Source organism: Luteibacter sp. (genome assembly GCF_036499525.1).
Taxonomy (GTDB): Bacteria; Pseudomonadota; Gammaproteobacteria; order Xanthomonadales; family Rhodanobacteraceae; genus Luteibacter.
Genome location: NZ_DASYDO010000059.1, coordinates 1 through 57,363 on the forward strand (window position 1 = coordinate 1; position 57,363 = coordinate 57,363).

General features: G+C 66.6%; 48 protein-coding genes (1 of these 48 only partly in view). 26 read left to right on the forward strand and 22 right to left on the reverse strand.

Translation table 11 applies throughout. The annotated features are described in order from the left end of the window. Window positions 1-61 precede the first annotated feature (61 nt). Window positions 62-2,101: an elongation factor G gene (fusA, locus tag VGM71_RS10895; protein WP_331544963.1), complete on the reverse strand. Its 2,040-nt coding sequence runs from the start codon at window positions 2,099-2,101 to the stop codon at window positions 62-64. 302 nt (window positions 2,102-2,403) lie between these two features. On the opposite strand from fusA, the gene VGM71_RS10900 reads away from it, so the two are divergent. Both VGM71_RS10900 and VGM71_RS10905 read left to right on the forward strand, forming a co-directional pair. Continuing rightward, complete coding sequence (locus VGM71_RS10900; RefSeq protein WP_331544965.1) at window positions 2,404-3,408, forward strand: hypothetical protein; 1,005 nt, start codon at window positions 2,404-2,406, stop codon at window positions 3,406-3,408. Between the two features lie 59 nt (window positions 3,409-3,467). Next, entirely contained in the window at window positions 3,468-5,441 is a 1,974-nt protein-coding gene (locus VGM71_RS10905; RefSeq protein ID WP_331544967.1) for a hypothetical protein, read from the forward strand. Here the strand turns inward: VGM71_RS10905 and VGM71_RS10910 are convergent. Then, a complete protein-coding gene (locus VGM71_RS10910; RefSeq protein ID WP_331544969.1) occupies window positions 5,434-5,922 on the reverse strand; it encodes an RDD family protein in 489 nt (162 codons plus the stop codon). The two genes, VGM71_RS10905 and VGM71_RS10910, sit on opposite strands and share 8 nt — an antisense overlap. 11 nt (window positions 5,923-5,933) lie before the next feature. Between VGM71_RS10910 and xerD the strand changes: the two genes are divergently transcribed. The 5 genes from xerD (at window position 5,934) to VGM71_RS10935 (ending at window position 13,613) form a co-directional block, all read left to right on the forward strand. Continuing rightward, the gene (gene xerD / locus VGM71_RS10915; RefSeq protein WP_414675117.1) at window positions 5,934-6,935 is read left to right on the forward strand and encodes a site-specific tyrosine recombinase XerD; all 1,002 of its coding nucleotides are present in this window, start codon (window positions 5,934-5,936) and stop codon (window positions 6,933-6,935) included. A gap of 87 nt (window positions 6,936-7,022) precedes the next feature. Then, window positions 7,023-7,775: a DsbC family protein gene (locus VGM71_RS10920; RefSeq protein WP_331544973.1), complete on the forward strand. Its 753-nt coding sequence runs from the start codon at window positions 7,023-7,025 to the stop codon at window positions 7,773-7,775. A gap of 207 nt (window positions 7,776-7,982) precedes the next feature. Beyond that, a complete protein-coding gene (purL, locus tag VGM71_RS10925; protein ID WP_331544975.1) occupies window positions 7,983-11,846 on the forward strand; it encodes a phosphoribosylformylglycinamidine synthase in 3,864 nt (1,287 codons plus the stop codon). A 16-nt stretch (window positions 11,847-11,862) separates the two neighbouring features. Next, window positions 11,863-12,717: a glycosyltransferase family 2 protein gene (locus tag VGM71_RS10930; protein ID WP_331544977.1), complete on the forward strand. Its 855-nt coding sequence runs from the start codon at window positions 11,863-11,865 to the stop codon at window positions 12,715-12,717. Then, window positions 12,714-13,613, forward strand: coding sequence for a DMT family transporter (locus VGM71_RS10935; RefSeq protein WP_331544979.1), 900 nt, complete (start codon window positions 12,714-12,716; stop codon window positions 13,611-13,613). The genes VGM71_RS10930 and VGM71_RS10935 overlap by 4 nt, the downstream gene beginning before the upstream one ends. Window positions 13,614-13,718: 105 nt before the next feature. Here VGM71_RS10935 and VGM71_RS10940 read toward each other — a convergent pair whose 3' ends face one another. Continuing rightward, window positions 13,719-14,852 (reverse strand): aldose epimerase family protein, encoded by a 1,134-nt coding sequence (locus VGM71_RS10940; RefSeq protein ID WP_331544981.1) that lies wholly within the window; start codon window positions 14,850-14,852, stop codon window positions 13,719-13,721. Window positions 14,853-14,982: 130 nt separating this feature from the next. On the opposite strand from VGM71_RS10940, the gene VGM71_RS10945 reads away from it, so the two are divergent. Further along, a complete protein-coding gene (locus VGM71_RS10945) occupies window positions 14,983-15,690 on the forward strand; it encodes a FadR/GntR family transcriptional regulator (protein WP_331544983.1) in 708 nt (235 codons plus the stop codon). Window positions 15,691-16,314: 624 nt separating this feature from the next. On the opposite strand, the gene ptsP is transcribed toward VGM71_RS10945, so the two are convergent. From ptsP to VGM71_RS11005, 12 genes are all read right to left on the reverse strand, one after another. Continuing rightward, a complete protein-coding gene (gene ptsP / locus VGM71_RS10950; protein ID WP_331544985.1) occupies window positions 16,315-18,063 on the reverse strand; it encodes a phosphoenolpyruvate--protein phosphotransferase in 1,749 nt (582 codons plus the stop codon). Between the two features lie 31 nt (window positions 18,064-18,094). After that, window positions 18,095-18,364 (reverse strand): HPr family phosphocarrier protein, encoded by a 270-nt coding sequence (locus VGM71_RS10955; RefSeq protein ID WP_331544987.1) that lies wholly within the window; start codon window positions 18,362-18,364, stop codon window positions 18,095-18,097. Continuing rightward, on the reverse strand, window positions 18,357-18,749 hold the full coding sequence (locus tag VGM71_RS10960) for a PTS sugar transporter subunit IIA (protein WP_166700841.1): 393 nt from the start codon (window positions 18,747-18,749) through the stop codon (window positions 18,357-18,359). Before VGM71_RS10960 ends, VGM71_RS10955 begins: the two co-directional genes overlap by 8 nt. Window positions 18,750-18,786: 37 nt before the next feature. After that, window positions 18,787-19,668: an RNase adapter RapZ gene (gene rapZ, locus VGM71_RS10965; RefSeq protein ID WP_331545089.1), complete on the reverse strand. Its 882-nt coding sequence runs from the start codon at window positions 19,666-19,668 to the stop codon at window positions 18,787-18,789. Window positions 19,669-19,690: 22 nt separating this feature from the next. Next, the gene (gene hprK / locus VGM71_RS10970; RefSeq protein ID WP_331544991.1) at window positions 19,691-20,641 is read right to left on the reverse strand and encodes an HPr(Ser) kinase/phosphatase; all 951 of its coding nucleotides are present in this window, start codon (window positions 20,639-20,641) and stop codon (window positions 19,691-19,693) included. 97 nt (window positions 20,642-20,738) lie between these two features. After that, on the reverse strand, window positions 20,739-21,086 hold the full coding sequence (gene hpf / locus VGM71_RS10975; RefSeq protein ID WP_331544993.1) for a ribosome hibernation-promoting factor, HPF/YfiA family: 348 nt from the start codon (window positions 21,084-21,086) through the stop codon (window positions 20,739-20,741). 119 nt (window positions 21,087-21,205) lie between these two features. Further along, entirely contained in the window at window positions 21,206-22,693 is a 1,488-nt protein-coding gene (locus tag VGM71_RS10980) for an RNA polymerase factor sigma-54 (protein ID WP_331544995.1), read from the reverse strand. An 89-nt stretch (window positions 22,694-22,782) separates the two neighbouring features. Continuing rightward, window positions 22,783-23,502, reverse strand: coding sequence for an LPS export ABC transporter ATP-binding protein (lptB, locus tag VGM71_RS10985; RefSeq protein WP_331544997.1), 720 nt, complete (start codon window positions 23,500-23,502; stop codon window positions 22,783-22,785). 4 nt (window positions 23,503-23,506) lie between these two features. Then, complete coding sequence (gene lptA / locus VGM71_RS10990) at window positions 23,507-24,022, reverse strand: lipopolysaccharide transport periplasmic protein LptA (RefSeq protein WP_331544999.1); 516 nt, start codon at window positions 24,020-24,022, stop codon at window positions 23,507-23,509. A gap of 40 nt (window positions 24,023-24,062) precedes the next feature. Further along, window positions 24,063-24,662 carry an LPS export ABC transporter periplasmic protein LptC gene (gene lptC, locus VGM71_RS10995; protein ID WP_331545001.1) on the reverse strand — a complete coding sequence of 200 codons (600 nt, stop codon included), beginning with the start codon at window positions 24,660-24,662 and terminating at the stop codon, window positions 24,063-24,065. Continuing rightward, window positions 24,659-25,207, reverse strand: a complete 549-nt coding sequence (locus VGM71_RS11000; protein WP_331545003.1) for an HAD-IIIA family hydrolase — start codon at window positions 25,205-25,207, stop codon at window positions 24,659-24,661. The genes lptC and VGM71_RS11000 overlap by 4 nt, the downstream gene beginning before the upstream one ends. A 56-nt stretch (window positions 25,208-25,263) precedes the next feature. Next, on the reverse strand, window positions 25,264-26,277 hold the full coding sequence (locus VGM71_RS11005) for a KpsF/GutQ family sugar-phosphate isomerase (RefSeq protein WP_331545005.1): 1,014 nt from the start codon (window positions 26,275-26,277) through the stop codon (window positions 25,264-25,266). A gap of 176 nt (window positions 26,278-26,453) precedes the next feature. On the opposite strand from VGM71_RS11005, the gene VGM71_RS11010 reads away from it, so the two are divergent. Together VGM71_RS11010 and murA are read left to right on the forward strand one after the other, a co-directional pair. Continuing rightward, entirely contained in the window at window positions 26,454-26,693 is a 240-nt protein-coding gene (locus VGM71_RS11010; RefSeq protein WP_166700831.1) for a BolA family protein, read from the forward strand. Window positions 26,694-26,745: 52 nt separating this feature from the next. Beyond that, on the forward strand, window positions 26,746-28,005 hold the full coding sequence (murA, locus tag VGM71_RS11015; protein ID WP_331545008.1) for a UDP-N-acetylglucosamine 1-carboxyvinyltransferase: 1,260 nt from the start codon (window positions 26,746-26,748) through the stop codon (window positions 28,003-28,005). 118 nt (window positions 28,006-28,123) lie between these two features. On the opposite strand, the gene VGM71_RS11020 is transcribed toward murA, so the two are convergent. The 3 genes from VGM71_RS11020 to purM all read right to left on the reverse strand — a co-directional run bounded on the left by VGM71_RS11020 (window position 28,124) and on the right by purM (window position 30,671). After that, window positions 28,124-28,825: a DUF3108 domain-containing protein gene (locus VGM71_RS11020; protein WP_331545010.1), complete on the reverse strand. Its 702-nt coding sequence runs from the start codon at window positions 28,823-28,825 to the stop codon at window positions 28,124-28,126. Between the two features lie 155 nt (window positions 28,826-28,980). Beyond that, window positions 28,981-29,628 (reverse strand): phosphoribosylglycinamide formyltransferase, encoded by a 648-nt coding sequence (gene purN, locus VGM71_RS11025; protein ID WP_331545012.1) that lies wholly within the window; start codon window positions 29,626-29,628, stop codon window positions 28,981-28,983. 5 nt (window positions 29,629-29,633) lie between these two features. Then, window positions 29,634-30,671: a phosphoribosylformylglycinamidine cyclo-ligase gene (gene purM / locus VGM71_RS11030; RefSeq protein WP_331545014.1), complete on the reverse strand. Its 1,038-nt coding sequence runs from the start codon at window positions 30,669-30,671 to the stop codon at window positions 29,634-29,636. Between the two features lie 139 nt (window positions 30,672-30,810). Between purM and VGM71_RS11035 the strand changes: the two genes are divergently transcribed. Genes VGM71_RS11035 through hda form a run of 3 tightly spaced genes read left to right on the forward strand, consistent with a single transcriptional unit; the run spans window position 30,811 to window position 33,656 of the window. Next, window positions 30,811-31,797, forward strand: coding sequence for a DUF2066 domain-containing protein (locus tag VGM71_RS11035; RefSeq protein ID WP_331545016.1), 987 nt, complete (start codon window positions 30,811-30,813; stop codon window positions 31,795-31,797). Between the two features lie 9 nt (window positions 31,798-31,806). After that, window positions 31,807-32,964: an AI-2E family transporter gene (locus VGM71_RS11040; protein WP_331545018.1), complete on the forward strand. Its 1,158-nt coding sequence runs from the start codon at window positions 31,807-31,809 to the stop codon at window positions 32,962-32,964. After that, a complete protein-coding gene (gene hda / locus VGM71_RS11045) occupies window positions 32,961-33,656 on the forward strand; it encodes a DnaA regulatory inactivator Hda (RefSeq protein ID WP_331545020.1) in 696 nt (231 codons plus the stop codon). Before VGM71_RS11040 ends, hda begins: the two co-directional genes overlap by 4 nt. A gap of 132 nt (window positions 33,657-33,788) precedes the next feature. Here hda and VGM71_RS11050 read toward each other — a convergent pair whose 3' ends face one another. Further along, window positions 33,789-34,592, reverse strand: a complete 804-nt coding sequence (locus VGM71_RS11050) for an inositol monophosphatase family protein (protein ID WP_331545022.1) — start codon at window positions 34,590-34,592, stop codon at window positions 33,789-33,791. A 134-nt stretch (window positions 34,593-34,726) separates the two neighbouring features. On the opposite strand from VGM71_RS11050, the gene VGM71_RS11055 reads away from it, so the two are divergent. Further along, window positions 34,727-35,494 carry an RNA methyltransferase gene (locus VGM71_RS11055; RefSeq protein WP_331545024.1) on the forward strand — a complete coding sequence of 256 codons (768 nt, stop codon included), beginning with the start codon at window positions 34,727-34,729 and terminating at the stop codon, window positions 35,492-35,494. 113 nt (window positions 35,495-35,607) lie between these two features. Here the strand turns inward: VGM71_RS11055 and VGM71_RS11060 are convergent, their stop codons facing one another. Further along, window positions 35,608-36,927: a hemolysin family protein gene (locus VGM71_RS11060; protein ID WP_331545026.1), complete on the reverse strand. Its 1,320-nt coding sequence runs from the start codon at window positions 36,925-36,927 to the stop codon at window positions 35,608-35,610. A 125-nt stretch (window positions 36,928-37,052) separates the two neighbouring features. Between VGM71_RS11060 and VGM71_RS11065 the strand changes: the two genes are divergently transcribed. Then, window positions 37,053-37,682 (forward strand): pit accessory protein, encoded by a 630-nt coding sequence (locus VGM71_RS11065; protein WP_331545028.1) that lies wholly within the window; start codon window positions 37,053-37,055, stop codon window positions 37,680-37,682. Window positions 37,683-37,695: 13 nt separating this feature from the next. Then, window positions 37,696-38,820: an inorganic phosphate transporter gene (locus VGM71_RS11070; protein ID WP_331545030.1), complete on the forward strand. Its 1,125-nt coding sequence runs from the start codon at window positions 37,696-37,698 to the stop codon at window positions 38,818-38,820. Here VGM71_RS11070 and VGM71_RS11075 read toward each other — a convergent pair whose 3' ends face one another. Next, window positions 38,821-39,225, reverse strand: a complete 405-nt coding sequence (locus tag VGM71_RS11075) for a hypothetical protein (RefSeq protein WP_331545091.1) — start codon at window positions 39,223-39,225, stop codon at window positions 38,821-38,823. It abuts the gene before it with no gap. A 77-nt stretch (window positions 39,226-39,302) separates the two neighbouring features. Here VGM71_RS11075 and VGM71_RS11080 point away from each other — a divergent pair, with 77 nt between their 5' ends. Beyond that, window positions 39,303-39,671: an MGMT family protein gene (locus tag VGM71_RS11080; RefSeq protein ID WP_331545032.1), complete on the forward strand. Its 369-nt coding sequence runs from the start codon at window positions 39,303-39,305 to the stop codon at window positions 39,669-39,671. A gap of 3 nt (window positions 39,672-39,674) precedes the next feature. Here the strand turns inward: VGM71_RS11080 and VGM71_RS11085 are convergent, their stop codons facing one another. Beyond that, window positions 39,675-39,965: a hypothetical protein gene (locus tag VGM71_RS11085; RefSeq protein ID WP_331545034.1), complete on the reverse strand. Its 291-nt coding sequence runs from the start codon at window positions 39,963-39,965 to the stop codon at window positions 39,675-39,677. 173 nt (window positions 39,966-40,138) lie between these two features. Here VGM71_RS11085 and recQ point away from each other — a divergent pair, with 173 nt between their 5' ends. The 9 genes from recQ to VGM71_RS11130 form a co-directional block, all read left to right on the forward strand. Next, a complete protein-coding gene (recQ, locus tag VGM71_RS11090) occupies window positions 40,139-41,953 on the forward strand; it encodes a DNA helicase RecQ (protein WP_331545036.1) in 1,815 nt (604 codons plus the stop codon). Between the two features lie 56 nt (window positions 41,954-42,009). After that, on the forward strand, window positions 42,010-43,659 hold the full coding sequence (ybaL, locus tag VGM71_RS11095; protein ID WP_331545038.1) for a YbaL family putative K(+) efflux transporter: 1,650 nt from the start codon (window positions 42,010-42,012) through the stop codon (window positions 43,657-43,659). A 174-nt stretch (window positions 43,660-43,833) separates the two neighbouring features. Further along, window positions 43,834-45,660, forward strand: a complete 1,827-nt coding sequence (locus tag VGM71_RS11100; protein WP_331545040.1) for a glycoside hydrolase family 15 protein — start codon at window positions 43,834-43,836, stop codon at window positions 45,658-45,660. Continuing rightward, window positions 45,657-47,420 carry a glucose-6-phosphate dehydrogenase gene (gene zwf / locus VGM71_RS11105; RefSeq protein WP_331545042.1) on the forward strand — a complete coding sequence of 588 codons (1,764 nt, stop codon included), beginning with the start codon at window positions 45,657-45,659 and terminating at the stop codon, window positions 47,418-47,420. Before VGM71_RS11100 ends, zwf begins: the two co-directional genes overlap by 4 nt. A gap of 562 nt (window positions 47,421-47,982) precedes the next feature. Continuing rightward, window positions 47,983-50,595 carry a TonB-dependent receptor gene (locus VGM71_RS11110; RefSeq protein ID WP_414675118.1) on the forward strand — a complete coding sequence of 871 codons (2,613 nt, stop codon included), beginning with the start codon at window positions 47,983-47,985 and terminating at the stop codon, window positions 50,593-50,595. Continuing rightward, entirely contained in the window at window positions 50,595-53,219 is a 2,625-nt protein-coding gene (locus tag VGM71_RS11115; RefSeq protein WP_331545046.1) for a beta-mannosidase, read from the forward strand. The genes VGM71_RS11110 and VGM71_RS11115 overlap by 1 nt, the downstream gene beginning before the upstream one ends. A gap of 53 nt (window positions 53,220-53,272) precedes the next feature. Then, window positions 53,273-54,649, forward strand: a complete 1,377-nt coding sequence (locus VGM71_RS11120) for a glycoside hydrolase family 125 protein (protein ID WP_331545093.1) — start codon at window positions 53,273-53,275, stop codon at window positions 54,647-54,649. A gap of 25 nt (window positions 54,650-54,674) precedes the next feature. Continuing rightward, the gene (locus VGM71_RS11125; RefSeq protein ID WP_331545048.1) at window positions 54,675-57,113 is read left to right on the forward strand and encodes a GH92 family glycosyl hydrolase; all 2,439 of its coding nucleotides are present in this window, start codon (window positions 54,675-54,677) and stop codon (window positions 57,111-57,113) included. Between the two features lie 94 nt (window positions 57,114-57,207). Continuing rightward, window positions 57,208-57,363, forward strand: partial view of a hypothetical protein gene (locus VGM71_RS11130; RefSeq protein WP_331545050.1) — the start only. The gene runs 273 nt beyond the window's last position; only the first 156 of its 429 coding nucleotides appear in the window; it begins with the start codon at window positions 57,208-57,210; the stop codon falls past the right edge of the window.

Consider the following 57,363-nt stretch of genomic DNA (forward strand, 5'->3'; position numbering starts at 1 on the left):
GAACAACAGGGCCTGTGGCCTGGTCGCGAAAAGCTGTCGCGCGCAGGGCGCGCTCCTACAATCAGTCTTCTTCCACTTTCGGCTTCCACGCCTCCGAAAGCTTCTTCTGCACCCCGGGCGGCACCGTGTCGTAGTGGCTGAACTCCATCGCGTAGCGGCCCAGCCCGCCCGTCATCGCCTTCAGTTGCGTCGGATAGTCGATCAGCTCCGCCAGCGGCACGCGCGCCTTGATGAGCGTCTCGCCACCGCGTAGCGAATCGGTGCCCATGATCTGGGCGCGCTTCGACGCGAGGCCGCCGGTAACGTCGCCTACATAGTGGTTCGGGATCGATACCTCGAGATCCACCACCGGCTCCAGCACCTGCGGCCGCGCACGCGATACCGCATCCAGGAAGGCCTTGCGTCCCGCGCTGATGAAGGCGACTTCCTTCGAGTCCACCGGATGGTGCTTGCCGTCATAGACGATCACGCGCACGTCCTGGATGGGATACCCCGCGATCGCCCCACCGTCGAGCGCCTGGCGCACGCCCTTCTCGATCGCCGGCAAGAACTGTCCCGGGATCACGCCACCCCTGGTTTCGTCGTCGAAGACGAAGCCCGCGCCACGTTCCAGCGGTTCCACGCGCAGGAACACCTCGCCGAACTGGCCCGCACCGCCGGTCTGTTTTTTATGCCGGTGATGGCCTTCCGCGCCTGCGCCGATGGTTTCCCGATAGGCGATGCGCGGCGGGTGCGTGATCACGTCGACGTCGTAGCGTGATTTCATCCGCTCCAGCATGAGTTTCAGGTGCAGGTCCGACAGCCCGCGCACGACGGTTTCGTTGAGTTCCTTGTGGTGCTCCACGCGGAAGCACGGATCTTCCTCGGCCAGCTTGCACAGGGCCTGCGAGAGCTTCTGCTCCTGGCCCTTGTGAGCGGGCTCCACGGCAAGCCCGTACATGGGCGCGGGGAAGGCCGCCGGCTCCAGATGGATCCGTCCCTCGTCCGCGGCATCGTGGAGCACGGCATCGAAGTGGATATCGTCGATCTTCGCCACGGCGGCGATGTCTCCCGGCAGCGCTTCGTCCACCTCCACATGCTCGCGTCCTTTCAGGCGGAACAGGTGCGCCACCTTGAATGGTTTGCGCCCGTCGTCGACCAGCAGCTGCGAGTCCTTGCGCACCGTGCCCTGCCATACGCGGAACACGCCCAGCTTGCCGACGAAGGGGTCGTTGACGATCTTGAACACGTCCGCGACCACGTGCTTGTCCGCATCGGCGGCGACGGCGAACGGCGTGCCTTCGGCATCGCGGAAGGGCGGCGGATTGGTTTCGTGCGGACAGGGCAGGATGCGCTCCACCAGTTCCAGCAGCTCGTTCACGCCGACGCCTTCGCGTGCGCCGGTGAAGACGATCGGCACGAGGTGGCCGTCGCGCAGGCAGTGCTCCAGCGCGTTGCGGATCTCGGTGGGAGTGAGTGACGATTCGCCGGCTTCGAGGTAGTGCTCCATCACCTCGTCGTCGATCTCCACCACCTGGTCGATGATCCGCTGGTGCGCTTCTCCCGGCGAGGAGAAGTCGGTGTCGCCCCCCGTCTGGAAGAAAGCGTCGCGTACCGAATGCCCCTTCGAGGCAGGAAGGTTGAGCGGCAGGCATTCGTTGCCGAATTCCTCGCGCAACTCGTCCACCAGCGCGGGCAGGTCCAAGCCGTCGGCGTCGATGCGGTTGACGATGAGGATGCGGGCGAGACCGCGTTCCTTCGCGTGGGCCATCATGCTGCGCGTGCCGTGCTCGATACCGTTGGCGGCATTGACCACGATCGCCACCGTATCGGCAGCGGCAAGGGCGGCCAGCGCGGGGCCGCGGAAGTCGGCATAGCCGGGGGTGTCGAGCAGGTGGATGCGATAACCATTGCGCTCGATGGAAGCGATGGACGCGTCGATCGAATGGCCTCGCGTCTTCTCCATGGGATCGGTATCTGAAACGGTACTGCCGCGTTCGACGCTGCCGATGCTGGTCAGTGCGCCGCCGGCGTGGAGCATGGCTTCGAACAGGGTGGTCTTGCCGGCCCCGGCGTGGCCGGCGAGGGCAAGGCTGCGGATGCGTTCCGTGGATGGCGACACGATGCGACCCTCCTTTGTGGAAGGGGACGGCATGGGGAACGCGGCGTCATGATCGGCGTCGCCTTCTCGCACACCTCCCAGGCGTGACGATGGCGGGCCGTCACGGTCGTCCGGAGTCCGGACGGTCATGGCGGTATTCGGGCTGGGCCCGTCCCCAAGCCTTCTCCTTCCCGCCGTGGGAATCAAGGGGCAAGGGAATCTTCCGGTGCCAACACGGTCACAGGGCGGGGGCTTACGCTGGGTTTAGCGGTTCGCCGCTAATCTGTTCGACTTCTTCCACGCGGCCCATAGGATTTCGCAGCGTGCAATACCCCGGCAAGGCGCCACCGCCATTCGTCGAGTCCCACCGGCTGGAGCCGGAGGCCTCGCCGCGCCCGCGCGGGCTGCTGCCGATCGATGCCGCCACGCTGGTCGCCCTTCACGCCATCGGCCGTCGTCCGCCGCCGCGGGAGCGCCTGCTCCGCGTGCTGGCGATGGTCGCGGCCATCATTCTTCACATCCTGCTGGTGATGGTGGTCCGTTACGAAATGCAGCCGCGGCTGCTCGTCGGCTTTGTGCCGCCGGTGGATCGCAACGACCTGCTGGAGGTCCGCTTCATCGATCCGCCGCGCCCCGCGCCGCCGGTTGTCGAGGTACCGCCGCCGCCCGCTGTCGAACCACCGCCCAAGGTCCGCTCGCCCGAAGCCACGCGACCGGAGCCGCAACGCTCCAGGGAGCCGCCGCGGCCGCCCGCCGAGGTCGACACGCCGGCACCGGAAGCCCAGGCGCCGCGTCCGGCGCTGTTCGCGCCGGACGGGAGCATCGTCATGCCGAAGCAGGGTCCGGGCGCGACCACGCAGGCCGACTTCGTCGCGCGCAAGCCCACTGACAATAGCGGGATCATGTCGCACAAGACCACGGTGACATACACGCAGACCCGCTTCGAGAAGGACTGGGCCCCGCGCGACGAAAACGTGCTCGACAAGGGCCTGCGTCGCGCGATTGAAACCACCACGGTGAAGAAGACCATCGACCTGGGTCACGGCGTTCGGATCAAATGCGCCACGGTGTTCTTCGTATTGCCCGTGGGGTGCGGCGGCGAAGATCCGTCGAAGGCGGCGAAGAAGGACGGCGACGTACGCCTCAACATGGCCCCTGCGAGCCCGCTCGCGAAGGACCTTCCCGGCCAGCCCACGCCCCCGTCCGAGGCCGAGTGCATCGCGGCCTTCCGCGCCGAAAAACCCCTGCCACAGGGCTGCTCGTCGGATATTCCGCTGAAGGCGATGGACCAGGAAAACGCCGAGCGCGAGCGGCGTACAGGCAAGTAGATCCTGTTCGGACTCGTGCCGATTGTGTGTCGTCGTCGCAGCATGGACACTAGCAGCCCATGCCGAAGACGTTCCAGCCGGACAGCGATCGCCCGATCGCCGCGAACTCGCTGCCCGTGTCGCCACGGGAGGCGGCGATGCGCGCGCTGGTCTACAGGCGCCGCCTGCGCGAGAAACCGCGCGACCGCCTGCTTCGCGTTTTCGGCTGGGTGGGCACTCTCTTCGTCCATGTGGCGTTCCTGTTCGGGATGATCCTCGGGCCGGCTTACGACGTACTGCCGCCGCCGCCCGATCAGCCGGACGAGAATGCGCTGCGGGTGCGGCTCATCGACAAGCCGCCGCCGCCCGTGCCGCCGGTGCGCGGGACGCCGTCGAAGGCCCCCGCCGCGAAGACGCGCTGGAATACCGCGCGGTCGAAAGCCAGCCACGCGTCCGGCGGTTCTCGCGCAGCGGCGGTCGCCTCGGCCGCCAGGCCGCTTCCGGCGATCGCCGTGCCGGCCGCTCAGCCTCCCCGTGTGAAGCCCGACGTGAAGCTCAGCGCACCGCCGCCGAGCGTCGTCGCCGTGGCCGAGCGTCCGATCGCCCAGCCGAAGGCGCCGCCGCCGCAACCGGAACGGGAGAAGGTGCCGGTGCCGACGCCGGCGCCGCCGGATCTCGCCGTCGACACGCCGAAGCCCGAGGTCATTCCGCCGCGCTTCCAGCCCGAACCTGTGCGCAAGGCGCAGGTCGAAGGCACCGCGCCGATGCCGCCGCCCGCATCGCTGGCGCTCCCGGAAACGCCCGCTGCGCAGATGGCCGTCACGCCGACACCGCCCACGGTCACGGCGGAACGCACCACGCCCGTGCCCACGACGGCGATCACGCTGGCCACGGTGCCACGGCCGGAGGTGGAGGAATCGTCCGCCCCGCCCGCCCCGCAGGACACGCCGTTGCCCGACGTCGTGCGCGAGCCCACGGCACCGAAGCCCGACCTTGCCATCGACACCCGCCCGGTCCCTCAGAAGATATCGATCGAATCCGTACAGGCCCCGGCTGTCGAAGCCAGCGCCGAACTCCAGGCGGTGCCTTTGCCCGATGCAACGGCGAAGCCTGACGTCGCCGCGCCCGAGGTGGCCGATGTGCGTCCCGCGGTCCAGGCGCCAACGGTCACAGCCACCGACATGCAGCGGCCCGTGGCTGGCGTGGACACGACACCGGCACCGCCCGGCCAGGCGCCCGGCGACATCGCAGCGGGCCAGCCCACGGCGCGGAATCCGGCGGAACAGGGCGAGGCGCAAGGCCCTCCGGCCGAGCCCATCGTTCCCGGCCAGACCACGGCGGAAGCCTCTGGCTCTAACACACCGGGCGCTGCCGCTGAAACCGGCAAGCCGGGCGCCGCGAAGGGCGTCGACGAGGGCGAGCGCCTGACTGGCGCCAACGGCATTTCGCAGCGCGACGATGGCGTCGCTGGCGGGCAGGGCGACAAGACGGGTCAGGTGAGCGGGGCCTACGTGGAGCTGAAGCCGCGCGGCAACCTCCTGCCGCAGTCGGGCTCACGGGTACACATCGATTACAAGGCCACGCGTTTCGACGGCGCATGGACACCGAAAGGCGAGTCGTCCGTGGACACGGCGATCCGCCACGGTGTGGAGGCGACCACGGTGCGGACGACGATCTCGCTGCCGCGCGGCATCCGTCTCGACTGCGTCGCCGGGCCCGGCAATGCCGGCGACAAGGGCGGCGCCATGAAGGCCGTCTCGCTGTTCACCTTCGGCTGTAGCGGTGCCGGCCAGTCCAAGCCGGCGAGCCAGGAGGAACTGGCGAAGGTTCAGACCATGGCGCCGACGAAACCCCTCGCGGAAAATCTGCCGCCGGCGAACAGCACGACGGTGGCCGCGGCGCCCGTCGCGCTGGACAACACCGCCCTCTGCGCCACGGCTCGCGTCGCCGGCGGCCCCTTGCCGGCCGGCTGCGAAGCATCGATCAAGATCAACGTGCCGGTGCCGTCCGCTAATTCCGGTTCGTGGGTGCCGGCCAGCGATCAGTTCAAGTAACGAGGGGACGGATCTCGGTTCGGGCCACCATGTCGTGGATGGCCCGGCGGCGGCGATCGAAGAGGCTCGGTAACAGCAGCACCGCCCAGCCGGCGACCGGTGCCCACAGCGCGATTTTCAGCGATGTCAGTGGATAGACCGTGAGCAACAGGAGCGGCAGCGCGGCCACGACGAGACGCGCCAGACTTCGGCGCCACGTGACAGGCATGCCTTCCGCGTCGGTGACGCGAATACGCCAGGGCCGCATGCCCAGGGTCTGCCCGCCGCGCACCCAGGAAACGAGGAAGTAAGCGCCCACGACGAGCCCTTGCAGCGGCTGATACCACCACGCCGCGAGGTGACCCTTCGCGTCGAACAGCGCGCCCTCCATGGCGAACTGCGCCAGCAGGCCAACCACCATCACGATGGCGATCACTGCCAATGCGTCATAGACGATGGCGGCGAAACGGCGCCAGGCAGGCGCGGGTGCAGTCGTTGTCATCGGTTCCCCTGATGTCGTCATCCTTCCATTGTGCACAAGGCCGCGGACAAAGCGTGCGACCATGTCGACGTCACCTCCTACTTTCCGTGCCCGACGTGAACGAAGTCGTCCCCGCCGAACCCTCCGCCGACGATGCCCGCCTGATCGAGCGCTTCATCGAGCGCATATGGGCCGAGGACGGCCTTGCCGACCGTACGCTGGAAGCCTACCGGCGCGACCTGCAGCAACTCGCGCGCTGGCTCGCGGGGCGCGGACGCGCGCTGGCCACGGCCCGGCGCGATGACCTCTCGGGCTACCACGGTAGCCAGCCGGTGTCGGTGCGAAGCATGGCGCGGCGTCAGTCGGCCTTCCGGCGCTTCTACGCCCAGCTGGCCCGTGACGAAGGGAAGCGCGAGGATCCCACGCTCCTGATGCAGCGGCCACGGATGCCGCGCAGCCTGCCCAAGGCGCTGGCCGAACGCGAGATCGAGGCGCTGATCGTCGCACCCGACGCATCGACGCCACTGGGCATGCGCGATCGCGCGATGCTCGAGTTGATGTACTCGTCCGGCCTTCGGGTGTCGGAACTCGTGGATCTTCCCTTGGCCGGCCTGAACCCCCGGCAGGGCGTCCTGCGTATCACCGGCAAGGGCGGCAAGGACCGTCTGGTGCCGGTGGGCGAGGAAGCGCTGGTCCATGTGGAAACGTACCTGCGCGGGGCCCGACCGCTGCTTGCCGAGGGCCATGGGCAGCCCCAGGCGTTGTTCCTGTCGCGGCGGGGCGCCGCGATGACCCGGCAGATGTTCTGGACCCTGGTGAAACGCTACGCGCTTCAGGTGGGCATCCCGGCCACCCGAGTGTCGCCCCATGTGCTGCGCCATTCCTTCGCCACCCATCTGCTCAACCACGGTGCCGACCTGCGTGCCCTCCAGATGCTCCTGGGGCATAGCGCCCTGAGCACCACGCAGATCTACACCCTGGTGGCGAAGGAAGGCCTGAAGCGGCTCCACGCCCAGCACCACCCGCGCGGCTGAGGCGTGCCACAATCGAGGGAACCGAACGCGGCGCTCGTGTTCCAATCGTGGCCCGCGTTTCCCCCGGTGACAGATGGAGTGGTACCGATGTTGAAGAAAATCCTGCCCGCGCTCCTGGCTGGCGCGTTCGCCATGACGGCCTGCGCGGCCGACAACGAGAAGGCCGTGCGCGACGCCGTCGAGTCCCTCGGCGCCGGCATCAAGGTGGACAGCATCGCTCCGGCGCCCATGGCAGGCTTTTACCAGGTGGTCGCCTCAGGCCGCATGGTCTACGTGAGTGCGGACGGCCGCTACATGCTCAACGGCAACCTGATAGATCTCCAGGCGAAGACCGACCTCAGCGCGGCCAGCTGGGCGGCCACCCGCAAGGCGGCGCTGGCCAAGGTGCCGGCCTCGCAGCGCCTGATCTATTCACCGGACAAACCGAAGCACACCGTCACTGTGTTCACGGACGTCGACTGCGGCTTCTGCCGCCAGTTGCACGCGCACATCGACGAGTTCATCAAGCAGGGCATCGCCGTCGAATACGTGTTCTGGCCGCGCGAAGGCATCAAGACCACGGCGGGCAACGACACTCCCTCCTACACCAAGGCCGTGTCGGTCTGGTGCAGCGCCGACCGCAAGAACGCCTTCAACGAGGCGATGAAGGGCGCCACGCCCAAGGCGGCCACGTGCACCAACCCCGTGAAGGACGATTTTGAACTGGGCGAGCGCCTGGGCGTGAACGGCACCCCCACCATCGTGACCGAGAACGGCGATGTGGTCGGCGGCTACGTCACCCCGGCCCAGCTGCTCCAGGCCCTGCAAGCCCCGGCGGGCACCGTGGGCCACGGCGGCTAAGGAGCGGTCCGGTAGGAGCGCGCCCTGCGCGCGACGGCGTTTCGCGCCAGTCCTGGAGTTGGCGCGCCAGCCCCGGGACACGGCCTCAAAACATGTCGCGCGCAGGGCGCGCTCCTACTGGCGGAGCGGACCAGGGGGTGGCTCCCAATGCTGCCTCGCAACATCATGTAGAATGGGCGTTTTCCTTCTGCGCCTTTCCCCCCCCGCATGATCGCACTCGACGGGCAGAGCGCCCTCTCGCCTTTTCGCCTCGAACGACTGAACGCCCACCTGGATGCCCTGCATCACGGGACGCGGGTGCAGGCCGCATGGTTTACCTATTTCGTCGACGCCGATGCCGCGCCGGAGGGCGACGCGCGTGCGCGCCTGCTGGCGGTGCTGGAGGCGAAGAGCGGCGCGCCGGAGGAGGCCACCTTCTGGGTCGTGCCCCGCCTGGGCACCATCTCGCCCTGGTCGAGCAAGGCCACCGACATCCTCCATGGCGCGGGCTTCGACGTGCGTCGCGTGGAGCGCGGCACCGCATGGCGCGTCACCGGTATGCCAGCGACGGATCATCCGGCGCATGCCGCCGTGATGGCCGCCTTCCGCGATCCGATGGTGCAGTCCCCTCTGGACGCGCTGGAGCAGGCGAGCGGCCTGTTCCTCGCCGGCGAGCCCGGCCCCTTGGGCCGTATCGACATGGGCAGCGACGCGCACGCCGCACTGGCGGCAGCGAACAGCGAACTCGGCCTTGCATTGGCCGACGACGAGATCGACTACCTCGCCGCGCGCTATGCGGAAATGGGCCGCGCGCCCACCGATGCCGAACTGATGATGTTCGCGCAGGCGAACTCCGAGCACTGCCGGCACAAGGTGTTCAACGCCACCTGGACGCTCGACGGTGCGACGCAGGAATCGTCGCTGTTCGGCATGATCAAGAACACGCACCAGAAGTCGCCGGCGCATACGCTGTCCGCGTACCACGACAACGCCGCGGTGATCGAAGGCTACGAAGGCAAGCGCCTGTTCGTCAGCCCTCAGGACGGCGTGTTTCGTACCGTGGCCGAAGCCGCGCCGTATGCGATCAAGGTCGAGACGCATAACCATCCCACCGCCATCGCGCCGTGGCCGGGTGCCGCCACCGGTGCCGGCGGCGAAATCCGCGACGAGGGCGCGACGGGCCGCGGCGGCAAGCCGAAGGCCGGCCTCACCGGCTTCTCCGTGTCGCACCTGCGCATTCCCGGCCTGCCGCGTCCGTGGGAGAAGGATCGCCCGCTGCCTCCGCGCATGGCGTCCGCCTTCGAAATCATGCGTGACGGCCCGCTGGGCGCCGCCGCGTTCAACAACGAATTCGGCCGCCCGGCCCTCGGCGGCTATTTCCGCACGTTCGAGCAGGAAACCGGCGACAAGGGCGTTCGCCGCGGTTACGACAAGCCGATCATGATCGCCGGCGGCCTCGCCGCGATCCGTCCCGGCCACGTGCTGAAGCGCAAGGTTCGTGCAGGCGACAAGGTGATCGTGCTCGGCGGCCCGGCCATGCTCATCGGCCTCGGCGGCGGGGCCGCGTCTTCCGTGGCGTCCGGCACCTCGAGCGCGGAACTGGATTTCGCCTCCGTGCAGCGCGACAACCCCGAGATGGAGCGGCGCTGCCAGCAGGTGATCGACGCCTGCTGGGCGCGCGGCGACGAGAATCCCATCGTCAGCATCCACGACGTAGGCGCGGGCGGCGTGTCCAACGCCATTCCCGAGATCCTCAACGACGCGGGTGTCGGCGGCATCATCGATCTGTCCAAGCTTCCTACCGACGATCCGAACCTCTCGCCGATGCAGGTGTGGAGCAACGAGTCTCAGGAGCGTTATGTGCTTGCCATCGGCAACGAGGACCTCGCGCTGTTCGAGGCCTTCTGCGCCCGCGAGCGTTGCCCGTTCGCCATCGTCGGCGAAGCCACGGAAGAGCCGCGCCTGATCGTGCGCGATCCGCGCAGCGACATCACCGTGATCGACCTGCGCATGGACGTGCTGTTCGGCAAGCCGCCGCGCATGCATCGCGATGCTAAGCGCGTGAAGCCGCGCGTCGACCTCGTCGCCGACCTCACCGGCATCGGCATGGACGAGGCGTTGATGCGCGTGCTGCGCCTGCCCGCGGTGGGCAGCAAGAACTTCCTCATCACCATCGGCGACCGCACGGTCGGTGGCCTGAACGCACGCGATCCCATGGTCGGTCCGTGGCAGGTGCCGGTGGCCGACGTGGCGGTCACGATGACCGATTTCGAAGGCTACACGGGCGAAGCCATGGCGATGGCCGAGCGTGCGCCCGTGGCGCTGCTTTCCAGCGCCGACGCCGCGCGCATGGCCGTGGGCGAGGCGATCACCAACCTCGCCGCGGCATCGATGAAACTCGACGAGGTTCGCCTGTCCGCGAACTGGATGGCCGCCGTGAATCATCCGGGCGAGGACGGCGCGCTGTTCGATGCCGTCAAGGCCGTGGGCATCGAGCTGTGCCCGTCGCTGGACATCTCGGTTCCGGTCGGCAAGGACTCGCTGTCCATGCAGACCGTATGGACGGACGACAACGGCAAGGCGCAGAAGACCGTGTCGCCCGTGTCGTTGGTGATCACCGGCTTCGCGCGGGTCGACGACGTGCGCCGCACGCTCACCCCACAGTTGAGGCTGGACCGTGGCGATACCGATCTCTGGCTGATCGACCTGGGTGCGGGCCGCGACCGTCTTGGCGGTTCGGCGCTCACCCAGGTGTTCAATCGCGGCGGCGGCGTACCGCCGGACCTCGACGATCCGAAGCGCCTGCGCGCGATGTTCGAGCTGGTCCAGGAGGCGAATCGCGCCGGCCTGCTCCTCGCGTATCACGATCGATCCGACGGCGGCGCCATCGTCACGCTTCTGGAAATGGCCTTTGCGGGCCGTTGCGGCCTCGAGCTTCGCCTCGATGGCTGGGCCGAGGCGACGCTGCGCGCGTTGTTCAACGAAGAGCTCGGCGCCGTCGTGCAGGTGGCATCCGCCAATCGTGAAGCGTTCGAGCAGTTGCTGGTGAAGTACAACCTCGCCGGCATGACGCACAACGTCGGCCGTCCGAAGGAAAAACTTGGCATCAAGCTCCAGCTGGGCGGCGAAACGACGTTCAAGTGGAACTGGACCGAACTGTTCCGCGTGTGGAACGAAACCAGCTATGCGATGCAGCGCCTGCGCGACAACCCGCAAAGTGCGGACCAGGAAAACGAGTGGCGCCTTGACGATGCCGATCCCGGTATCTCGCCGAAACTCGTCTTCGACCCGTCCGACGACATCGCCTCGCCGTATATCGGTACCGGTGCCCGTCCACGCGTGGCTATCCTGCGCGAGCAGGGCGTCAACGGCCAGGTTGAAATGGCGGCGGCGTTCAGCCGCGCCGGCTTCGACGCGGTCGACGTGCACATGACCGACCTCGCCACCGGCCGCCACCACCTGAAGGACTTCATCGGCCTGGCGGCCTGCGGTGGTTTCTCCTATGGCGACGTGCTCGGCGCGGGTCGCGGCTGGGCCACGTCGATCCTCTACAACGACGCGCTGCGCGAACAGTTCGCGCGCTTCTTCGAGGACGGCACCCGCTTCGCCCTCGGCGTCTGCAACGGCTGCCAGATGATGTCTGGACTGAAGGACATCATTCCGGATGCGAAGCACTGGCCGCAGTTCCTGCGCAACCAGTCCGAGCAATACGAAGCGCGTCTCGCCACGCTGGAGATCCTCGACTCGGGCAGCATCTTCTTCCGCGGCATGGCCGGTTCGCGCATTCCCGTCGCCGTGGCACACGGTGAGGGCAGGGTGCACTTCCCGATGGTCTGCAGCCCGTCGAAGAGTCACGCGGCCGCGCGCTTCGTGGACAACCGCGGCAAGCCCACCGAGAGTTATCCGCTGAACCCGAACGGTTCGCCCGGCGGACTGGCGGCCTTCACCGCGGCCGACGGCCGCGTCACGATCATGATGCCGCACCCCGAGCGCGTGTTCCGCAGCGCGCAAATGAGCTGGCATCCGGAACAGTGGGGCGAGGATTCGCCCTGGATGCGCATGTTCCGCAACGCGCGTGCCTGGGTGGGCTGAGGCCGGTCGTCCGCCGATGGATACCGTACCTCTCACCAGCATCGTCATCGTCCTCGCGGACAGCGGTCCCTTCACGCGCGAATGCGTGGAACACGCGCTCGCGAGCGACGTGCCGGTGGAGCTGATCGTCGTCGACAACGGTTCCACCGATGGCGTGCCGGAATCGATCGATCGTGCGCATGCGGACGACGATCGCGTTCGCGTGGTCTACAACCGCGCAAACCTGGGCTTCGGTCCCGCCGTGAACCGCGGCGCCGCGCAAGCGCGCGGCGAGCGGCTGCTCGTCCTCAACCCCGACTGCCTCGTGGACCCGGATACGATCCGCCGCATGGCGGCGCACCTCGATGCGCATACCGGCATGGTCGGCGCGGTGGTCTGCGACGCGGAGGGCCATCCCGATCCAGCATCGCGGCGGCGCGATCCGCTGCTGCGCCGTTCCCTCGCCACCAAGCTGGGGCGGGGCGGCGACGCCGGGGTCGACATCCGCGGTCCGATGCCCGATGGCGCGGAAGAGGTCGAAATCGTGTCGGGCGCCATCGTCCTCATGCCGCGCGACGTGTTCGGGCGCCTGCGTGGTTTCGACGAGACGTTCTTCCTGCACTGCGAGGACATGGACCTGTGCCGCCGCGCGCGCGATGCCGGCTACAAGGTGTTGCTAGCCGGCGACGTGCGCGTGCTTCATGGCAAGGGCGGTTCCAGCCGGCACCGACCGGTGTTCGTCAGCCGACACAAGCATCGCAGCATGTACCTGTGGTTCCGCCGGCACGATCCCGCGGCGCGCCATCCGCTCGCTCGTGCCGCCGTCTGGCTCGGTATCTGGTCGCATTTCCTGCTGAAGGTTCCCGGCCAACTCCTGCGGAAGCGCCGGTGAACGGTTCGACGCGCGGGGCGGGTCTCGCCACGCTGGGCCTGCTGGCGGTCACGGCCATCTGGGGTTCCACCTTCGTCCTCATCAAGGACGTGGTCGGACGAATGCCTGTCGCGGATTTCCTCGCGGTGCGCTTCGTCATCGCCGCGGTCGCGATGCTCGTCCTGTTCGCCCTTCCGCTGCTGCGACTGGGCCGCGCGCAGCTGCTGCGCGGCCTCGCCCTGGGCGTGCTTTACGGCGTAGCGCAGTGGTTGCAGACGGAGGGCCTGGCGCGTACGTCGCCGAGCGTCAGCGGCTTCGTCACCGGGATGTACGTGGTGATTACGCCGATCCTTTCCCTCCTCCTGTTCCGCCAGCGCATGGCATGGACGACGTGGCTGGCCGTGCTGCTCGCCATGCTGGGCTTGGGCGTGCTGGCGCTCAACGGCTTCGAAGTGGATGCCGGCGTACTGCTGACGCTGGCCTCCGCGGCCTTGTATGCCCTGCACATCGTAGGCCTCGGGCATTGGTCCAGGCCCGGCGATGCCTTCGGCATGTCCGCGATCCAGATGCTCGGCATCGCCGCGGTCTGCCTCGCCATCACATTGCCGCACGGCGGCCCGTCGCTGCCCCCGGACGGAAAGGCGTGGATCGCCGTGCTCTACATGGCCCTGATCGCCGGTGCGCTGGCGATGTTGATCCAGACCTGGGCGCAGGCGCACATGCCCGCCACCCGCGCGGCCATCGTGATGACCACGGAGCCGGTATTCGCCGCAGGCTTCGCGGTGCTCCTCGGCGTGGACGTGCTGACTACCCGGATGCTCGGCGGCGGCGCGCTCGTGCTGGCCGCGATGTACATGGTGGAATTGGCACCACGCTTCCGCCGGAAACCGGCAGAAGCCCTCCACCACGAGGTCTGAAGGCAGGAGCGCACGCGGTGCGCGACAGCCCTTCGCCTCGGTCTGCACCATTGCGCGCCGGCTCGCAGGCACGGCCTTAAAAGCTGTCGCGCACAAGGTGCGCTCTTACGGTTTCGAAACCGAGAACTTGTAGATCATCAGGTTCCGGTAGGTCTTCCCCGGCGCCAGGCGGGCCGAGCCGAAGGCCGGCTGGTTGGGTGTATCCGGAAATAGCTGGGGTTCCAGCGCGAAGGCATCGCCCTGACGGTAGACCCCACCCGACTTCCCTGATGTCGTGCCATCGAGGAAGTTGCCGGAATAGAACTGCAAGCCCGGCTGCGCCGACCAGAGCGACAGGACGCGGCCGCTCTTCGGATCGCTCACCCGCGCCACTTCACGCGGCTGCACGGCTTCCTTCCGTGAGATGACCCAGTTGTGATCGTAGCCGCGGCCGAACACGAGCTGCTGCTCCTTCGCGTCGCGAATATCGCGCCCGATCGCCTTTGGCTTGCGGAAGTCGAAATCGGTGCCGGCCACGCTGCGAACCTCGCCGGTGGGAATGGCGGTGGCATCGGTCGGCAGGTACGCATCGCCGGCGATCATCATCCGCTGGTCCATGACACTCCCCGAGCCCTCGCCGGCGAGGTTCCAGTACGTATGGTTGGTGACGTTGACGATCGTCGGTGCATCGGTCGTGGCGGTGTATTCGATCGTCAGTTCGTCCTGGTCGTCGATCGTATAGGTGGCCGTGGTGGTGAGCTTGCCAGGGTAGCCCTGGTCGCCGTCGGGACTGACATAGGTGAGCATGACGCTGGGGCGCGCCCCGGACTCCACCTTGTCGATCGTCCACACGACCTTGTCGAAACCGGTCATGCCGCCGTGCAGCGAGTTGGGGCCGTCGTTCACGGGCACCGTATAGGCCTTGCCGTCGAGGGTGAACCGGCCCTTCGCGATGCGGTTGGCGTAGCGGCCCACGGTGTCGCCGAAGTATTGGGGCTTCGCGAAGGTACCCTTCAGGTCGGGGTAGCCGAGTACGATATCCCCGGGCTTGCCATGCCGGTCCGGCACTTCCAGGGCGTAGAGCGCCGCACCCAGTGACAGGATCTTCGCAGTCATGCCGTGGCCATTGGTGAGGGTCACCAGGGTGACTTCCTTGCCATCGGGCGTCCGGCCGAACGAGGCCTTCGATGCTTCGCCGGCGGTGGCGCCCGCGCTGGTGACCAGCAGGATCGCGGCCGCCAGGCTCGTCCCGATCTTCATTGCGATATCTCCTGTCGAATGGACCCGGCGACCACATCACATTTGTTGGACAATTGACAAGCTGCGCCGCATCAACGCCCATCGACGCACTGGGCTAGGATGGGCAAGGGAATCCCGGGGGAGCGGTGCCATGGCGTTGAAGACAGGAAGTGCCAGGAACCTGCACACGCAGGTCGTCGAGGATATCGGCCAATCGATCGTGGGAGGGTTGTTCCAGCCCGGCGATCCGCTTCCAGGCGAGGCCCAGCTGGCGGGGCAGATGGCGGTCAGCCGCACGGTGCTGCGCGAAGCGCTGAAGGTGCTGGCGGCGAAAGGCCTGATCGAGACGCGACAGAAGACCGGTATGCGGGTTCGTGACCCGCGTTACTGGAACCATCTGGACGCGGACATTCTGGGCTGGCGCTGCGCGTCCATGCCGACAGACGACTTCGTCGACAAGCTGGTGGAGATGCGCGAGATTGTCGAGCCCGCCGCGGTGATGGCCGCCGCGCGCCGGCGCGATCCGGCGCAGCTGGAAGCCATCGGCGAGGCGCTCGAGGCGATGGAAGACGCGCAAAACCTCGACGACTGGGCGGCAGCCGACCTGCGTTTCCATGAAGCGGTGTTGATGGCGACGAACAACGAACTCCTGAGCTCGCTGTTCTCGGTCATCGAAACGGCGCTGGCGACGTTCTTCGTGATGTCCGCGCGCACGGCGAAGAACTTCAAGTATTCCTTGCCGCATCATCGCGAGGTCTATGAAGCCATCCGTCGTCGCCGCCCTAACGAAGCCGCGGCGGCGATGCATACGATGATCGCGGACTCTCGCGCCAACGTGCGCAAAGCCCGCCGTCGCTAACCTCATCCCTGCGAAAGCGGGGACCTGGCGCCTCGGTTGTCCTGCGCTTTGCTCCGTCGCCTACGTGAGGCAAGGGGAGCCACCGCGCGTCGCCCTGGTCGCTAAGCCTACGCCTCCCTGCGCAATCGCTCCCAGGGCGACGCCCGCCGACTCCCCACCCACCGTGGCCATGCATTTGTAGGAGCGCGCCCTGCGCGCGACAGTTTCTCGCGACGACGCCCCCGCACGGCCGTCGCCCTTTAGAACTTTCTATTGAGATGCTGATGCGCCGGGCGTTGGGCTGTGCCACTTATGCGCATACGCGAGTGGTGTGGGAGCAGTTGCGGTCGGAGCCGGACATGCCCGTGAGCAGCTAGGCGTCACTTAGCAAGAGCCGTAGCTGTGCGGGGGTGCCGCGATGAGATATCGCGCGCGGGGCGCGCTCCTACAAATGCATGGCCACGGTGGCTCCCCTTGCCTCACCGCCAAAGCGCGACAGATGGCGAAGCCGAGCCGGCAAATGCGGCGAAGCCGCTTAAGGCACGAGCCCGCGTTAGCGGGCTAACCGATCACGTAGGCAACGATACGGAGCGCAGCGCAACCGAGTCGCTGGGTTCCTGCCTCCGCAGGAACGACGGGTCGGAGTTAGTGGCAACCGTCCTGTTTCGCGACGACTTCCAGCAAGCGCTCCTCGACCTCATCGCGCGTATGGGCACGAAACAGGCGTGGCGCCGCACGGCGGAGCGCGCCGCTGTCGAGCAACGTAAGGCGATCGCGGACTTCTAGCAACTGGCCCGGGTGCATGCTGAATTCCTCCAGGCCCATCGCCAGCAGCAACGCGGTGAACCGCGTGTCGCCGGCGATTTCACCGCACAGGCTCACCGGCTTCTTCGCGCGGCGCGCGCTCGCGATCACGTGTGCGATCAGGCGCAGGAACGGCGGTTGCAGCGGGTCGTAGATGCCTTCCAGTGCGTCGTTGTTGCGATCCGCCGCGAGCACGTACTGGGCGAGGTCGTTGGTGCCTATCGCTAGGAAGTCCGCCTTCGCGAGGATCGACGTGACGCCGATCGCCGCGGCGGGAACCTCGATCATCGCACCGATGTCCAGGCGTTCCGGAAGCTCCTGCCCCTGCCGGGACAGGTCTTCGCGTGCCTTCTTGATGAGCGTCCGGACCGCGAAAAGCTCGCCGATGTGGGTCACCATCGGGACCAGGATGCGCACCGGCCCATAGCAGGCCGCACGCAGGATCGCGCGCAGTTGCACGCTGAAGATGTCCGGGTAGCGTAGCGAAAGACGAATGCCGCGTACGCCCAGCGCCGGATTGTCCTCGCCGCGGATCGCGAGGCCGGCCGCATCGGCCTTGTCCGCGCCCAGATCCAGCGTGCGGATCGTGACAGGGAGGCCGCCCATGCCAAGCACGACATCGCGGTAGGCCGCAAACTGCTCGTCTTCCGACGGCAACCCGCGCTGGCGCAGGAACAGGAATTCGGAACGGTACAGACCGATACCGTCGGAGCCGCGCGCGCGCGCCAGGGTGACGTCGCCCGCCAGTTCGGCGTTCGCGTAAAGGCGCACGTGCGCACCATCGCGGGTGAGTGTCGGCGCCGTGGCCAGCGCCGCCAGCCGGCGTCCTTCCGCTGCGACCTGTCGCTGCCATTGCCGGTAGCGCGCGAGGTCCTGCGCCGTGGGATGCACGATGACTTCCCCGTGCTCCGCGTCGATCAGCACGAGGTCGTCGTCGTTGACGGTGGCGAGCGCGTCCCGGGTGCCCACCAGCATCGGGATATTGAAGCTGCGCGCGAGGATCGCGCTATGCGAATAGATGCTGCCCGCGCTTGCGATGACGCCGAGCATGCCCTGGCCGGCCATGCCCGCCATGTCGGCCGGTGCGACCGTGTCGCTTACGAGGATCTCGCCCACCCGCGACGCGAGTTTGCGCTCCTCGCGGCTGGACTGCTGGTGCAGTGCCGACATGACCCGGCCGATGACCTGGTCGATGTCCTCGCCGCGGCTCTTCAGGTAGGGATCGTTCATCGCGTCGAACACCGCGGCGAGGCGGTCGCTCTGCATCTTCAATGCCGCACTCGCCGTGTAATGGCCGACGGCCACGAGGTCGTCCAGGCCCCGCAGAAGTTCCTCGTCGTCGAGCAGGAGACTGTGTGCGTCGATGAAGTCGCCCACTTCCCGGGCCAGCGCGCCGTGCAGCTTGCCGCGGAGTTCGCGCAGTTCGGTGCGGGCGGTGTCGATGGCCTTGTGCAGGCGTTCGATCTCGGGGCCGACTTCGGCATCATCAAGCATCCTCATGTCGACCGCGAGGATGCTTGGCTGGACCAGGCGCGCCCGGCCGAGGGCCATGCCCCGGGCGGCGGGTGTACCGGTCAGCACGACTCTCATAGGGGCTCCATCCGCGGGCGGGGTGTCATGGTCAGGCGCCTTCGTCGAACTTGCGCTCGAACAGGTCGATGACGGCCGAGACAGCCTGTTCCGCATCCTCGCCCTCGGCGCGTACGGTCAGTGCGGCGCCCATGCCGGCGGCCAGCATCATCACGCCCATGATGCTCTGCGCGTTGACCTCGCGTCCCTTGCTGATGAGCCAGACCGTCGATTTGAATCCTGCGACCAGTTGGACGAGCTTGGCCGATGCGCGCGCGTGCAGGCCAAGCCGGTTCGATACCACGATGTCACGTTCAAGCATGGTCGATGAAGATCCCTCCGCGACCGCCGCTGGCCGCGATTTCGGCCAATTCGGGTAGCGATTTTTCAGAATAGTTGAGGACGCGCAGAAGCATGGGCAGGTTGAGGCCCGACACGCAGCGCAGGTGCACGCCGAGCTCGCCAAGGGAGAGACCGATGTTGCAGGGCGTGGCGCCGTAGAGGTCGGCCAGCACCAGCACGCCGTCGCCGTGGTCCAGTTCGCGGGCGTGCCGGGCCGTGAGCGTGCGCATGACATCGGGATCCGCGCTGGGCGGCACTTCGACGGCATCGACCTCCAGCGGCAGCTTCGGCATCACGTGGCGCGCGGCCGAAATCAGCGCCTTGCCGACGGCCTCGTGAGTCATGAGGAGGACGCCGACGGTCATCGCCCGGTATCTCGTTGCGGCTGGGGACGGGTCATGGTCACTCGAGTTCGCGATGGAAAGTCAGTACGTTGCCGCGTTCCGAGCGGAAATGCTGGGCTAGTTTCTCGACGAGGTAGACCGAGCGGTGGCGCCCGCCCGTGCAACCGATCGAGACGGTGACGTAGCTGCGGTCCTCGCCGTCGAAGCGCGGCAGCCAGGTGTCGAGCCAGCGGGCGACGTCGTCATAGTACTCGCCCACGAGCGGGTTCGCGTCGAGGAACTCCCGCACGGGGAGGTCCTTGCCGGAGAACGGCCGCAGCCGCGGGTCCCAGTGCGGATTGGGCAGGCAGCGCGCATCGAAGACGAAATCGGCGTCGGACGGGAGGCCGCGACGGTACGCGAACGATTCGAACAGCAGGGTGGTGCCGTCCGAGGCCGCCGCGTAGCCGGTGGCGAACAGGCGGCGCAGCTGGTGCACGTTGAGGTCGCTGGAATCGATGACCTTCTCGGCGATGGACACCAGCGGGCGCAGCAGCTTGCGTTCCTCGGCGATGGAATCGGCGAGGGACAGCCTTTCCGCCGCGAGCGGATGTCGCCGGCGGGTTTCCGAATAGCGCTTGATGAGGACGTCGTCGCGGCTGTCGAGGAAGATCAGGTGGACGTGGACGCCGGCCGTGGAAAGCTCGGACAGCACATGCGGCATGCGCGAGAGGTCGATGCGGCGGTTGCGCACATCCACGCCCACGGCGATGCGCCGGCGCGGGCCGTGTTCGCCCTGGCTCACGGCGGCCACCAGCTGCGGGATCAACTCTGCCGGCATGTTGTCCACGCAGTAGAACTCGAGGTCCTCCAGCGCGCGCAGGGCCACGGTCTTGCCGCCGCCGGACATGCCGGTGAGCACGACGAGGTGGATCGCGTCGGGTTCGACGATGGGGCTCATGACTTCGTCGATCACGGGGGGCTCACCATGGGGAGAAGCGGCGCATCTGGTGCGCCTGTCGGTCGATGAAGGTCTGGGCAGGATCGATGCCCTTGCTCTTCAACACGTGGTTACGCACGGCGGCCTCGACCAGCACCGCGAGGTTGCGGCCAGGCGCGACGGGAATGGTGATCTTGGGTACGTCCACATCGAGCACGTTGCGCCGGCTGACATCGCCGGTGAGGCGGGTCATGGCGTCAGGTTCCTCGCCATCGCGCAGCGGTTTCAGGTGGACCACGAGACGCAGGTACTTCGAAGGCTTCACCGCGGTATGGCCAAACATTTCCCGGATGTTGAGCACGCCCAGGCCGCGCACTTCCAGCAGGTCCTGCAGCAGTTCGGGGCAGGCGCCGTCGACCACGTCGGGGGCGATCAGGGTGAATTCGGTGGCGTCGTCGGCCACCAGGCGATGGCCGCGGCTGATCAGTTCCAGGGCCAGCTCGCTCTTGCCCGAGCCGGGCTCGCCGGTGATCAGCACGCCGATGGAGAACACCTCGAGGAATACGCCGTGCAGGGTGACCCGCGGTGCGAGTGTGCGCGCCAGGTGGTATTGCAGATAGGTGAGCAGTTCGTGGCCGCGCTTCGTGCTCTGCCACAGCGGCGTGTCGGTTTCCTCAGCCACCTCGCGCAGGTCGGATGGGATCGACTGGTCTTTCGTGACGATGAGCGCGGCCGGCTGGTAGGCGGCGATCTTGTGGATGGCCTCCCAGCGCTGGCGCGAATCCAGGCCGTCGAGAAAGTTCAGCTCCTCCGTGCCGATGATCTGCACCTTGTTGGGGTAGATCACGTTGAGGTAGCCCACCAGCGAGGGACGCCGGCTCTGCTTGGCGTTGGGCTCGAGCACGCGGCCTTCACCACGCATGCCGGCGGCCCAGCGCAGGGCCATGCGCTCATGTACCCCGTCGAACAGTTGTCTGGCGGTCAGCCGGTCCACGCTTGGGTCCCTTGGGACTTGGGAAGGAAAGGCCGGCACGCGGGGCGTGTCGGCCTGGGTCCTATTGTGCCATCAAGGGCGGGAGGGCTGCCGGGAGTCAGCTGGCGACACGCGCCTCGCGAACCTCGCTGTTGTGGTGATCCTTGAGCTTTTCCTTATGCTTCCGGAGCTGGTCGGCCAGCTTGGCGACCATGGCGTCGATCGCGGTATAGAGGGTGTCGTTCTTGTTGTCATCGTCAAGCCGGGCGATGCCGTCGGCATGGAGGCGGGTGCCCGAGCAGTGCAGGGTGCCTCCCGCCTTGTGCTCGTTCTTGTCGACGGAAAGGACGACGTCGAGGGCCGTGATGTTGTCGAAAAGGCGTTCGAAGCGACCGATCTGTTGTTCCACGCGCTCGCGCAGGGCGGGGGTGACCTGGATGTGCTGGCCGCTGATCTGGATTTGCATTGACGCCTCCTTCTTGCTGAGGGTGCCGCCTCGCGGCGACGAGACCGGAGCGACGGAGCGTCGCTCCTCTAGCTTGAGTAGGTTGGACCTTGGACCTCGGGTTGGGTTCCTTCGCGTCGTCAGTTGGCGCGGACACGTTCGCTGGAACTGGGGATGCGCATTGCTTCCCGGTACTTTGCAACAGTACGTCGGGCGACCTGAATTCCGCGTCGATGCAGCTCCTCCGCCAGGGCCTGGTCGGAGAGGGGCCGCCGTGCGTCTTCGGCCGTGATGAGCTTGCGAAGCATGGCCTGGATGGCGGTGGCGGAGGCGCTGCCGCCGTCCTCCGTGGCCACGCCGCTGGAGAAGAAGTGCTTGAGTTCGAAGGTGCCGCGCGGGGTATGCATGTACTTGCGCGTGGTCACGCGTGAAATGGTGGATTCGTGCATGCCCACTTCCTCCGCCACTTCACGCAAAACCAACGGATGCATGGCCTCGGGGCCGTAATCGAGGAAGGCGCTCTGCCGGCGAACGATCACGTCGGCCACCTTCTGCAGGGTTTCCGCGCGGGATTGCAGGCTTTTCAACAGCCAGCGGGCTTCCTGCAGCTGGCCCTTCATCCAGGTGGCGTCGTTGCCGCGCGCACGGGCGATCAGGTTGCAGTAATGCTGGTTGAGGCCCAGTCGCGGTTGTGCGTCCGCATTCAGGCTGACCTGCCAGCGGCCGTTCTCACGACGTGCGTAGACGTCGGGGGCCACGTATTCAACCGGCGTGGCGTCGAGAGCCGCGCCAGGCCGCGGGTCCAGGCTCCGGATCAGCGCGGCCGCCGCGGCAACGTGTTCTTCCAGGGCCTTCAGCCGGCGGGCTATCTTCGCGGTGTCGTTGCGCGCCAGCAGTTCCAGGTCCTCGTTCACGATGCGGATCGCGAGTTCGCGATGGGGCGTATCGAGCGAAAACTGGGAGAGCTGGCAGAACAGGCAGTCGCGCAGGTCCAGGCTGGCGATGCCGGTGGGGTCGAAGCGCTGGACGCGCTGGCGCACCGCCTCGACCTCGTCGGCGTGGGCCTGCACTTCGGAGGGCAGGGCGGCAAGCACCGAGGCTACGCCATCACGCAGGTAGCCGTCCTCGTCCAGCGCATGGATGATCGCGGTGGCAATCGCATGCTCGCGCGGGGAGAACTGGGAAAGGTTGAGCTGCCATTCCAGATGCTGCTGGAGGCTTTCCGGCGCCGCGTTCTGCGGCTCGAACCCATCCTCGTCCACGCCGTTGGCGCGCGAGGAGTTGCCGGTGTATTCGCTGGTGTCGCCCTGGAAGCGGTCGTCGTCCCATTCCGGGGCGAGTTCCTCGGAGGGCGCGGCCGTGGACTCCTCGTCGTCCTTCGAAGGCTTCGCCGGCGGATCTTCGCGCGAGGCGAAGTCGGGTGCCTCGTAGCCGTTCTCGTCGGGCGCGTCCGGTTCAGCCTCGGATTCGGCATCTTCGGCGAACTCGAGCAACGGATTGCTTTCCGCGATCTGGCGGAGTTCGGCCTCGAGCTCCAGCTGCGACAATTGCAGCAGGCGGATGGCCTGTTGCAACTGCGGCGTCAGCGTGAGCTGCTGATGGAGGCGAAACTGGAGTCCGGGTTTCATGCCTTCGACGCTTGGAGTTCCCGAGCCATCCTAACCCCTACGGGTGGCCCAAACCAGCGGCCGGTCGGGCAAGCCCGGCCGGCCGTCTGTCATATCCTGAATTCACGGCCCAGGTACACCTCGCGCACCTTTTCATCCGCAAGAATGTGCTGGGGCGTGCCCCGAGAGAGTACCTCGCCATCGTTCAGGATGTACGCACGGTCGCAGATGCCGAGAGTTTCCCGAACGTTATGATCGGTGATCAGCACGCCGATGCCGCGTTCCTTCAGATGACGGACGATGCGCTGGATCTCGCCCACGGAAATCGGGTCGACACCGGCGAACGGTTCATCGAGCAGCATGTAGCGCGGGCGCGCCGCGAGCGCGCGGGCGATCTCGACGCGGCGACGCTCGCCGCCGGAAAGGCTGATGCCCTTCTGCTCGGCGATGTGCGCGATCTTGAGTTCGTCCAGCAGGCTTTCCAGTTCGTCCTCGCGCTGCTTCTGGCTCATGCCTTCGCGCAGCTCGAGCACGGCCAGGATGTTGTCGGCCACGCTGAGCCGGCGGAACACCGAGGCTTCCTGCGGCAGGTAGCCGATGCCCAGCTTGGCGCGGGAGTGCATCGGCAGTCCGGTGATGTCCTGCTGGTCGAGCTTGATCGAGCCGGCGTCGGCCTGGATCAGGCCCACCACCATATAGAAGCAGGTGGTCTTGCCGGCACCGTTGGGACCGAGCAAGCCGACCACTTCACCCTCGCGGATGGAGAAGGCGAAATCGCGGACTACCTGGCGCGCGCGGAAGCGCTTCTGCAGGCCTTGGGCTGAAAGCATCGTGTCAGGGCTTCTTCGTGTCGTCGGACGCCGGCTTCGCGGGAGCCTCCGCAGGCGCGGGCGTCTTGTTCTTCGGCTGGAAGGTCATGTGCACGGGGGCGCCGCCGGTGCTCTCGCCCGTCATCGTGCTGTCCTTGGTGTTGTAGGTGAGCTTGTCGCCCTCGGCGCTGCCCTTTGCCGGCTGGTTGACCTTGGCGTTGCCGGTAAGTACCGCGTGGTCCTGATCGATCTTGTAGTCGATGTTGTTGGCGTTGCCGTCCATGGGCTGGTCCTGGTCGTCCAGCTGGTGGATGGTGGCCGGACTGCCGTCGACGATGATGCGGGTGAGCTGGTTGTCGGCGTCGAGGAACCCGGTGGCCTTGCTGCCCGTGATCTTGAGCGTGCCCTGGGTGAGGACGACGTTGGTGGTCCAGATGACCTTGCCCGGCTGGCCATTCTGCGGAGCCTGCGTGCCATCGAACGATTTCGACGTGACATCCGCCGGCTGGTTGCGATCGGACTGCTTGGCCGAAACGGACATGCTCGCAAGAAGCGCCACGCCGAGCGCCGCGACGACGGCCTTAGCGCTTGCGCGGCTGGTAGACGGTGTGGACTGCATCGAGGAGCTCCAGGTGCTTGGTGTCGAGATTGGCGCGCATGCCAACGCCGTCCATTGTAGAGGTTCCCTGGACGATCCGGGCCGCCTCAGCGGTTTCCAGGCGGTTTTCCTTCGGCCAGGCGGTGACCTCGGAGGTGTCGATGCTGGCCGGCGGATTCGCCAGGAAGGCCACCCGCTCCATGTGCACCTTGCCCTGCAGCTTGAGCAGGCTGCCGTCCTTGTTCACCCAGCCGTACTGGGAGTGACCCGTCCACGGCGGAACGTTGGTCTCCTTGACGGAAGGCAGCACGAAATCCGGCGCGTTGATGTACAGGGATTCGTCGCCCTCTCGCCGTTCCAGGTGCGGCGCGACGAGCTTGAAGGCGGGCTTGCCTTCCTCGTTATAGGAATCCAGGTCGAAGTTGGTCAGTACATAACCGGAGCGCGGCGGCCCGATGAAGTCCTGTACCTTTTTCTCGGGGGCGGTCCAGTAATACAGGAGCACGCTGGCGCCGAGCACCGCGGCGAGCATGCCGGCGACGCTGGCCGCACTGCGGTCCTTGAACAGGTTGAACACGCTCACAACCAGCGATCCCGTTCGGCTTCAGCCTTACCTTGCGCGGCGAGGATCATGTCGGCCACTTCGCGCGCGGCACCGTAGCCACCGATGCGGTGCGTACGCCAGTGTGCGCGCTCGGCCACCCAGGGATGGGCATTGGCGGTCGCCACGGCGAGCCCCGCGACGCCCATGGCGGGAAGGTCAGGCAGGTCGTCGCCGACGAAGGCGGCCTGTTCCGGCGCCAGCCCGAGTGCCTCGAGCAGGCCGGTGAGGCAGGCGCGTTTGTCTTTCTGGCCCTGGTAGACGTGCGCGATGCCGAGTTCCTCGGCACGCAGCGACACGGGGTGGCTGATCCGGGCGGTAATGATCGCGACCGTCACGCCGTTACGCTGCAACGACTTGAGACCGAGCCCGTCGTGCACGTGGAAGACCTTGGTTTCGCGACCGTCTTCGGCGTACCAGAGCCGGCCGTCCGTCAGCGTGCCGTCCACGTCGAAGACGACCAGGCGCACGCGGGCCGCGCGCTCGGCGACGTCGGCGGGAATCTCGGTGTAGTGGGTGTAGGCCATGATTCGCTATGTGGGGTGGGGGGCTTCGCGCGGGGAGCACGATGGGGCGCGGTCGTTCAGACGACACGGGCCCTGAGCAGGTCGTGGATGTTCAGCGCGCCGACCACACAGGCGTTCGCGTCCACCACGAGGAGGGCATTGATCTGGTGCTTCTCCATCAGCTGGGCGGCTTCGACCGCGAGCTTGTCAGAGCCGATGGTTTTGGGGCCACGGGTCATGAGCTGTGCCACCGAGGCGCTGCGCAGGTCAACGCCGTCGTCGTCCAGCGTGCGGCGAAGATCGCCGTCCGTGAACACGCCGAGCAGGCGATTGTCCCCGTCGACCACGGCGGTCATGCCCAGGCGCTTGCGCGACATCTCCACCAGGGCCTCGCTGAGCGTGGCCTCGAGGCGCACCCGCGGAACGTCGTCGCCCGAGTGCATCACGTCTGAAATGTGCAGGAGCAGGCGGCGGCCCAGACTGCCGGCGGGATGCGAGCGGGCAAAGTCGTCGGGGGTGAAGCCGCGGGCCTCCAGCAGCGCCACCGCGAGGGCGTCGCCCATGACCAGGGCGGCCGTGGTGCTGGCGGTGGGGGCCAGCCCGTGCGGGCAGGCCTCGGAGGCGACGTTGGCATCCAGGTTCAGGTCGGCCTGGGTAGCCAGCGAGGAATTCGGGTTGCCGGTGATCGAGATGAGGCCGATGCCCTGGCGTTTGATCGCCGGGAGGATATAGAGCAATTCATCCGTCTCCCCGGAGTAGGAAATGCCCAGTACCAGGTCGTCGGGCTGGATCATCCCGAGGTCGCCATGGCTGGCCTCGCCCGGATGCACGAAGAACGAAGGCGTGCCGGTGGATGCCAGCGTGGCCGCGATCTTGCGGCCGATATGGCCGGATTTGCCCATGCCGGACACCACCACGCGACCCTTGCAGGCCAGGATCAGCTGGCAGGCCTGGACGAAGGTCGCGTCGATTTTCGCCTCCAGGGCCCGGATGCCGGCAGCCTCGGTCTTGATGACGTTCCGGGCGCTGCGAATGACGGCGTCGGCGTTCACGAGGCGGTGATGGGCGGGCGGTGCGGTGCGGGCGTTCATGCGACCTCGAGTCCGGGTGGGGCTTCCCTGGTTACCCGGGATGTCCATTTCTGCGACACCGGATTTCCATTACCATTACATATTCTCATTTTATGGTTGCTGCCATCGACAGGTGGTTCAGGGTCCGTTTCGGAACCCTGGCCCGCGCGGCGACCCCCCCCTCTATCGGAGAATCCATGGACGCCGCGCGCATCCAGGCACTGATCGAAGCCGGCCTGCCCGGCGCGCGGGTAGACGTCCAGGGCGACGACGGCGTTCATTTCGAAGCCGAGGTCGTCTCGGAACAGTTCGCCGGCAAGCTGCCGCTGGCCCGCCACCGTCTCGTCTACGCCACCCTCGGCGACCTCATGGGCGGCGCCATCCACGCCCTTGGCCTCAAGACCCTCACTCCCGACGAAGCCGCCAGCCGCCGTTGATAAGCGCGCCGCGCCTTACTTCGCCAGACCCTCTTTTCAAGGCATCCCCTCCATGGCCAAGATCCTGATCAGCGGCGGCCAGCCGCTCCATGGCGAGGTCGGCATTTCCGGCGCGAAGAACGCCGTGCTGCCCATCCTCGCGTCCTGCCTGCTCGCCGACGAGCCGGTCAGCATCGGCAATGTGCCGCACCTGCACGACGTCACGACGTTCATCGAACTGCTCGGCCGCATGGGCGTACGTGTCGTCCTCGACGACCGCATGAAGATGCACATCGACCCGCGTCCCGAAAATTCCTGCGTGGCACCGTACGACCTGGTGCGCACCATGCGTGCATCGATCCTCGTGCTGGGCCCGCTCGTCGCACGCCATGGCAAGGCAGAGGTTTCGTTGCCGGGCGGTTGCGCGATCGGCTCCCGTCCCGTCGACCAGCATATCCGCGGACTGCAGGCGCTTGGCGCCGAGGTGACCGTGGAGAACGGCTACATCAAGGCGCGGTCCGGCCGCCTGAAGGGCGCGCGCATCGTCATGGACATGGTCACCGTCACCGGTACCGAAAACATCCTCATGGCTGCCACGCTCGCCCAGGGCACCACGATCATCGAGAACGCGGCGCAGGAACCCGAGGTGGTCGATCTCGCGCACTGCCTGATCGCGATGGGCGCGAAGATCGATGGCATCGGCACGTCCACGCTCATCGTGGAAGGCGTCGAACGCCTGCACGGCGCACATTACGACGTGCTGCCGGACCGCATCGAGACCGGCACTTTCCTTGTGGGCGCGGCGATGACCGGCGGCAAGGTCCGCGCGCGCGGCGCGCGCGCGGACACGATGGACGCCGTGCTGCAGAAACTCGAGGAAGCCGGCGCGCACGTCAGCAGCGGCAAGGACTGGGTCGAGCTCGACATGCGGGGCCGCCGGCCGAAGGCGGTGAACCTCACCACCGCGCCGTATCCCGCGTTTCCCACCGACATGCAGGCGCAGTTCACCGCGCTCAACTGCGTCGCCGAAGGCGTGGGCGTCATCACGGAGACGGTGTTCGAGAATCGCTTCATGCATGCGCTGGAACTGCAGCGACTGGGCGCCGACATCCGCCTCGAAGGCAATACAGCCATCATCACCGGCGTGCCGAAGATGAGCGGTGCGCCGATCATGGCCACCGACCTGCGCGCTTCCGCATGCCTCGTGCTGGCGGGCCTCGTCGCCGAGGGCGACACCACGGTGGACCGCGTGTATCACATCGATCGCGGTTACGAGAACATCGAAGAGAAGCTCGGCGTGCTCGGCGCACGCATCCGGCGCCTGCCGGGCTGATAAAGCCTGGCATGTAGGAGCGCGCCCTGCGCGCGACAGCTTTTCGCGAGAAGCAACAGGGCCTGCTGCTTCTCGCGAAAAGCTGTCGCGCGCAGGGCGCGCTCCTACGTTCGAAGGGCTAGCGTCCTTCGAACTTCACCAACTCCATCGTCAGGTCGCCGCCGTCCTTCTGCGCCAGCTTCACCGGCACCGGATACTTCGACGGCACGTACCACGCATTGAAGCCGCGATCGGCGTCGGTGCGGTCCACACGAATGGCGTCGAACGATCCCGCGGGGACGCTGACCTTTTCGGTGGCCGACACCTTGAACGTCTGGCTCTCGACTTCCTGCTTCACGGCGACGGGCAGCACCACATCCTTCTTGCCCGAACGCAGTGCGAGGCCCAGGGCCAGCGGCAGCGTGTTGCGCTCGACCATGCCCGGCACGGCGGCATAGCTGAAGCTCTTCTTGTTGTCCTGCACCTGCACCGTGCCGCCCTGCACGGTGAGGTTGCGGACCTTGGACTTGATCGCCGCCTGCATCTCGTAGTGGTAGCTCACCGCCTGCGGTACATCACCGGCCCAGGTGAAGCGCGACGTTTCGGCCACGTTGGCGCCGAGCATCGCGGCCAGCCCCGAGGTGCCTTTCGTGGCGTTCGAATAATCGAACTGGCCAGCCCCGGCGGGCTTCAGCGTGATCGTGGCCTCGCCGAGGGGGCCGCCGTCCTTGAGGACCTGGTAGGTGGCGGTGAAGGACTGCGGCAGGTCCGCGGCGAACGCGGCGGCGGGCAGGGCGAGGGCCAGCGTGAGGCCGGCGCGGAGGAGGGTGCGAGTCGTCATGAACCGGATTGTAAAGCGCATGGCTGAATGCGGGGCCACGGGACGGCTCGGTGTAGGAGCGCGCCTTGCGCGCGACATGTTTTGAGGCCGTGCCCTGGAGCTGGCGCGTGAATTTGCGAACCGGGGCGAAAATCTGTCGCGCGCGGGGCGCGCTCCTACAGTTCGGCGAGGTCCAGGGGGCGGGTCAGCGGCGTGCCGTCGAATACCGGGCCGTCCTGCCAGCGCAGGCGTCCAGCGGCGATGGCACCGACGACGGCGGGCAGCAGCTTGTGCTCCTCGACCAGCAGCCGCGTAGCGAGGTCGTCCTCGCCGTCGCCGGGGTGTACGGCGATGCGCGCCTGGGCAATGACAGGGCCGCCATCGAGTTCGGCGGTCACGAAGTGCACGCTGGCGCCGTGCTCCGTGTCGCCCGCCTCCAGGCAGCGGCGGTGCGTGTGCAGCCCGCGGTACTTGGGCAGCAGCGACGGATGCACGTTGATCGCACGCCCTTCCCACGCCGCCACCACCGCGGCGTCGACGATGCGCATATAGCCGGCCAGTACCAGCAGATCGGCGCCGCTGTCGGCCACCCGCCCGAACAGGGCCGCGTCGAAGTCCGCGCGGGTGGCGTAGTCCTTCGGGCTGAGCGCCATCGTGGGGATGCCCGCGGCGTCGGCGATTGCCAACGCACCGGCCTGCTTCTTGTCGCTGCCGACCAGCGTGAATTCGATCGGGAGGCGCCCGGCATCGCGGGCGGCGATGAGCGCGGCAAGGTTGCTGCCACGCCCGGAAGCGAGCGCGGCGACGCGGAGAGTGCGGCTCATGGGAATCAGGCGATGTGGACGCGCTCGCCGCCTTCGTGGGCGACGACGAACCCGATCGGCTGACTTTCCAGCCCATGCGCGGCGAGCACGGCGCGGGCTGCCTCGACCTGTTCCTTCGCCAGCAGCACGGTGAAACCGATGCCGCAGTTGAACGTGCGCCACATTTCCTCGTCGGCCACGTTGCCTTCGCGCTGCAGCCACCCGAACACGGGAGGCAGGTCCCACGAGGAGGCGTCGATGGACAGGGCCAGGCCATCGGGCACCACGCGGATGATGTTTTCCTTCAGGCCGCCCCCGGTGATGTGTGCCATGCCATGGACGTTCACCTTGGCGATCAGCTCCAGCATGGGCTTCACGTAGATCGTCGTCGGGGCCATGAGCGCGTCGACCAGCCTGACGCCGTCGAGGTCGGTGTCAAGCGGCGAACCGGCACGCTCGAGGATGCGGCGGATCAGCGAGTAGCCGTTCGAATGCGGGCCGGACGAGGCCACGCCGAGGATGACGTCGCCGGCGACGGTGGAAGCCCCGTCGTTCATCGCGGATTTCTCCACCGCGCCCACGGTGAAGCCGGCCAGGTCGTACTCGCCGGGCGGATACATATCGGGCATCTCGGCCGTCTCGCCGCCGATCAGCGCGCAACCGGCCAGTTCACAGCCGCGAGCGATGCCACCGACGACCGAGGCGGCCGTATCGACGTCGAGCTTGCCCGTGGCGAAGTAGTCGAGGAAGAACAGTGGCTCGGCACCCTGCACGAGCACGTCGTTGACGCACATGCCCACCAGGTCGATGCCGATGGTGTCGTGGCGGCCGAGTTGCTGGGCGAGCTTGAGCTTGGTGCCCACGCCGTCGGTACCGGACACCAGCACCGGTTCCTTGTAGCGGCCGGACAGGTCGAACAGGCCGCCAAAGCCGCCGAGCCCGCCCATCACCTCGGGCCGGAAGGTCCGCTTGACCATCGGCTTGATGCGCTCGACGAGGGCATTGCCGGCATCGATGTCGACACCTGCGTCGCGGTAGGTGAGGGAGCCCTGGTCGGAGGACATAAGCGGTTCCGGCACGTATTGGAAACCGCGCATTCTAGCAGCAAGCGGCCTCCCGGCCGGCGCCCTGCACATCGCCTGGATGGACGCCATGGCGCGGTTTGGGCAGACTTCCTGCCTTCACTTAAGCGATGCCAAGACCATGCGCCCAGTCCGCCTCCTCGCTGCATTGATGCTTTTCGTGGCGGCCAGCCTCGGCACCGCCGGGGCACAGACGCCCATCTACACGGTAACGGTGCCGGTGGCCGACACCAGCGCCTCGGTGCGCGACCAGGCGTTCGCCACGGGCCTCACCCAGGTGCTGGCCCGCGCCTCGAACGGGGCGGACCCGAGGGGCAAGCCCGGCTATGCCGACGCGATGAAGCAGCCTGGCGGCCTCGTGAAGCAATACCAGTACGCCCGTACCGGGGGCGCCACCGGCGCCCCGCTTAGCCTGGAAATCGTATTCGATCCAGGTGCCGTGCGGCGTGTGCTGGCAGTCGGCGACGCTTCGGCCGCGGCACCGAAGGCACCGGTGCTCGTGGTGGCACGGGATGCCGGCGGCAAGCTGCTCGGCCAGGAAGACCTCGCGCCGCTGGCGCAGACGGCCGACAGCCGCGGCTACCAGATCGTGGTTCCCAAGGAAGACGCCGTACCGGATCCGGCCACTCTTGCCGCCGGCGATCCCGGGGCCGTGGCGACAGTGGCGCGGCAGTACAACACGGCGGTGGTGCTGGTCGGGAAGATCGGCAGCGACCAGACCGACTGGACCCTGGTGTCGGCGGGCCGCACGTCGAGCTGGAAGGACAGCGGCGAGGCCCGTGCGGCACTGCTGACCAATGGCGCCAACGCCATGGCCGACAAGCTGGATCGCCAGTTCGCCGCCACCCAGGGTGGCAGCTCCAGCGGCACGATCTGGGTCGCGGGGTTGCGTTCCGCAGCTGACTACGCGGGCCTTTTGTCCACTTTCCAGAACGATCCCTCGGTGAAATCCATCGCCCCCGTCGCGGCGACGTCCGATGGCGTGCTGTTCAATGTTTCCGCTGGCGCACCGCTGGCCAGGCTGGTGGCCGGCTATGCCGCCGGCGGGCACATCCTCGCCACTGACGGCCACGACGGCGCCGACCTGGCCGTGCGCTGGGTGCCCTGACGGATGGCCATGAACCACGACACGTCGCGGCGCTGGCAGATGCTGGCGATCATCGCGGTCATCGTCTTCGTGATCTGGGTGCTCGCGCCGGTGCTGATGCCGTTCGCCCTTGCCGCGATGCTCGCCTATCTTGGCGATCCCCTGGCCGATCGCCTGCAGCGCCTGGGCATGGGCCGTACCTGGGCGGTGAGCATCGTGTTCACGGTGATCACGCTGGTCGTGATTGGCGTGTTGCTGCTGCTGATCCCGCTGATCCAGACCCAGTTCGAAAACCTGTCCGAGAACCTGCCGCGCTACGTGGACTGGGTGCGTAACACGGCGCTGCCGTGGATCCAGGCGAAGCTGCGCCTGGACCCGAACGTCTTCGACTCCGACCGCCTGCTGGCGACGATCCGCGAACACATCGGCTCGGTAGGTGGTTTTGCCGCCACGGCGGTGGCGAAGGTCACCCAGTCCGGCATGGGCGTGGTCCTGTGGCTGACCAACGCCGTGCTGATCCCGGTCGTCGCGTTCTACCTGCTGCGCGACTGGGACACGATGATGGCTTATATACAGCGCATGCTTCCGCGCGCTATCGAGCCGACCGTCGTGCGCCTGGCGCGCGAGTCGGACCAGGTGCTTGGCGCCTTCGTCCGCGGCCAGTTGCTGGTGATGCTCGCCCTCGGACTCTTCTATGGCCTGGGCCTCACGCTGGCCGGCATATCCATTGGCCCTCTGATCGGCATGGTCGCCGGCCTGCTGAGCTTCGTGCCGTACCTGGGCTTCATGATCGGCTTCGTCGCCGCGCTGATCGCCGCGCTGGTGCAGTACGGCGACTGGACGCATGTGATCCTTGTCGCCGTGGTGTTTACCATCGGCCAGTTGCTCGAAGGTTACGTGCTGGTGCCGCGCCTCGTGGGCGGAAAGATCGGCCTGCACCCGGTGGCGGTGATCTTCGCGGTGCTCGCCGGCGGCCACCTGTTCGGCTTCCTCGGCGTGCTGCTGGCGCTTCCCGCCGCCTCGGTGGTCGTCGTGCTGATGCGTTACGCCTTCACGCGCTACCGCGAGAGCGACCTCTACACGAAACCGGCGCCCGGGTCGCCCGTGCCCCCGGTTGAGGTAGAAGTCGACGTGGACGTGGAAACGCGCCCCGCCCAGCCGCCCTCATCCGGCGACGGCGGGCCATGACGAACCAGCTTCCCCTGGCGTTGCGCTGGCCGCGGCGGCAGCGTTTCGAACATTTCCGTCCGGGCGAGAACGCCGTGGCCGTGGAAGCCGTGCGCGCGGCGGCCGGGACCGCCACTGCGCCGTGGGTGTTCGTTGCCGGCCCCGTGGGCAGCGGCCGCACGCACCTGCTGATCGCCGCCTGCCAGGCCGCCATCGATGCAGGGCGATCCGCGCAATACCTGCCGCTTGCCGGGCTGCGCGGATCGCGATCGGCAGCGATCCGCGGCATGGCCGGTAGCGACCTGCTCGCCATCGACGACATCGATTCGATCGCAGGCGACAACGATGCCGAGCACGCGCTGTTCGACACCTTCAACGGTTACCGCGCCGAAGGCTGTACGCTGCTGTTTTCCGCGAGCGGCGCACTGGCATCGCTGGACATCATCCTGCCGGACCTGCGTTCGCGCCTTGGCTCCCTCACGCAGGCCGTACTGAAGCCGCTTGGTGACGCCGAACGAAGGGATGTGCTGCGTGAACAGGCGAGCGCACGCGGCATCGACCTGGACGACGTGGTGCTGGATTGGCTGTTCGTCCACCACGCGCGCGACCTGGGCACGCTTCTCGACCTGCTCGACACCCTCGACCGCGCGTCACTCGCCGCCCAGCGGCGAGTGACGGTACCGTTCCTGCGCAACTTGCTGAAAAGCGACTGACGCCCGTAGGAGCGCGCCTTGCGCGCGACAGCTTTTCGCGGTATCCCGTGAGCTGGCGCGCCAGCTCGCAGGCTCGGCGAAAAGCTGTCGCGCGCAGGCGCGCTCCTACGTACCGAGCAGACGCGCGCGCTCCTACGTACCGAGCAGGCGCGGCGTGGCGTTGGCGCTGATGATTGCGGTCATGGCGGCAGCCACCTTGTGGTTGCCGGCAATGATATTGCCGCTCTCCGGCAGACCGTCGCGCCCGGAGAAATCGCCGTATACGCCGCCCGCCTCGCGAACGAGCAGGGCGCCCGCGGCGATGTCCCACACGCTGAGGCCCGGCTCGAAGTAGCCATCCACGCGACCCGCGGCCACATAGGCCAGGTCGAGTGCCGCGGAGCCCATGCGCCGGACGTCTTCCGCTTCCTTGAGCAGGGCGGCGGTCATGGCCAGCTGCGACTCGAGGTGGTTGCGCACGCGATAGGGGAAGCCGGTGGCGATCAGCGCGCCGCCCAGGCCTTCACGCTTGCCCACGCGGATGCGGCGATCGTTGAGGTAGGCGCCGTCGCCCTTGCTCGCGGTGAAGAGTTCGTCGCGCAGCGGATCGAACACCACGCCATACACGGGCTCGCCCTTCTCGACCAGCGCGATGGACACGCTGAAGTGGGGGATGCCGCGCAGGTAATTGTGCGTGCCGTCGAGGGGATCGATGACCCAGGTGAGCGGCCCCTTGCCGATCTGGCCCGATTCCTCGCCCAGGATGGCGTGCGTGGGATAGGCGCGGCGCAATTCCTTGACGATCTCCGCTTCGGCGAGGCGGTCTACCTCGGAGGCGAAGTCCATCCGTTGCTTTTCGACGACCGCGAGGCCTTCGATGCGGTTCATGTAGCGCAGGATGATGTTTCCTGCGGAGCGCGCGGCGCGCGCCGCGACGTTGACGGCGGGTCTTGGCATGGGGGTCGACTTGGCAAAAGAACGGGAGAGCGGTCAAGAGCCGCATCAATCCAGAAGTTTACCACCCCGCTTCGTCTCACCCAAGTCGTTGCCGTTGTAGACTTTCCGGTCCTCCCGTCAGTCGTCCGCCAGCCATGGCCCTTTCCGAGCTCCACGATCGCCTCCGCTTCGTCCTCGTTCGTACCTCGCATTCGGGCAACATCGGCTCGGCCGCGCGCGCTATCCGCACCATGGGCTTCGACCGGATGACCCTGGTGGCGCCGCACCGTTTCCCCGATCCGGAGGCCACGGCCCTCGCGGCCGGCGCCGACGACGTGCTCGGCCAGGCGGCGATCCATGAGGACCTGGTGTCGGGACTGGCGGGCACCACGTTCGCGCTGGGCCTGTCCGCGCGACGCCGCGGCGTGAACCTTCCAGAGCTGGACCCGCGCGAAGGCGCCGCCCAGGCGATCGCCGCCGCGCGCCGGGGCGAGCAGGTGGCCCTGGTGTTCGGCAACGAGCGCACGGGGCTGGAGAACGACGAACTGTCGCGCTGCCATGCGATGGTGCGCATCCCCAGCGTCGACGACTTCAGTTCCCTGAACCTCTCGCAGGCGGTTCAGGTCATGGCTTACGAGTTGCGCACGGCGCTGCTGGCCGACGAGGTGCAGCCGCCTGCCGCCGACGTCGATCCGGACGAAGTACCGGCCGACGCCGAACAACTCGAGCGATTCTTCACCCATCTCGGTGAAATGCTCGACGACATCGAGTTCCACAAGGGCCGCTCTCCCGTCACGATCATGCTGAAGCTGCGCAAGCTGTTCCTGCGCGCCCGCCCCGAACTGCGCGAATTACGCATCCTGCACGGTATCCTGGCCGACGCGCAGCGCATGGCGGCCATGGCACACAAGACAAAACCGTAGGAAAGGTCGCGGAAAAGCCGGGCCAGTGCCGGCTGAAGGTGGCGGGATTCCTCATCGAACGTCATGAACCGACGGTCGCTGTGCGGGTTTGAACCCGCATGAAACCGGGACGGTCATTCCTCGACGGCGAGTTCGTTCGTATCCACCGTACTCACCAGCACCTTGTCGATGCGCGCACCGTCCATGTCCACCACTTCGAAGCGATGGCCCTGCCACGCGAAGGCCTCGCCGGCGCGCGGGATGTGGCCAAACTGCGTCGTGATCATGCCGGCCACGGTGCGGAAATCGTGCTCTTCCTCGTTGGGCAGGCGCTCGAGCTGGAGCAGTTCGCGCAGGTCGTCCGCCGGGAGCGAACCGTCGATCAGCCAGCTGCCGTCGTCGCGACGCACGATCGGCCCTTCCGGATCGTCGTCGTCCGCGGCGGGGGCGGTGGCGCCCACCACCGCCGTGAGCAGGTCGTTCAGCGTGACAAGGCCTTCGATATCGCCGTATTCGTCCACGGCCAGCGCGAGTTGGGTGTCCGCATCGCGAAACGCCTCCAGCAGATCCAGCGCGCGTGCCGTGGCTGGCACGAAGAGCGGCCGTGACATGTGCGCGAACAGGTCCACCGGGCCACGCTCCAGCGAAACCACCAGCGACTTGACCTCGACCGTGCCGATCACCTCGCTTTCGTCGCGCCGGTAAACCGGATAGCGGGAGAACCGGGATTCGCGGAGCACGGCCAGGTTGTCCTCGTGCGAGGCGGCGACATCGAGCCACGCGATCTTCATGCGCGGGGTCATCACCGAGCCCACGCTGCGGTCGCCCAGGCGCAGCACCCGGTTCACCATGTTGCGCTCGTCGCTGTCGAGGATGCCCTGCTCGGCGCTTTCGGCCACCAGCAGGCGGATTTCCTCTTCCGTCGCCGCATTGGCGCCCACGCGATGCAGGCGCAGCACCCGGAGGATGCCGGTGGAGATGTGATTCAACAGCCACACCATCGGCAGGGTAATGCGTGAGACCACCAGCATCGGTACGGCGATCTGGCAGGCGATGCGCTCGGGCGCGGAGAGGGCGGCGCGCTTGGGCACCAGTTCGCCGACGACAATCTGGACCAGGGACATCAGGAGGAACCCGAGCAGCCAGCCGAGAATGCGGGCATAGGGTTCCAGCCAGGCGGCGCCCCCACCGTGGATGAGGGCGGTGAAGTGCTCGCCAAGGCTGTCGCCCGCCACTGCACCGGTGACCAGGATGATGATGGTCATGCCCACCTGGACCGTGGAGAGGAACCGCTCCGGCGCCTCGGCCAGTTGCAGGGCCACGCGGGCGCGGCGGCTGTCGCGGGCCAGCTGCTTCAGGCGGCTCTTGCGCGACGCGACCACGGACATTTCCGACAGAGCGAAGAACGCGTTGCCGAGGGAGAGGACGAGGACCAGCAGGATTTTGGTGAGCATCGGGCGCTTATATAGCAGATGGCCGCGTCGGGGTCCCGAAGGCCCGGGAGCGCGACGGGCGAGGCAGGGGCTCCGTCCGTCCGGTAACATAACGCTCACAAATCCCCCAGGTTCCAGGCAACCCCATGTTTTCACTCCAGACAATGTTCGGTAAGGGCGACAAGTTCTACGGCCTGCTCGAGGCAAGCGCCGAAGCCGCCCGCGAGAGCGCCAAGGCCATGCATGAATTGGTGACCCAGACCGACCGGACGCCGGTGATGGCCGCCTTCAGCACGGCGCGCGCCCGCGAGAAAGCCCTGCACGGGCAGATCGGAGAGGAACTGGTGAACACCTTCGTCACCGCGCTGGACCGCGAGGACATCGAGGCGCTGAATTCGGCGCTGTACAAGATTCCCAAGACCATCGAGAAATTCGCCGAACGCTACGTGATCGTCGCCGAGCGCCTCCAGGGCATCGACTTCGGTCAGCGCGCCGCCTTGCTGGAACGCTCTGCCGAAGTCGTGGTAGCCATGATCGGCCAGTTGCGCCACGGCCTGAAGATCGACCCGGTGAAGAGACTACGCGACCAGCTCCAGGCGCTGGAATCGGAAGCCGATCGTCTCCTCCTCGATCCTTATCGCACGCTTTATGCGGAGGGCTCGGACCCGCTACGCGCCATCCTCGCCAAGGATCTGTTCGAGCTCGTCGAGAAAGCCGTCGATAAATGCCGCGATGTCGGCAATGTCGTCTACTCCATCGTGCTCAAGAACTCCTGAGGCCGGGGTTCCCATGAGCATGGTCATCGCGGTCGTCCTGATCGCCCTCGCTTTCACCTACATCAACGGCTTCCACGACACGGCGAACTCCATCGCGACCGTGGTCGCCACCAAGGTGCTGACCCCGGGCCAGGCCGTGCTCCTCGCGGCGGTCACCAACCTCGCCGGCGCTCTCTGGGGCACCGCGGTGGCCGCGACGATCGCCTCGGGACTGATCGATACGGGCGTGGTAGAGGTCGGTTCGCACCTGCTGATCAGCGCGCTGCTCGGGGCGACCATCTGGAACCTCATCACCTGGTGGCTCGGCCTTCCGTCCAGCTCCAGTCACGCCCTGGTCGGCGGCCTGTGCGGCGCTGCGTTCGCCGCGGCGGGCGACAACATCCATTCGATCATCTGGTGGCAGGGCGGGACACACTGGTGGCTGGGCAAGGGCGTGGTTCCGAAGGTGATCGTGCCGATGATCGTCTCGCCTTTCCTCGGTTTCGTCATCGGCTTCCTTATCATGGGAGGCCTCTATGCGTTGCTGGGCTTCTTCTCCAGCCGCAACGGCGCGTTGCGGCGATTTGGCCGCACACCGTTCGTGAACAGCTTTTTCGGCAAGGCGCAGATCGTGTCGGCCAGCGCCATGGGCCTTTCCCACGGCATGAACGATGCGCAGAAGAGCATGGGTATCATCGCCCTGGCACTGGCCGGCGCCACCGCCGCGGGCCATTTCGATCATCTTCCGGTGTTCCTCGATTTCCTGCGCATCCCGCACGATCCGGCGGCGGCCGGCGGCTTTCCGATCCCGGTGTGGGTGAAGGTGGTCTGCGCCCTCACCATGGCGGGCGGTACCGCGGGCGGTGGCTGGCGGATCATCAAGACCCTGGGTCACAAGATGGTGAAGCTGCATCCCATCAACGGTTTCGCCGCCGAGGGCAGCTCGGCGGCGGTGATCCTCACCGCGTCGATGCTCGGCGTGCCGGTGTCCACAACGCATAACGTGTCGGCTTCGATCATGGGCGTCGGCGCGGCGAAGCGCTTCAACGCCATTCGATGGTCGGTGGTCGAACGCATGGTGTGGGCGTGGATCCTGACCCTGCCGATCACGGCGGGCCTGGGTTACGGGCTGGTGAAGCTCGGCAACCTGTTCTTCTGATCAGAGGGCGTCGGCTTCGCCGTTGACCACCTGTTCCAGCTGGTCGCCGATTGCGCCCAGTTCTTCGATCAGCCGGGCCAGCTCACGCTCGTCCAGGTAGTCGTATGGGCGGTTCTCGCACAGGTGCAGGTAGGGCGAGCCGTCGAGGTCCGCCTCGGCGAGATAACCGGTGCGCTGTTCCCAGTTGAAGCGCAGGCAGCGCCTGGCATCCACCCCCGCCAGCGGGCCGATCGGCGTCGAAAGACGCAGGAAGCGCTGGCCCTCGCCATTCTCGAGTTCCGCGAGGTAAATGCCCTGGTGCCGCCCGTCCGGCAGTTCCAGGTCGAAGCTGATGACGTAGGGCTCGTTCTGGCGGAGCTTGTGGATGCCGCCGACATGGGAGCGAATCGCTTCGAAGTGTCGCATGGCCGTCATCCACGGATCCGTCGTGAGGATCTCGGATGGTACCCTCAACGGCGTTCCGGAACATGCAGGAAACGACCATGGTCGATGAATTCGCGACCGACGAGGCCAGTGAAATCCGGGCGCGCCGCATCATCGAGGCGGTCGCCGCCATTCCGAAGGGCCGAGTGGCCAGCTACGGCGCCATCGCGGCACGTGCGGGTTATCCGGGGCGCGCCCGCCTTATCGGCAAGGTGCTGGGCGATGCGCCCAATCGCCCCAACCTGCCATGGCACCGCGTGCTGCGTGCCGACGGTCGTATCGGCATTCCCGCCGGCACGCGTGGCTTCCGCGAGCAATGCAAGCGACTGAAGGCCGAAGGCGTCGTCGTGAAGGACGGCCGCGTGCCCATGAGCGCCTTCGGGCTGGATCACGACCTGGACCGGGCCATCTGGGGCTTCCCGGCCTGACCGTCACCGATAGGTCACCTCGGTCAGCTTCCAGGACCGTGAAGGATCCCGGTGCAGCGCATACTCGAGTAACCGGGCGTGGGTTGGGCCGCGCATCGGCCGGATGTCGACGGTGCGGACCACCGCATCGACCTGCTGTCCCGCCGCGCAGTCCACCCGCCCGTCGCGCAGGGGACAGGAGGGCTCCAGGAGGACGCCCGTGAAAACGATGCGGCCGCCAGCGGCGTAGCCTGGCGAGGTGCCGGCGAGAAGGCTTCCGGCGACGACTGCAGCGGTGACGAATGCTCTGTGCATGACATCCCCCTTCGGATGAAAACGCAGTGGGGTCGCGGACTTCGCGCCCCGGCTCCATTAGCCCTTATTGCACGTCGAAAGAAAACGACCCTCATCGCAAATCGAGGTAAGTAAACGTATGTAAGGATGTCGTCCGGTGCGGCGTCGTCACGGCGGTTTGTTAGCATGGACGGATGCAGTCCCAGGCACTCGATCTTCTTCACTCCGTTTTCGGCTATCCCGGATTCCGCGGCCAGCAGCAAGCCATCGTCGAGGCGGTCGCCGCGGGTGACGACGCGCTCGTGCTCATGCCCACGGGCGGTGGCAAGTCGCTCTGTTTCCAGATTCCCGCGCTCATGCGCCAGGGCACCGGCATCGTGGTCTCGCCGCTCATCGCCTTGATGCAGGACCAGGTGGACGCCCTCGGCGAAGCCGGCGTGCGGGCGCGTTACCTCAATTCCAGCCTGGACGCCGTCACCCAGCGCGACGTCGAGGAGCAACTGCTCGCGGGCGAACTGGACATGCTCTACGTGGCACCGGAGCGCCTGCTCACCGGACGCTTCCTCGGTCTGCTCGATCGCATCCCCATCGCGCTCTTCGCCATCGACGAGGCGCACTGCGTATCGCAATGGGGCCACGATTTCCGCCCCGAATACCGTGAGCTGGCGATCCTGCACGAACGCTTTCCGGAAGTGCCGCGCATCGCGCTCACCGCCACCGCCGACGAACGCACGCGCGAAGAGATCGTCGAGCGGCTGAACCTGCACGGGGCGCGCCGTTTCGTTTCGAGTTTCGACCGGCCAAACATCCGCTATCGCGTGGCGCCGCGGCAGAACGCGCGCCGCCAGCTGCTCGATTTCCTCGACGATCACCGTGGCGAGGCAGGTATCGTTTATTGCCTCAGCCGGCGCAAGGTCGACGAAACCGCGGCCTGGCTGTCGGAGGCCGGCGTCGAGTCCCTTCCATACCACGCGGGCCTGGATGCCGGGACGCGCACGCGTCATCAGCAGCGCTTCCTGCGCGAGGAAGGCGTGGTGATGGTTGCGACGGTGGCCTTCGGCATGGGCATCGACAAGCCTGACGTACGCTTCGTCGCCCATCTCGACCTTCCGCGCAGCATGGAGGGCTACTACCAGGAAACCGGCCGTGCCGGCCGTGACGGCTTGCCGGCCGAGGCGTGGATGGTCTACGGCCTGGGCGACGTCGTCACCATGAGCCAGATGATCGCGCAGTCCGAGGCGGGCGAAGCCCGCAAGCGCGTCGAGCGGCTGAAGCTGGATTCCCTGTTGGGCTACGCCGAAGCCACGCGCTGCCGCCGCCAGCTGCTGCTGGAAGCCTTCGCGGAAACCTATCCGGCGTCCTGCGGCAACTGCGACAACTGTCTGCAGCCGCCGAAGACATGGGACGCGACACTGGCCGCGCAGAAGGCCATGTCCTGCATCTACCGCAGCGGGCAACGTTACGGTGCCGGACACCTCATCGACATCCTGCGCGGCGAGGCGGCCGAACGCGTGCGCGACCTCGGCCACGACAAGCTCACCGTGTTCGGCGTCGGTGCCGACATGGATGCCACGCAGTGGCGCTCGGTGTTCCGCCAGCTGCTGGCGGCGGGCCTCATCGAGGCGGATCCCGAAGGCTATGGCACGCTGCGCCTTTCCCCCAGCAGCGGGCCGGTGCTGAAGAGCGAGTGCAGGGTATGGCTGCGCGAGGATGCGCGGCCCACGAAGGGTCGCCGCACGGCGCGGTCCACGCCCGCGGTGGCGGGCGCGTCGCTGGGTATCGAGGAGATCGAGCAGCCACTCTGGAACGAGTTGCGCCGCGTTCGTGCCGAACTGGCGAAGCAACACGGTGTGCCGGCCTACGTCATCTTCCACGACGCCACCCTGCTGGCCATGCTGCGCGCCCTGCCGGGCAACGAAGAAGAGCTGGCCTCGATCAGCGGTGTGGGCGAGAACAAGCTCAAACGCTACGGCAAGGATTTCCTCGCCGTGCTGACCGCGGCAGGGTGATAGCCTAGCGTCCCTAGATGCCGCGGGCGGCCTGCGGCACTCGATCAGGAGTTTTCGTGCACGACGCCACGCCGCTCATCGCCACCCTCGTCGGCGGCCTCGTCCTCGCCTTCATCTTCGGCGCCCTGGCGCTCCGCCTTCGCCTGCCGGTGCTCGCCGGCTACCTGGTCGCCGGCGTCGTCACCGGACCGTTCACACCCGGCTATGTCGCCGACGCGCACATCGCGCAGGAACTCGCGGACCTCGGCGTCATCCTGCTCATGTTCGGTGTGGGACTGCACTTCTCGCTGAAGGACCTGCTGGCGGTCAAGGCCATCTCCATTCCTGGCGCCGCCGTACAGATGGGCGTCGCCACGGGACTGGGCATGCTGCTGGGCTGGTGGCTGGGCTGGCCGGCCGCGCAAGGTTTCGTCTTCGGTCTCGCCCTGTCCGTGGCCAGCACGGTGGTGCTGCTCCGTGCGATGGAAGAGCGCCGCCTGCTCGACACCGATCGTGGCCGTATTGCCGTGGGCTGGCTGATCGTCGAAGACCTCGCGATGGTGCTGGCACTGGTGCTGCTGCCGGCGATCGGCGGTTTCCTCGGTGCGGGACACGACGGCCCGGCGCCGACGGTCGGCGCCATGGTCGAGACCGTGGCCTGGACGGTCGGCAAGGTAGTGGTCTTCGTCGCGCTGATGCTCATCGTGGGCAAGCGCGCCATCCCCTGGGTGTTGCAGGCCGTCTCCGCCAGCGGGTCGCGCGAACTGTTCCGGCTGGCCGTGCTGGCCATCGCGCTGGGCGTCGCGTTCGGCGCGGCACACCTGTTCGACGTGTCGTTCGAGCTGGGCGCCTTCTTCGCCGGCATGATGATGGGCGAATCGAAGCTGTCGCAGAGGGCGGCGGAAGAAACCCTGCCCCTGCGCGACGCCTTCGCCGTGCTCTTCTTCGTCTCCATCGGCATGCTGTTCAACCCGCGGATCGTCGTTGAGCAACCGTGGGTCGTGCTCGCAGCGTGCCTCATCATCATCGTGGGCAAGTCGCTCGCTGCGTTCTTCATCGTGCGCGGGTTCGGCCGCCCGCCGAAGACAGCGTTGACCATTGCCACCAGCCTCGCGCAGATCGGCGAATTTTCGTTCATCCTCGCCGGTCTGGGGGTCTCGCTCGGCCTTCTGAGCGCGCAGGCGCGCGACATCCTTCTCGCCGCCGCGATCGTTTCCATCCTGGTCAATCCGCTGCTCTTCGTGGCACTCGATCGCTGGATCGCACGGCACGACGCCGACGCGCCGGACGATCACCCCAACATGGCCGGGCACACCGTACTGGTAGGGCACGGCCGCGTGGGCCGCCGCGTGCTCGCGGAACTCCAGGCGGCCGGTTTGCGCACCCTGCTGATCGAATCTGACGAAGATGCCGTACGCGAACTGCGCGAGAGGGGCGGCGTGGAGGTGGTGATCGGCAATGCCGCGGCGGCACTCGTCCTTGCCGAGGCCAACCTCACCGATGCCCGTGCGCTGATCATCGCGGTTTCCGATCCCTTCGAAGGCGGGCAAATCGTTCGTGCCGCGCGCGCCCTTCGGCCGGACCTGCCGATCGTGGCACGCGCGCATTCGCCCGAATGCGCGGACCACCTGGGTGGCCTGGGAGCCAGCAAGGTCATTTACGGAGAGCAGGAAGTTGCGCGGAGCATGTTCGAGGCGGCGCAACCTCAACGACAATCCCAGCATTGACGGTAGGAGCGCGCCTTGCGCGCGACATCTTTTGAGGCCGTGAGCAGCAGGGCCTGACGCTCTTCGCAAAAAGATGTCGCGCGCAGGGCGCGCTCCTACAATATTTCGCCGACACGTAACGCTAACAATTCGGCCGTTACCGTAATAGAAATCACGGCCGATCAAGAGGACAGCATGGCATCCCGCATCGAGGATTACGCGATGCTCGGCAACTGCCGGAGCGCGGCGCTGGTGGCGAGGGACGGTTCCATCGACTGGCTGTGCCTGCCCCGGTTCGATTCCGCTTCCTGCTTCGCCGCCCTGGTCGGCTCCGGGGACAACGGCCGCTGGCGTATAGCCCCCGCCGATCCCGACGCGACCAGCCAGCGCCGTTACATCGACGGCAGCCTTGTCCTGGAAACCGAGTGGCGGACGGCCACGGGCCGGGCCCGGGTGATCGACTTCATGCCATTCGCCGGCGACCAGGTGGGCGTTACGCGCATCGTCGAAGGGCTGGAAGGGCGCGTGGACTTTGAAGCCGTGCTCACTATCCGCTTCGATTACGGCAACACCATCCCGTGGGTCACACGTGCCGACGAAACCACGATGACCGCGGTGGCAGGTCCGGACCTGCTGGTCGTGCGCAGCCCGGTCGCCGTGGAAGGGGAGGGCCTGCACAGCGTCGCCCGCTTCAAGGTGGGCAAGGGCGATTCCATTCCCTTCGTCATGGCCTGGGGTCCATCGCACCTGCCGCCGCCTGAAGCCCTCGACCCGCACGCCGCGTTGCGCGATTCGCTCGATTTCTGGGCTGGCTGGTCGGACCGTTGCAACAAGGCGGGGGAGTGGTCCGATATCGTCCGCCGTTCGCTTGTCGTATTGAAGGGCCTGAGTTACCTCCCCACGGGCGGCATCGTCGCCGCACCCACCACGTCGCTGCCGGAGCAAATCGGCGGCGAGCGCAACTGGGACTACCGCTTCTGCTGGGCGCGCGATGCCACCTTCGTGCTGTCGGCCCTGGTCAATGCGGGATATCACGACGAAGCCAGCGCATGGCGCGACTGGGTGCGCCGTGCCGTGGCTGGATCGCCGGAACAATTGCAGGTGCTCTATGGCCTTGCGGGTGAGCGCCGCCTGGAGGAATTCGAAGTGCCCTGGCTGCAGGGCTACGAAGCCTCGCTGCCGGTGCGCATCGGCAACGCGGCCTCAACGCAGTTCCAGCTGGACATCTACGGCGAGCTGGTCGGTGCGTTCGCGCACGCCGTCCGTCACGGCGTGGTCTGGCAACCCACCGCCGACAGCGTGCAGTCGGTGTTTCTCGAGCACCTCGCCGGCATCTGGCGCCAGCCCGACAACGGTATCTGGGAGATCCGCGGCGAGCCGCGCCATTTCGTCCATTCAAAGATGATGGCCTGGCTGGCGTTCCAGCGTGCGTCCGAGCAAGAGCGTGAGGGGCACGATGACGGTCTCAACCTGCGCTGGCGCACCGTCGCCGACGAGATCAAGGCCGACATCCTCGCCAAGGGCGTGGATCCCGAGCGCGGATGCTTCACCCAATCTTATGGTTCGAAGGAACTGGATGCGAGCCTGCTGCTGGTGACGCTCACTGATTTCCTGCCGGCTGGCGATCCGCGCGTGGCCGCGACGGTGAAGGCGATCGAGGAAGACCTCCTGGTCGAGGGCTTCGTGCATCGCTACCACACGAGCACCGGCGTGGACGGCTTGCCGCCTGGCGAAGGCCAATTCCTGCCATGCAGCTTCTGGCTCGTGGAGAATTATGTATTGCTGGGCCGCCTCGACGAGGCGCGCGAGCTGTTCACCCGCCTGATAGGGCTCACGAACGACCTCGGCTTGCTCTCCGAGGAGTACGATCCCCGGTCGAAGCGACTGCTGGGCAATTTCCCCCAGGCCTTTTCACACGTCGCATTGATCAATGCCGCCTTCAGCCTCGCGAACGGTTACAGCGCGACGGCCGATGTCCACGCCACACCTGAAGCACTCGATACCCAAGGAGCCCGTGCATGAGCCCAGCCCAACCGAAGCGCGCCACCTCGCGAGCTCATCCGGCCGATCCCTGTACCGTCGTGATCTTCGGCGCCGCCGGCGATCTGACGAGCCGGCTTGTCGTTCCTTCGCTGTACAACATGCGCCGCACGGGTCTGCTGTCCGATAACTTCTCGGTGATCGGCTTCAACCACGGCAAGATGACCGACAACGCGTGGAAGAAGAGCCTGCGCACGGCGCTGGAGCGCTTCGTCGGCAATGCCGGCAGCAAGCTCGACGAGGACGCCTGGGACTGGCTGAGCGGGCAGATGAGCTATCACGCCGGCGATTTCGACGACCTCTCCGCCTTTCAAAGCCTGGCCGTGCGTTTGCGTGAAGTGGAACGCAAACGCGGCACGAAGGGCAATGTGCTGTTCTACCTCGCTACACCGGAACGCTTCTTCGGCGACGTGATCGAGAAGCTGCGCGATGCCGGACTCGTCGACGACGGCGGTGCGAACGGCGACTTCTGGCGCCGCGTGATCATCGAGAAACCGTTCGGCCACGACCTGGCCTCGGCACGCGCGCTCAACGAACGCATCCTCAAGGTGCTGCGCGAGGACCAGATCTATCGCATCGACCACTTCCTCGGGAAGGAAACGGTGCAGAACATCATGGCGTTCCGTTTCGCCAACGGCCTTTTCGAACCCATCTGGAACCGCGACCGTATCGACCACGTGCAGATCACCGTGGCCGAGACCGTCGGTGTCGAACGTCGCGGCTCGTTCTACGAGCAGACCGGTGCGCTGCGCGACATGGTACCGAACCACTTGTTCCAGCTGCTGGCGATGGTGGCGATGGAGCCGCCCAGTTCCTTCGATGCCGAGGCGGTACGCACGCGCAAGGCCGAAACGATCGACGCGATCCGTCCGGTACAGCCGGAAGACGCCGTGCGCGGCCAGTACGGCCCGGGCGCGGTGAATGGCCAATTGGCGAATTCCTATCGTGACGAACCGGACGTGGCGCCGGATTCGGTGACGGAAACCTTCGTCGCCATGAAGCTCTCCATCGACACCTGGCGCTGGTCGGGCGTGCCGTTCTACCTGCGCACGGGCAAGCACATGGGCCGGCGCACGACGGAGATCGCCATACGCTTCAAGTCCGCGCCCTTCGCGCCGTTCCGCGGCACAGGCATGGACGCATTCGGTCCCGACTGGCTGGTGCTGCAGATCCAGCCGGATGAGGGCATCTCCCTGCAGTTCGACGTGAAACGCCCGGGCCCGCGCGTGGAACTCGCACCGGTGCGGATGGACTTCAAGTACGCGGACTGGTTCCGTGCCGAACCGAACGTGGGTTACGAGACGCTGCTCTACGATTGCATGACGGGCGACCCCACCCTGTTCCAGCGCGCGGACATGGTGGAGGCCTGCTGGCGCGCCGTGCAGCCGGTGCTGGACGACTGGTCACAGCGCACGCCGGCGGATTTCCCGAACTACGCCTCGGGCAGCGCGGGCCCGGCCTCGGCCGACACCTTGCTCGCCCTGGGCGGTCGCTCCTGGCGCCCGTTGAATACCGCGACGGAACTCAACACGCGCCGCACGGCCAAGTCCACCAAGGTCGACATCCCCACCGCCGAGAAATCGCCGGAGCGCCACGCCGCGAAGAAGCGGGCCGCGGCGAAGAAGGTCATGCGCGGCACGTCGGTGAAGAAGACGGCGACCGCGCGTAAGGCGACCCCTGCCACCAAGGCCGCCACAGCAAAACGGCCGTCCCCCAAGACCACGCGACCACGCAAGAAGTAGCTTCGCGGCCGAATGGAGGAGCCGTTATAGCGGCTCCTCCAGAATCGCCCGGCGTAACCTGCTGGCTGCAGGGCCGATATTTTCGCTGCGTCGCACCATCCCTGCTTCCTTGGTCGATTCTCTCTCGAATCGCCCGGATCGCCCCGAAAAACCTCCGGCGACTGAGCCGCTTACGTCAGGTCTTGGACGATTCGCTCCTCCCATGGATCGATCCAAACGCCCTATGAGAATTTCCGCAATGCAGTATTTTGCATTTTAGGAAAAAATTAATAAATTCAACGTATTGCACGGTTCTCCCTAACTTTAGATCGAGTTAAAAAATCAGTTGACAACGTTGTCAGCGGACTCGGAGAATCAGCCGGTAATACCACTGCAACGATGATCAGGTCGCGGTGGGGCCTTGCCGGCAGGGCGGTTGCGGCAAGACGCAGGGCAAGAACACACCAACGAAACGAACGAAGCGAACGCGGGCCACGGCCGGCGCGGCGGCGTTCGTTCCGCAAAAAAACAGAAACCCCCTCCCCAGGAGATCGATGTGAACCACCGGATCAGCGCACTTTCCATGGCCATCATGGCCGGGCTGTTCGTCACAGGCAGCGCGATGGCGCAGGACGCGGCGACGCCCGCGCCGGCCGCGAGCACCGCCAAGAAGAAGACCGACGCCAATGCGCAGGACGCGTCCAGCCTCGAAGGCATCACCGTCACCGGTATCCGCGCGAGCCTGCAGAAGTCGCTCGACCTGAAGCGCAACTCGGATTCGATCGTCGACGCCATCTCGGCCGAGGACGTGGGCAAGTTCCCGGACACCAATGTAGCCGAGTCGCTGTCGCACCTTCCGGGCATCAGCGTGGACCGCAACTTCGGCGAGGGCGACAAGGTCAGCATCCTGGGTACCGACCCTGCGCTGAACCGCCTGCTTCTGAACGGGCAGACCCTCGCATCGACCAACTGGACGTCCGACCCGAACAACCCGGACAGCCGCTCGTTCGACTACAGCCTGCTCACCTCGGAAATCATCGGTAACGCCCAGGTCTTCAAGACCCCGCAGGCGAACATCGACGAGGGCTCGATCGGCGGTACCGTCATCGTCAATACGCGCCGTCCGCTGGACCTGAAGGCGAACACCCTCACGGGCAACGTGAGCTACGGTTACAACGACCGCGCCGACACCGGCAAGCCGAACGCCTCGGTGCTCTACAGCTGGAAGAACAAGGACAATACCTTCGGCGTGCTCGGCTCGCTGATGCATTCCGAGCGCATCATCGACCGCCAGGGCACCGAGATCTTCGGGTACCAGCGCGCCAACGATCCGGCCGACACCAATCCGGACCACCAGTTCGCACCGGGCGTCGTGCCGGCGGACCAGCAGCCCACGTACCCGACCGCGATCAACACCGCGTGGTTCCAGCAGCGCCGCAAGCGCGACGGCGTGTCGACCGGCCTGCAGTGGAAGCCGAACGACGCATTCGAGCTTAATTTCACCGGCCTGTACGTGACCGAGAAATTCGACAACTTCAACCAGAGCCGCTATGGCGACTGGTCGGGCTCCGCACCGTCGGCGACCGCGGCGACGATCAACAACGGCGTCATCACGAACGCCTCTTACGGCCCGAACGCGCCAACCTACCTTGACGGCTACGAGCGCGAGTCCAAGGTGAACACCGGTGCCGCGCAGCTGCGCGCCGATTGGTTCGGCGATGGCTGGACGGCTTCGAGCCAGATCGGCTACACCGGTTCCACCGGCGGTTCCAAGGGCATCTGGAACACGCAGTTCAAGTCCATGGGCGGCTACGATTGGAACCTGGCGGGCGAGCATCCGCAGATCAACTACAACAGCCCGGACAATCCTTCGCAGGCCGTGATCAATGGCGTGGGCTTCAGCCGCGCGCCCACCTATGATCGCGAGCGCTACTTCCAGGCTGACTTCTCCCACGACGTGGCCTGGGGACCGTTGAACCAGATCGAAGTCGGTGTAAAGGCGACCAACCACTACAACGGCCAGGACGCGTATGCCTCGCGCTTCCCGTCGCTCGCGTCGATGGGCGTGGACGGCCTCACGCTGGCCGACTGGGCCGGCGGACAGACGCCGGACGCCTACCTGGGCGGCCTTAACGGCACCCCGAGCATGGCCAACTGGACGACCATCGGCAAGGGCGCCCTCAAGGACGGCGTGAACGCCCTGGTGGACCAATACGGCTCGCCAGTCGATCCGAAGGCCACCTATGCGATCCAGGAGCAGAACCGCGCGTTCTACATCCAGGGTGACTTCTCCGGCGACAACTACCGCGGCAACCTGGGCGTGCGCTACTTCCGCACCCGCGACACGGTGGACGGTTTCAATTCCGTCGGCACCGATACGTATGCCCCGGTGAACAAGCGCAGCGCTTACCACAACTGGCTGCCGTCACTGAACATCGCCTACGACGTGGCACAGGACCTCACGCTGCGCTTCGCATATGCACAGACCATCGCCCGTCCGCGCTATCAGCAGATGACCCCGTACGTCGCCCTCGACGACCGCAGCCTCACCGGCTCGCGCGGCAACACCGAGCTCGGCCCGTACAAGTCCACCAACTATGACTTCTCGGCCGAGTGGTATTTCTCCGAGAACAGCGTGCTGGCGGCCGAGCTGTTCTTCCGTCGCATCTCGGGCTACATCCTGAACACGCAGGTGCTCGAAACCCAGTACAACCTGACCAACCAGCGTGACGACGTGTACCAGATGCAGGTGCCGATCAACGCGGGCGTGGCCAAGGTCAAGGGCGCGTCGATCAGCTACCAGCAGAACTTCGGCCTTGGTTTCGGCATGCTGGCGAACTACACGTACTCGGACGCGGACACCAGCAACGACTTCCCGCTGCCGTACAACTCGAAGAACTCGTTCAACCTGTCGCCGTTCTTCGAGCAGGGTCCGTGGAGCGCCCGCGTCACCTACAGCTGGCGTTCGTCGTACTTCACCTCGATCGCCGCGCTGCAGACCCAGCAGATCACGGGTATCTTCCGTGAACTCGACGCGTCCGTCGGCTACCAGGTCAACGACCACATGCGCATCTCCCTCGATGGCACCAACCTGCTCGACGAGACCTACCAGGTCTACGACGACCGCCCGAGCCAGCCGCTCTACTCGTACAAGAACGGCCGTACATACACGCTGACGCTGGGCTTCAAGCTGTGATGCGCCGCGCGTCGCTGGCCCTGGCGTTCTGGCTTGCTGCCGGAGCGGCCAGCGCCAGCCCGCCGGGGGAGAGGGACCTCTCCTCCGGCTGGCGCTTCCGTCTCGCGCAAGGGACGGAAGCGGACGCGCACAACGACCTGAAGGACTGGCTCCCGGCGCAAGTGCCCGGGGCCGTCCAGACTGACCTCCTGGCGCTGCATCGGATCGGGGATCCGTTCTGGCGCGACAACGAGGCCAGCCTGCAATGGATCGGCCTTTCCAACTGGGATTACCGGCTGGACTTCGACGTGGACGCGGCCGCCCTGGCTCGCGGTCACGTCGATCTTGTTTTCGATGGCCTCGACACCTTTGCCGAGGTCACGCTCAACGGCAGGAAACTGCTCGTGACGGACAACATGTTCCGCCGCTGGCGCGTGCCGGTGCGGGACGTCCTGCACAAGGGCGGCAACACCCTGGACGTCCACCTCCAGTCGCCCATCGCACGGTTGCTCCCCTGGCTGATGAAGCAGCCGTACTCCTTGCCGGGCGAATTCGATTCCGCCTTCGGCGACGAGCCTAAAGGCAAGCAGACCTCCAACTATGTTCGCAAGGCGAACTACCAGTACGGCTGGGACTGGGGTCCGCGCTACGTCACCCTCGGCATCTGGCGACCGGTGCGCCTGGAATCCTGGGATACCACGCGCCTGGCCGACTTCCATATCTCCCAGCAGCACGTGGACGCCGACAACGCCCGTCTCGAAGCGCAGTTCGACCTGCGCGCGGACAAGAGCGGCCCGGTGATGCTCAAGGTGGACTGGACCGCGCCCGACGGCAGCCACGGCCACGAAGAGCGCAGCGTGGCCCTCGCGAAGGGCGAGAACCATGCGTCGCTACCGGTCGATATCGCCCATCCGCAGCGCTGGTGGCCCGTGGGCTACGGCGATCCCAGCCTCTACCGTTTCCACGCTGAGGTTTCCGCCGATGGAGCCACGGTCGCAAGCGTCGAGAAAGACACCGGCCTGCGCAGTGTGGAACTCCGCCGCGAGAAGGACCCGTGGGGCAGGAGCTTCGCCTTTGTGGTGAACGGCGTGCCCATCTTCGCCAAGGGCGCGAACCTCATTCCGTTCGACAGCTTCCCCTCCCGTGTCACGCCGGGGCGCATGGAGGCGTTCCTTCGCTCGGCGAAGGACGCCAACATGAACATGCTGCGCATGTGGGGCGGCGGCACCTATCAGGACGATGCCTTCTATGCGGCGGCGGATCGCCTCGGCATCATGATCTGGCAGGATTTCATGTACGGCGGTGCGATCACGCCGTACGACCCGGCCTTCCGCGAGAATGCGCGCGTCGAGGCGGTGGAGCAGGTCACTCGTTTGCGCGACCATCCCTCGATCGTGCTCTGGGCCGGTAACAACGAAGTGCAGACCGGCTGGGACGACTGGCCGGACCGGCAGGACTTCCGCAAGTTCGTCAATGCGGATGAAGTAAAGCGCGTCGACGAAGGCATGCGCGAGCTGTTCGGCAAGACGCTGCGCAAGGTCGTAGGCGACCTGTCGCCGCAGGTGCCTTACTGGGCCAGTTCGCCGAGCACCGATTACGAAGGTCCGGCCAACGTCGAGAGCGACGGCGATTACCATTATTGGAAAGTGTGGTCGGGATCCGAGCCGATCTCCCACTACCTCGACATGACGCCGCGCTTCCAGTCCGAGTACGGCCTGCAGTCATTCCCCGTGATGGCCACGATCAAGGCCTTCGCCGAGGAAGGCGACATGCAGCCCGAATCGAAGGTGATGCGCGCCCACCAGAAGTTCGCGAACGGCGACGGCAACCAGCGGCTACTGCTCTACATCCGCCAGGAATACGGCGAGCCGAAGGACTTCCCGTCTTTCGTGTACCTGAGCCAGGTGATGCAGGCGGAGGGCATCGAACTTGCCGCCGAGCACCTGCGCAGCGCGCGTCCGCGCAGCATGGGTTCGCTGTACTGGCAGTTGAACGACGTATGGCCGGGTGCCTCGTGGGCCAGCGTCGATTACTTCAACCGCTGGAAGGCCTTGCAGTTCCACGCAAAGCGCTTCTACGCCCCCGTTGACGTGGTGCCTATTCGCCGCGAAGGAAAGACCGAGGTATTTGCGGTGTCCGATCGCACTACGGATTTCGAGGCAACGTTGCGCACGCGGGTCTACGACATGGGCGGCAAGCTGCTGCGCGAGACGAACCGACCGCTACGCGCCGCCGCGCTTTCGAGCACGACAGCCGGGACGGTCGACGACGCGACCCTGCTGAAGGGCGCCGATCCGCGCAGGACCGTGGTTTCCTTCGACCTGCTGGAGCAGGGTAAGCCCGCCGCGCACCACCTGCTGTATTTCGGCGCAGCGCGCACGCTCGCGCTGCCGAAGCCCGGATTGTCCACCTCGCTGCGCGACGACGGCCACGGCCTCGTGCTTACCGTGTCGGCGAAGCGCCTCGCGCGCGCCGTATGGATCGACACGGGCGACCTTGACGTGCGCCTGGCACAGAACGCGTTCGACCTGCTGCCGGGCGAAAGCGTCGATATTGCGATCGAAGGCAAGGTCGATATCGATGCGCTTCGTCATGCTGTGACGGTACGCTCGCTCGTCGACGCCCTGAAGGAGACCACGCCGTGAATCCCAGCCGCCGTAACTTCGTGAAGTCGCTTTCCCTCGTGCCGACCGCGGCAATGCTCGGTGGCGTCAGCATGGGCGTGGCGGCAGCCTCGCGTTTTCCGAGCAAGCGCCCGCCGGTGGGCAAGCGCAAGTTCACCAGTGAAGCCGTGGAGGCACTGATCGCCTCGACGAAGAAGAAGATCAAGGATCCGGAGCTGGCCTGGCTGTTCGAGAACTGCTTCCCGAATACCCTGGACACCACGGTGGAAGTCGGCCGCCTCGACGGCTACGAGGATACCTTCGTGGTCACCGGCGACATCGATGCGATGTGGCTGCGCGATTCCTCGGCGCAGGTCTGGCCGTACCTGCCGCTCGTCGCAAAGGACGAGGCGCTGCGCAAGCTGTTCCGTGGACTGATTCGCCGGCAGTCGCGCTGCATCTCGATCGATCCCTATGCCAACGCGTTCCTCCCGGATCCGAAGGGCAAGAGCAAGCTCGATTGGGCCCAGTCCGACCTGCCCATGCTGCCTGGCGTGGGCGAGCGCAAGTGGGAAATCGATTCGCTCTGCTATCCGGTGCGCCTCGCCCACGGTTACTGGCAGGCCACGGGCGACCGCGAACCCTTCGACGAATCCTGGCGCTCCGCCACGCACCGTATCGTCGCCACCTTCCGCGAGCAGCAGCGCAAGGACGGCCCCGGCCCCTACCATTTCCAGAGGCCGTCGCCGAATCCGACCGAGAGCCAGTTCCTGAAGGGCTACGGTCAGCCCACGCGCCCGGTGGGCATGATCCACGCGATGTTCCGTCCTTCCGACGACGCAACGGTGTATGCGTTCAACATCCCCGGGAACCTCTTCGCCGTCGTGACGCTGCGCCGCCTGGCGCAGATGCATGCGACGTTCTACGGCGACCAGGGCTTCGCGAAGGAGTGCAACGCCATGGCTGACGAGGTCGCGGCAGCGGTGGAGCAATACGGTTCCATTCCTGACGCCGCCGGCGATTACTGGGCCTACGAAGTCGATGGTTACGGAAATCGGCTGTTCATGGACGATGCCAATGTGCCCAGCCTGCTGGCCTTGCCATACCTCGAATGCAGCCCGCGCGATGCCCGTTATGCGCGCACCCGCGCGAAGGTCTGGAGCATGGACAACCCGTATTTCTTCAAGGGCAGCGCCGGTGAAGGCATCGGCGGCCCGCACGAGGGGTTGCGCATGATCTGGCCCATGTCGATCATGATGAAGGCCTTCACCACCGACGACACGGCGGAGATCCGCCAGTGCCTGCACTGGCTGAAGACGACCCATGCGGACACCGGTTTCATGCACGAGGCCTTCGACCAGGACGACCCGAAGACGTTCACGCGGTCGTGGTTTGCCTGGGCCAATACCCTGTTCGGCGAGTTGATCGTCCACCTCGCCGACAAGCACCCCGAAACCCTGCTGCGCGTCTGACGCGCGGCTTGAGAAGGAGCGATTCATGGTTACCCGTCGACGTTTTCTGCAAGGGATGGCCGCCGTCACGGCGGTCGGCCAGCTCGGTTCCCTCACCGCGCTGGCCGGTAGCGTGCAGGATGGCCTGAAAGCGCCCGCGCCCGGCGGCGGCACCGCCGGGCAGGGCGTATTGCGTTACGTCGACGTCTTCGTCGGCACGGGCGGCCACGGTCACACCTATCCCGGTGCGACCCGGCCGTTCGGCATGGTCCAGCTGAGCCCGGATACCTACAACGCGCAGTGGGACGGTTCGTCCGGCTACCACCAGGGCGACGGCTCGATCATGGGCTTCTCGCACACGCACCTCTCGGGCACGGGCGCGAGCGACATGCTCGACTTCCTCGTCATGCCCTCGATGGGCCCCGTGCTGCTGCAGCCGGGCGACCGCGACTACGACGGCGTCAACTACGTGTCGCGTTTCGACGCGAAGAAGGTGAGCGGCGACAAGGCGCCAAAGGGTTACAAGAGCGGCGTGAAGGGCTACCGCTCACATTACACGGGCGAGCAGGCGCATCCGGGCTACTACCGGGCCAAGCTCACGCGCTTCGACATCCTTGCCGAGCTGACCGCCACGCTGCGTGCCGGCATGCATCGCTACACCTTCGGCAAGGACGGCGACGCACACCTTCTCGTCGACCTGGCCCACGGCTTCGCGGATGCGATGGACAAGCCGGCGAACGTCACGGACGCCGAACTGACCCTGGTCGGCAACGATACCCTCGTCGGTGGCCGCCGCGTATGGCAGTGGGCCAGCGGGCGTGTCATCTACTTCGCCATGAAGCTGTCGCGCCCGGTGGCGAGTGCCACCCTCTACGTGGACGACAAGGCACAGCCGAAGGGCACGACGACCGCCAAGGGCGACCACCTCAAGGCGGCGCTGCATTTCGACAAGGCGTCGTCCGAACCACTGCTGGTCAAGGTCGGCATTTCCGGCGTCGACATCGACGGCGCCATGCGCAACCTCGACGGAGAGATGCCCGGCTGGGACTTCGAAGCCATACGCGCCTCGGCCGAGGCCGAGTGGGAAAGGGAACTGTCGAAGATCCGCGTCGATTCCTCGTCCGACAAGATAAAGCGCACCTTCTACAGCGCGCTGTACCACACGATGCTCGCGCCCACGGTGTTCAGCGACATCGACGGCCGCTACCGCGGCATGGACAAGGCGGTGCATACCTTGCCGGAAGGGCGGCACAACTACAGCACGTATTCGCTGTGGGACACCTATCGTGCCGAGCATCCGTTGCTCACGCTCTACCAGTCCGACCGCGTGCCCGACCTCGTCGACGGCATTGTCCGCAACGCGGTGGAAAGCCCCAGCGGCGCGCCGGTATGGCCGCTGCAGGGTATCGAGACGGTATGCATGATCGGTTACCACTCGGCCGTGGTTCTGGCCGAGGCACAAGCCAAGGGCTTCACCGGCATCGACTATGCGAAGGCCTGGCCCGTCATGCGCCGCCGCGCCTTGCAGGATGACTACTTCGGCCTGCGCTACTACCGCGAACTCGGCTACATCCCCAGCGAGAAGGAAGGCGAGGCAGTCAGCAAGACCCTCGAATACGCCTACGACGATTGGGCCGTGGCGCACATGGCCGATGCGCTCGGCCATGCCGACGATGCCGCGCTGCTGCGCAAGCAGTCGAAGAACTACGCCAATGTCTTCGACAAGCAAACGCAGTTCGTGCGGCCGCGCGGAGAAGATGGGAAATGGCTGGAGCCCTTCGATCCGGTCGCCATCGGTCATTCGAAGCGCTGGCGCGACTTCACCGAGTCGAACGCCTGGCAGGCTACCTTCCTCAACCAGCACGACCTGTACAACTACATGGCGCTGTTCGGCGGCGAGCAGGCTTTCGAGAAGAAGCTGGACGCATTGTTCAATGCCGACCCCATCCTGCCGGACAATGCGCCGCCGGATATCGCCGGCTTGGTGGGCCAGTATGCGTTCGGCAACGAGCCGGGCCACCACATGCCCTATCTCTATGCATACACGGGCGCGCACCACAAGACACAGGCGCGCGTGCGCATGCTGCTGGAGACGATGTACCTGCCCGAGCCCGACGGCCTCCCCGGCAACGAGGACTGTGGCCAGATGAGCGCGTGGTACGTGATGAGCGCGATGGGCCTGTACGCGGTGGACCCGGTGAGCACGAACTACGTGTTCGGCAGCCCGCTGCTCGACCGCGCGGAAGTGCAGGTCGGCGATGGCCGCACGCTGGTGATCGAGACGAAGGACAACGGTCCGGGCCGTGCCTACATCCAGTCGGTGGCCTGGAACGGCAAGCCCTGGACGAAGAGCTGGATTCCGCACAAGGAACTGGCGGCCGGGGGCACGCTGAGCTTCGTCATGGGCGACGCGCCCAACGAGGACTTCGGCAAGGCGCTCGACGACCGTCCGCCGTCCTTCGGCGACCCGGCTTCGGCCGCCTAGCCCCAACCTTGCCGAACACGTTCACAATCGATAGACCCGCGTACCGACAATCTGGGCTTGCCGGGAGGATCCGGCAGGGAGAAGGGGACGCGGCATGTCGTACGTGGGACGCATGTATTTTCGGATATACCTGCCCGCCGGGCTCGCCTTCGCCGGCGGAGCGGCGGGGGCGGCCGCCCTGAAGGCGACGCAGCGGGTGCCTGGCGATTTCGGCACGCTTTCCCTTTATTCGAACCTGCCGGGCTGGACG

Excerpts from the sequence above, each read along its gene's own strand:
- VGM71_RS10905 (WP_331544967.1), top strand. The coding sequence starts at position 3,468 with ATGCCGAAGACGTTCCAGCCGGACAGCGATCGCCCGATCGCCGCGAAC.
- VGM71_RS10910 (WP_331544969.1), bottom strand. The coding sequence starts at position 5,922 with ATGACAACGACTGCACCCGCGCCTGCCTGGCGCCGTTTCGCCGCCATC.
- xerD (WP_414675117.1), top strand. The coding sequence starts at position 5,934 with ATGTCGTCATCCTTCCATTGTGCACAAGGCCGCGGACAAAGCGTGCGA.
- VGM71_RS10920 (WP_331544973.1), top strand. The coding sequence starts at position 7,023 with ATGTTGAAGAAAATCCTGCCCGCGCTCCTGGCTGGCGCGTTCGCCATG.
- purL (WP_331544975.1), top strand. The coding sequence starts at position 7,983 with ATGATCGCACTCGACGGGCAGAGCGCCCTCTCGCCTTTTCGCCTCGAA.
- VGM71_RS10930 (WP_331544977.1), top strand. The coding sequence starts at position 11,863 with ATGGATACCGTACCTCTCACCAGCATCGTCATCGTCCTCGCGGACAGC.
- VGM71_RS10940 (WP_331544981.1), bottom strand. The coding sequence starts at position 14,852 with ATGAAGATCGGGACGAGCCTGGCGGCCGCGATCCTGCTGGTCACCAGC.
- VGM71_RS10945 (WP_331544983.1), top strand. The coding sequence starts at position 14,983 with ATGGCGTTGAAGACAGGAAGTGCCAGGAACCTGCACACGCAGGTCGTC.
- ptsP (WP_331544985.1), bottom strand. The coding sequence starts at position 18,063 with ATGAGAGTCGTGCTGACCGGTACACCCGCCGCCCGGGGCATGGCCCTC.
- VGM71_RS10955 (WP_331544987.1), bottom strand. The coding sequence starts at position 18,364 with ATGCTTGAACGTGACATCGTGGTATCGAACCGGCTTGGCCTGCACGCG.
- VGM71_RS10960 (WP_166700841.1), bottom strand. The coding sequence starts at position 18,749 with ATGACCGTCGGCGTCCTCCTCATGACTCACGAGGCCGTCGGCAAGGCG.
- rapZ (WP_331545089.1), bottom strand. The coding sequence starts at position 19,668 with ATGAGCCCCATCGTCGAACCCGACGCGATCCACCTCGTCGTGCTCACC.
- hpf (WP_331544993.1), bottom strand. The coding sequence starts at position 21,086 with ATGCAAATCCAGATCAGCGGCCAGCACATCCAGGTCACCCCCGCCCTG.
- VGM71_RS10980 (WP_331544995.1), bottom strand. The coding sequence starts at position 22,693 with ATGAAACCCGGACTCCAGTTTCGCCTCCATCAGCAGCTCACGCTGACG.
- lptB (WP_331544997.1), bottom strand. The coding sequence starts at position 23,502 with ATGCTTTCAGCCCAAGGCCTGCAGAAGCGCTTCCGCGCGCGCCAGGTA.
- lptA (WP_331544999.1), bottom strand. The coding sequence starts at position 24,022 with ATGTCCGTTTCGGCCAAGCAGTCCGATCGCAACCAGCCGGCGGATGTC.
- VGM71_RS11000 (WP_331545003.1), bottom strand. The coding sequence starts at position 25,207 with ATGGCCTACACCCACTACACCGAGATTCCCGCCGACGTCGCCGAGCGC.
- VGM71_RS11005 (WP_331545005.1), bottom strand. The coding sequence starts at position 26,277 with ATGAACGCCCGCACCGCACCGCCCGCCCATCACCGCCTCGTGAACGCC.
- VGM71_RS11010 (WP_166700831.1), top strand. The coding sequence starts at position 26,454 with ATGGACGCCGCGCGCATCCAGGCACTGATCGAAGCCGGCCTGCCCGGC.
- murA (WP_331545008.1), top strand. The coding sequence starts at position 26,746 with ATGGCCAAGATCCTGATCAGCGGCGGCCAGCCGCTCCATGGCGAGGTC.
- VGM71_RS11020 (WP_331545010.1), bottom strand. The coding sequence starts at position 28,825 with ATGACGACTCGCACCCTCCTCCGCGCCGGCCTCACGCTGGCCCTCGCC.
- purN (WP_331545012.1), bottom strand. The coding sequence starts at position 29,628 with ATGAGCCGCACTCTCCGCGTCGCCGCGCTCGCTTCCGGGCGTGGCAGC.
- purM (WP_331545014.1), bottom strand. The coding sequence starts at position 30,671 with ATGTCCTCCGACCAGGGCTCCCTCACCTACCGCGACGCAGGTGTCGAC.
- VGM71_RS11035 (WP_331545016.1), top strand. The coding sequence starts at position 30,811 with ATGCGCCCAGTCCGCCTCCTCGCTGCATTGATGCTTTTCGTGGCGGCC.
- VGM71_RS11040 (WP_331545018.1), top strand. The coding sequence starts at position 31,807 with ATGAACCACGACACGTCGCGGCGCTGGCAGATGCTGGCGATCATCGCG.
- hda (WP_331545020.1), top strand. The coding sequence starts at position 32,961 with ATGACGAACCAGCTTCCCCTGGCGTTGCGCTGGCCGCGGCGGCAGCGT.
- VGM71_RS11050 (WP_331545022.1), bottom strand. The coding sequence starts at position 34,592 with ATGCCAAGACCCGCCGTCAACGTCGCGGCGCGCGCCGCGCGCTCCGCA.
- VGM71_RS11055 (WP_331545024.1), top strand. The coding sequence starts at position 34,727 with ATGGCCCTTTCCGAGCTCCACGATCGCCTCCGCTTCGTCCTCGTTCGT.
- VGM71_RS11060 (WP_331545026.1), bottom strand. The coding sequence starts at position 36,927 with ATGCTCACCAAAATCCTGCTGGTCCTCGTCCTCTCCCTCGGCAACGCG.
- VGM71_RS11065 (WP_331545028.1), top strand. The coding sequence starts at position 37,053 with ATGTTTTCACTCCAGACAATGTTCGGTAAGGGCGACAAGTTCTACGGC.
- VGM71_RS11070 (WP_331545030.1), top strand. The coding sequence starts at position 37,696 with ATGAGCATGGTCATCGCGGTCGTCCTGATCGCCCTCGCTTTCACCTAC.
- VGM71_RS11075 (WP_331545091.1), bottom strand. The coding sequence starts at position 39,225 with ATGCGACACTTCGAAGCGATTCGCTCCCATGTCGGCGGCATCCACAAG.
- VGM71_RS11080 (WP_331545032.1), top strand. The coding sequence starts at position 39,303 with ATGGTCGATGAATTCGCGACCGACGAGGCCAGTGAAATCCGGGCGCGC.
- VGM71_RS11085 (WP_331545034.1), bottom strand. The coding sequence starts at position 39,965 with ATGCACAGAGCATTCGTCACCGCTGCAGTCGTCGCCGGAAGCCTTCTC.
- recQ (WP_331545036.1), top strand. The coding sequence starts at position 40,139 with ATGCAGTCCCAGGCACTCGATCTTCTTCACTCCGTTTTCGGCTATCCC.
- VGM71_RS11100 (WP_331545040.1), top strand. The coding sequence starts at position 43,834 with ATGGCATCCCGCATCGAGGATTACGCGATGCTCGGCAACTGCCGGAGC.
- zwf (WP_331545042.1), top strand. The coding sequence starts at position 45,657 with ATGAGCCCAGCCCAACCGAAGCGCGCCACCTCGCGAGCTCATCCGGCC.
- VGM71_RS11110 (WP_414675118.1), top strand. The coding sequence starts at position 47,983 with ATGGCCATCATGGCCGGGCTGTTCGTCACAGGCAGCGCGATGGCGCAG.
- VGM71_RS11115 (WP_331545046.1), top strand. The coding sequence starts at position 50,595 with ATGCGCCGCGCGTCGCTGGCCCTGGCGTTCTGGCTTGCTGCCGGAGCG.
- VGM71_RS11120 (WP_331545093.1), top strand. The coding sequence starts at position 53,273 with ATGCTCGGTGGCGTCAGCATGGGCGTGGCGGCAGCCTCGCGTTTTCCG.
- VGM71_RS11125 (WP_331545048.1), top strand. The coding sequence starts at position 54,675 with ATGGTTACCCGTCGACGTTTTCTGCAAGGGATGGCCGCCGTCACGGCG.